Annotated in this window: 47 protein-coding genes and 4 tRNA genes (1 of these 51 cut by a window edge); 27 read left to right on the forward strand and 24 right to left on the reverse strand. The window is 58.8% G+C overall.

Translation table 11 applies throughout. The features are described from left to right. From AB5Z02_RS00835 to mscM, 8 genes are all read right to left on the reverse strand, one after another. Nucleotides 1-648, reverse strand: partial view of a nucleoside recognition domain-containing protein gene (locus AB5Z02_RS00835; RefSeq protein ID WP_005335061.1) — the 5' portion only. Its footprint begins 81 nt before the window's first position; 648 of the gene's 729 nt are visible here — the first part of the coding sequence; it begins with the start codon at nt 646-648; its stop codon lies off the left edge, out of view. 251 nt (nt 649-899) lie between these two features. Then, nucleotides 900-1,256 (reverse strand): fumarate reductase subunit FrdD, encoded by a 357-nt coding sequence (frdD, locus tag AB5Z02_RS00840; protein WP_005335059.1) that lies wholly within the window; start codon nt 1,254-1,256, stop codon nt 900-902. A gap of 10 nt (nt 1,257-1,266) precedes the next feature. Further along, on the reverse strand, nt 1,267-1,665 hold the full coding sequence (locus AB5Z02_RS00845) for a hypothetical protein (protein WP_005335058.1): 399 nt from the start codon (nt 1,663-1,665) through the stop codon (nt 1,267-1,269). A 16-nt stretch (nt 1,666-1,681) separates the two neighbouring features. Beyond that, a complete protein-coding gene (locus AB5Z02_RS00850; RefSeq protein ID WP_005335057.1) occupies nt 1,682-2,416 on the reverse strand; it encodes a succinate dehydrogenase/fumarate reductase iron-sulfur subunit in 735 nt (244 codons plus the stop codon). Then, the gene (gene frdA, locus AB5Z02_RS00855) at nt 2,409-4,193 is read right to left on the reverse strand and encodes a fumarate reductase (quinol) flavoprotein subunit (RefSeq protein WP_005362288.1); all 1,785 of its coding nucleotides are present in this window, start codon (nt 4,191-4,193) and stop codon (nt 2,409-2,411) included. The genes AB5Z02_RS00850 and frdA overlap by 8 nt, the downstream gene beginning before the upstream one ends. Before the next feature lie 509 nt (nt 4,194-4,702). Then, nucleotides 4,703-6,580 carry a methyl-accepting chemotaxis protein gene (locus tag AB5Z02_RS00860; protein ID WP_021229777.1) on the reverse strand — a complete coding sequence of 626 codons (1,878 nt, stop codon included), beginning with the start codon at nt 6,578-6,580 and terminating at the stop codon, nt 4,703-4,705. Between the two features lie 155 nt (nt 6,581-6,735). Further along, entirely contained in the window at nt 6,736-7,419 is a 684-nt protein-coding gene (locus AB5Z02_RS00865) for a glycerophosphodiester phosphodiesterase (protein ID WP_236294517.1), read from the reverse strand. A gap of 24 nt (nt 7,420-7,443) precedes the next feature. Then, on the reverse strand, nt 7,444-10,725 hold the full coding sequence (gene mscM / locus AB5Z02_RS00870) for a miniconductance mechanosensitive channel MscM (protein WP_368214990.1): 3,282 nt from the start codon (nt 10,723-10,725) through the stop codon (nt 7,444-7,446). Nucleotides 10,726-10,880: 155 nt separating this feature from the next. Here mscM and AB5Z02_RS00875 point away from each other — a divergent pair, with 155 nt between their 5' ends. Next, nucleotides 10,881-12,218 (forward strand): MATE family efflux transporter, encoded by a 1,338-nt coding sequence (locus AB5Z02_RS00875; protein WP_167565058.1) that lies wholly within the window; start codon nt 10,881-10,883, stop codon nt 12,216-12,218. An 88-nt stretch (nt 12,219-12,306) separates the two neighbouring features. Here the strand turns inward: AB5Z02_RS00875 and AB5Z02_RS00880 are convergent, their stop codons facing one another. After that, on the reverse strand, nt 12,307-13,128 hold the full coding sequence (locus tag AB5Z02_RS00880; RefSeq protein WP_167565059.1) for a peptidoglycan DD-metalloendopeptidase family protein: 822 nt from the start codon (nt 13,126-13,128) through the stop codon (nt 12,307-12,309). A 302-nt stretch (nt 13,129-13,430) separates the two neighbouring features. Here AB5Z02_RS00880 and AB5Z02_RS00885 point away from each other — a divergent pair, with 302 nt between their 5' ends. Next, on the forward strand, nt 13,431-14,210 hold the full coding sequence (locus tag AB5Z02_RS00885; RefSeq protein ID WP_042054576.1) for a BPSS1780 family membrane protein: 780 nt from the start codon (nt 13,431-13,433) through the stop codon (nt 14,208-14,210). A gap of 66 nt (nt 14,211-14,276) precedes the next feature. Here AB5Z02_RS00885 and AB5Z02_RS00890 read toward each other — a convergent pair whose 3' ends face one another. Continuing rightward, nucleotides 14,277-15,176, reverse strand: coding sequence for a LysR family transcriptional regulator (locus AB5Z02_RS00890; RefSeq protein ID WP_167565060.1), 900 nt, complete (start codon nt 15,174-15,176; stop codon nt 14,277-14,279). Between the two features lie 126 nt (nt 15,177-15,302). Between AB5Z02_RS00890 and AB5Z02_RS00895 the strand changes: the two genes are divergently transcribed. The 4 genes from AB5Z02_RS00895 (at nt 15,303) to oxyR (ending at nt 19,753) form a co-directional block, all read left to right on the forward strand. Next, the gene (locus AB5Z02_RS00895) at nt 15,303-16,163 is read left to right on the forward strand and encodes a Vmh family MBL fold metallo-hydrolase (RefSeq protein WP_005354006.1); all 861 of its coding nucleotides are present in this window, start codon (nt 15,303-15,305) and stop codon (nt 16,161-16,163) included. A 75-nt stretch (nt 16,164-16,238) separates the two neighbouring features. Further along, nucleotides 16,239-16,883 (forward strand): DsbA family protein, encoded by a 645-nt coding sequence (locus AB5Z02_RS00900; protein WP_167565061.1) that lies wholly within the window; start codon nt 16,239-16,241, stop codon nt 16,881-16,883. A 176-nt stretch (nt 16,884-17,059) separates the two neighbouring features. After that, nucleotides 17,060-18,697 carry a methyl-accepting chemotaxis protein gene (locus AB5Z02_RS00905; protein ID WP_167565062.1) on the forward strand — a complete coding sequence of 546 codons (1,638 nt, stop codon included), beginning with the start codon at nt 17,060-17,062 and terminating at the stop codon, nt 18,695-18,697. Between the two features lie 156 nt (nt 18,698-18,853). Next, complete coding sequence (gene oxyR, locus AB5Z02_RS00910) at nt 18,854-19,753, forward strand: DNA-binding transcriptional regulator OxyR (protein WP_005354003.1); 900 nt, start codon at nt 18,854-18,856, stop codon at nt 19,751-19,753. A 49-nt stretch (nt 19,754-19,802) separates the two neighbouring features. On the opposite strand, the gene AB5Z02_RS00915 is transcribed toward oxyR, so the two are convergent. Then, the gene (locus tag AB5Z02_RS00915) at nt 19,803-22,274 is read right to left on the reverse strand and encodes a penicillin-binding protein 1A (protein WP_042054572.1); all 2,472 of its coding nucleotides are present in this window, start codon (nt 22,272-22,274) and stop codon (nt 19,803-19,805) included. A gap of 300 nt (nt 22,275-22,574) precedes the next feature. On the opposite strand from AB5Z02_RS00915, the gene tapM reads away from it, so the two are divergent. The 19 genes from tapM (at nt 22,575) to AB5Z02_RS01010 (ending at nt 40,906) form a co-directional block, all read left to right on the forward strand. After that, nucleotides 22,575-23,636 (forward strand): PilM family type IVa pilus assembly protein TapM, encoded by a 1,062-nt coding sequence (gene tapM / locus AB5Z02_RS00920; protein WP_040066887.1) that lies wholly within the window; start codon nt 22,575-22,577, stop codon nt 23,634-23,636. Next, nucleotides 23,624-24,202: a PilN family type IV pilus biogenesis protein TapN gene (gene tapN / locus AB5Z02_RS00925; RefSeq protein ID WP_005353997.1), complete on the forward strand. Its 579-nt coding sequence runs from the start codon at nt 23,624-23,626 to the stop codon at nt 24,200-24,202. The genes tapM and tapN overlap by 13 nt, the downstream gene beginning before the upstream one ends. After that, complete coding sequence (gene tapO / locus AB5Z02_RS00930) at nt 24,199-24,798, forward strand: PilO family type IV pilus biogenesis protein TapO (RefSeq protein ID WP_019446350.1); 600 nt, start codon at nt 24,199-24,201, stop codon at nt 24,796-24,798. The genes tapN and tapO overlap by 4 nt, the downstream gene beginning before the upstream one ends. Further along, the gene (locus AB5Z02_RS00935; protein WP_005335020.1) at nt 24,795-25,328 is read left to right on the forward strand and encodes a pilus assembly protein PilP; all 534 of its coding nucleotides are present in this window, start codon (nt 24,795-24,797) and stop codon (nt 25,326-25,328) included. Before tapO ends, AB5Z02_RS00935 begins: the two co-directional genes overlap by 4 nt. Before the next feature lie 16 nt (nt 25,329-25,344). Next, nucleotides 25,345-27,570, forward strand: coding sequence for a type IV pilus secretin PilQ (locus tag AB5Z02_RS00940; RefSeq protein WP_368214993.1), 2,226 nt, complete (start codon nt 25,345-25,347; stop codon nt 27,568-27,570). Between the two features lie 191 nt (nt 27,571-27,761). After that, the gene (aroK, locus tag AB5Z02_RS00945) at nt 27,762-28,280 is read left to right on the forward strand and encodes a shikimate kinase AroK (RefSeq protein ID WP_005335014.1); all 519 of its coding nucleotides are present in this window, start codon (nt 27,762-27,764) and stop codon (nt 28,278-28,280) included. A 14-nt stretch (nt 28,281-28,294) separates the two neighbouring features. After that, complete coding sequence (gene aroB / locus AB5Z02_RS00950) at nt 28,295-29,377, forward strand: 3-dehydroquinate synthase (protein ID WP_368214995.1); 1,083 nt, start codon at nt 28,295-28,297, stop codon at nt 29,375-29,377. Continuing rightward, the gene (locus AB5Z02_RS00955; protein WP_368214996.1) at nt 29,367-30,947 is read left to right on the forward strand and encodes an SPOR domain-containing protein; all 1,581 of its coding nucleotides are present in this window, start codon (nt 29,367-29,369) and stop codon (nt 30,945-30,947) included. Before aroB ends, AB5Z02_RS00955 begins: the two co-directional genes overlap by 11 nt. A gap of 70 nt (nt 30,948-31,017) precedes the next feature. Further along, nucleotides 31,018-31,890, forward strand: a complete 873-nt coding sequence (locus AB5Z02_RS00960) for a Dam family site-specific DNA-(adenine-N6)-methyltransferase (RefSeq protein WP_005335008.1) — start codon at nt 31,018-31,020, stop codon at nt 31,888-31,890. A gap of 188 nt (nt 31,891-32,078) precedes the next feature. Continuing rightward, nucleotides 32,079-32,753, forward strand: a complete 675-nt coding sequence (rpe, locus tag AB5Z02_RS00965) for a ribulose-phosphate 3-epimerase (protein ID WP_368214997.1) — start codon at nt 32,079-32,081, stop codon at nt 32,751-32,753. Further along, nucleotides 32,740-33,408 (forward strand): phosphoglycolate phosphatase, encoded by a 669-nt coding sequence (locus AB5Z02_RS00970; protein ID WP_368214999.1) that lies wholly within the window; start codon nt 32,740-32,742, stop codon nt 33,406-33,408. Before rpe ends, AB5Z02_RS00970 begins: the two co-directional genes overlap by 14 nt. Before the next feature lie 42 nt (nt 33,409-33,450). Continuing rightward, entirely contained in the window at nt 33,451-34,455 is a 1,005-nt protein-coding gene (trpS, locus tag AB5Z02_RS00975) for a tryptophan--tRNA ligase (RefSeq protein ID WP_019446357.1), read from the forward strand. Between the two features lie 119 nt (nt 34,456-34,574). Next, a complete protein-coding gene (locus tag AB5Z02_RS00980; protein WP_019446358.1) occupies nt 34,575-34,790 on the forward strand; it encodes a hypothetical protein in 216 nt (71 codons plus the stop codon). A gap of 21 nt (nt 34,791-34,811) precedes the next feature. Continuing rightward, nucleotides 34,812-35,393, forward strand: coding sequence for an aminodeoxychorismate synthase component II (locus AB5Z02_RS00985; RefSeq protein WP_368215001.1), 582 nt, complete (start codon nt 34,812-34,814; stop codon nt 35,391-35,393). A 276-nt stretch (nt 35,394-35,669) separates the two neighbouring features. Beyond that, a complete protein-coding gene (locus tag AB5Z02_RS00990; protein WP_368215002.1) occupies nt 35,670-36,887 on the forward strand; it encodes an aspartate aminotransferase family protein in 1,218 nt (405 codons plus the stop codon). A gap of 76 nt (nt 36,888-36,963) precedes the next feature. Further along, nucleotides 36,964-37,983: an arginine N-succinyltransferase gene (gene astA / locus AB5Z02_RS00995; RefSeq protein ID WP_005334994.1), complete on the forward strand. Its 1,020-nt coding sequence runs from the start codon at nt 36,964-36,966 to the stop codon at nt 37,981-37,983. Nucleotides 37,984-38,055: 72 nt separating this feature from the next. After that, entirely contained in the window at nt 38,056-39,525 is a 1,470-nt protein-coding gene (astD, locus tag AB5Z02_RS01000; RefSeq protein ID WP_368215004.1) for a succinylglutamate-semialdehyde dehydrogenase, read from the forward strand. A 63-nt stretch (nt 39,526-39,588) separates the two neighbouring features. Continuing rightward, on the forward strand, nt 39,589-40,386 hold the full coding sequence (locus AB5Z02_RS01005) for a DUF1338 domain-containing protein (protein WP_368215005.1): 798 nt from the start codon (nt 39,589-39,591) through the stop codon (nt 40,384-40,386). 262 nt (nt 40,387-40,648) lie between these two features. Next, nucleotides 40,649-40,906 (forward strand): hypothetical protein, encoded by a 258-nt coding sequence (locus AB5Z02_RS01010; RefSeq protein ID WP_368215006.1) that lies wholly within the window; start codon nt 40,649-40,651, stop codon nt 40,904-40,906. A gap of 110 nt (nt 40,907-41,016) precedes the next feature. Here AB5Z02_RS01010 and AB5Z02_RS01015 read toward each other — a convergent pair whose 3' ends face one another. Then, on the reverse strand, nt 41,017-41,613 hold the full coding sequence (locus AB5Z02_RS01015) for an HAD family hydrolase (protein WP_368215007.1): 597 nt from the start codon (nt 41,611-41,613) through the stop codon (nt 41,017-41,019). Between the two features lie 171 nt (nt 41,614-41,784). Here AB5Z02_RS01015 and AB5Z02_RS01020 point away from each other — a divergent pair, with 171 nt between their 5' ends. Then, nucleotides 41,785-43,149, forward strand: a complete 1,365-nt coding sequence (locus AB5Z02_RS01020; RefSeq protein ID WP_042029753.1) for an MDR family MFS transporter — start codon at nt 41,785-41,787, stop codon at nt 43,147-43,149. 111 nt (nt 43,150-43,260) lie between these two features. Here AB5Z02_RS01020 and nifJ read toward each other — a convergent pair whose 3' ends face one another. From nifJ to pnuC, 8 genes are all read right to left on the reverse strand, one after another. After that, nucleotides 43,261-46,806, reverse strand: coding sequence for a pyruvate:ferredoxin (flavodoxin) oxidoreductase (gene nifJ / locus AB5Z02_RS01025; RefSeq protein ID WP_368215008.1), 3,546 nt, complete (start codon nt 46,804-46,806; stop codon nt 43,261-43,263). 228 nt (nt 46,807-47,034) lie between these two features. Beyond that, a complete protein-coding gene (locus tag AB5Z02_RS01030; protein ID WP_368215010.1) occupies nt 47,035-48,675 on the reverse strand; it encodes an alpha-glucosidase in 1,641 nt (546 codons plus the stop codon). A 200-nt stretch (nt 48,676-48,875) separates the two neighbouring features. Continuing rightward, nucleotides 48,876-49,277 (reverse strand): DUF1622 domain-containing protein, encoded by a 402-nt coding sequence (locus tag AB5Z02_RS01035; RefSeq protein WP_168176982.1) that lies wholly within the window; start codon nt 49,275-49,277, stop codon nt 48,876-48,878. Nucleotides 49,278-49,338: 61 nt separating this feature from the next. Continuing rightward, nucleotides 49,339-50,259, reverse strand: a complete 921-nt coding sequence (locus AB5Z02_RS01040) for an alpha/beta hydrolase (protein ID WP_100653181.1) — start codon at nt 50,257-50,259, stop codon at nt 49,339-49,341. An 87-nt stretch (nt 50,260-50,346) separates the two neighbouring features. Then, the gene (gene yqfB, locus AB5Z02_RS01045; RefSeq protein ID WP_100653184.1) at nt 50,347-50,673 is read right to left on the reverse strand and encodes a N(4)-acetylcytidine aminohydrolase; all 327 of its coding nucleotides are present in this window, start codon (nt 50,671-50,673) and stop codon (nt 50,347-50,349) included. 42 nt (nt 50,674-50,715) lie between these two features. Continuing rightward, the gene (locus AB5Z02_RS01050) at nt 50,716-51,387 is read right to left on the reverse strand and encodes a Crp/Fnr family transcriptional regulator (protein WP_100653186.1); all 672 of its coding nucleotides are present in this window, start codon (nt 51,385-51,387) and stop codon (nt 50,716-50,718) included. Nucleotides 51,388-51,491: 104 nt separating this feature from the next. After that, nucleotides 51,492-52,217: a nucleoside phosphorylase gene (locus AB5Z02_RS01055; protein WP_100653188.1), complete on the reverse strand. Its 726-nt coding sequence runs from the start codon at nt 52,215-52,217 to the stop codon at nt 51,492-51,494. A 3-nt stretch (nt 52,218-52,220) separates the two neighbouring features. After that, the gene (gene pnuC, locus AB5Z02_RS01060) at nt 52,221-52,937 is read right to left on the reverse strand and encodes a nicotinamide riboside transporter PnuC (RefSeq protein ID WP_100645328.1); all 717 of its coding nucleotides are present in this window, start codon (nt 52,935-52,937) and stop codon (nt 52,221-52,223) included. Between the two features lie 263 nt (nt 52,938-53,200). On the opposite strand from pnuC, the gene AB5Z02_RS01065 reads away from it, so the two are divergent. Further along, the gene (locus tag AB5Z02_RS01065) at nt 53,201-55,033 is read left to right on the forward strand and encodes an SLC13 family permease (RefSeq protein WP_100653190.1); all 1,833 of its coding nucleotides are present in this window, start codon (nt 53,201-53,203) and stop codon (nt 55,031-55,033) included. Nucleotides 55,034-55,251: 218 nt separating this feature from the next. Here AB5Z02_RS01065 and AB5Z02_RS01070 read toward each other — a convergent pair. The 4 genes from AB5Z02_RS01070 to AB5Z02_RS01085 form a co-directional block, all read right to left on the reverse strand. After that, nucleotides 55,252-55,335 (reverse strand) — tRNA-Leu (locus AB5Z02_RS01070). A gap of 8 nt (nt 55,336-55,343) precedes the next feature. Next, nucleotides 55,344-55,420: transfer RNA gene (locus tag AB5Z02_RS01075), tRNA-Met, on the reverse strand. 39 nt (nt 55,421-55,459) lie between these two features. Then, a tRNA-Gln gene (locus AB5Z02_RS01080) sits at nt 55,460-55,534 on the reverse strand. Between the two features lie 10 nt (nt 55,535-55,544). Further along, nucleotides 55,545-55,621 (reverse strand) — tRNA-Met (locus AB5Z02_RS01085). Between the last annotated feature and the right edge of the window lie 15 nt (nt 55,622-55,636).

The raw sequence follows: 55,636 nt of genomic DNA on the forward strand, positions 1-55,636 counted from the left end.
CCGGAACAGGTTGGCCCCGACAAATTTGAAGGCGAACATCACGATGACAGCCAGACCGATGGAGGAGCTGACCGCCGGGCTGCCATCTGCCAGCGTCAGGGTGAACAGTACGGCGCCGGAGGAGAAGAAGTTGACGATGGTGGCACCTGCGGAGAACTGGAACATGGTGAACACATCGGTTTCACGCTTGGTGATGAGCCCCTCATCCTTGAGCTGACGGGTCATGGCGGCACCGGCATCGGTACTCTGCAGGGAGGCGATCAGCGCCAGACCGGTATTACCGGGGATCCCCATCAGTGGGCGCAGCAGCGGGGTCAGCAACTTGCGGGCCGCTTCCAGCGCGCCGTAGTGCTCCAGCACATTGATCATACCGAGGGCAAACATCACGGTGGGGATCAGGGTCAGGGCGAACAGAAAGCCATCGCGAGCGCCGTTGCCCCCCTTGCCGCGCATGTCGGTCATGGCGGTCTTGATGCCGTCACCATTCTCGCTGACGCTCTGGACCATGGTGCCGAACGAGCCGTTCAGCGTGGTGAAATCGAATACCCCATACCACTCGCCGGATTGCAACAGTCCGGAGAAGAAGACCACGGCGAAGGCCAGTGCCAGGTAACTGCCTATGCTCACCGAGCGTGTTTTGTCTGTCATTAGCTAGCTCCATATGAATAATTATTTAATCTGAATAATTATAATTGATATGGATGTCACTAAATTGATGGTGGTCAAAATGGTTTGCTGCAAATGACGAATGTATTGGGGTTATGTGACTATGATCGCCATATGATTGGACGATAATCTGGTTTTTATCGAATTGTTTGAGTGAATAAAAAGCAGGGGCGGGGTAGCGGGGCAAAAAAAACCGGGCACGAGGCCCGGTTTGGTCAATCAGTCAGATGTGATTACTGGAGTACCAGCACCATCAGCAGGCCGACACTAATGGCAGATACCAGGAAGGCAAAGCCATAGAACACATAGTGGTGCAGCTTGGTGGTGTGGATCCCCAGATCGTGCAGACCGTGGTAGATACGGTGCATACCGTGCCAGACTGGCAGGGCGATGATCACCAGCAGGATGCAGGCACCCCACCAGGAGCTGGCGAACGCGTGCACGCGGTCATAGCTCATGGTTTCCACGTCCATGATGCCCATGGGCACCAGCAGACCGGTGATGAGGACAATGACCGGCAGCAGCATGGCAACGACCATGCCACCCGCACCAAACAGACCCCAGTAAATTGGTTCGTCAGAACGTCTCATTGTTTTCTCCTCAGGCCACGATGATCAGGACAAGCAGGGACACCACCGCCAGCGCCACATACTGGGCGAGAACGATCGGCTTCTCCGGTACCAGGTCTTCACCACGGAAGATACGCATGGCTTTCGGCGCCAGGGCGAACCAGGTTTTGGCATGGAACAGGCACGCCGCCAGAGCGACGACATGGAACAGGATGGCGATCGGGCTTTGCAGGGATTCCAGCCAGCCGTTGAACGCTTCCTGACCCTGAACCAGGCGCATCAGGCCCCACATCAGCACAACGGCGTAGATGGAGACGAAGATACTGGTGCCTTCACGGATCATGTAACCGGTGTAGAAGGCGTTCTTCAGCCACCAGTCTTTCTTCATTTCGCGGACGTAAGGTTTACGTTTGCTATCAGTGTTGTTCATGGTCTCAATCCTGCTCTCAATCTGGCTTGAACATGGCGATCATGTAGTCCTTGGCGCTTTCGACCTTGCCAAGCTGGATGGCCGCCGCCGGATCGACGCCCTTCGGGCACACTTCGGAGCAGTAGCCCACGAAGGTACAGCCCCAGACGCCTTCGTCCTGGCTGATGATGCGCATACGCTCTTTGGCGCCGGCATCACGGTTGTCGACGTTGTAGCGATAGGCCAGAGCCAGTGCCGCCGGACCGGTGAACTTCTTGTTGATGCCGTACTGTGGGCAGGCCGCGTAGCAGAGACCACAGTTGATGCACTGGGAGAACTGCTTGTACTGCGCCATCTGGGCCGGAGTCTGGATGTACTCGCCATCACACAGGCTGCGCGGCTCGCTCGGGATGATGTACGGCTTGATGCTCTCCAGCTTCTCGATGAAGTCGGACATGTCGACCACCAGATCGCGCTCGATCGGGAAGTTGTTGAGCGGCTCGACGGTCATCTTGCCCGGCAGGTAGTCGCGCAGGAACGCCTTGCAACCCAGCTTGGGCACACCGTTGACCATCATGCCGCAGGAGCCGCAGATCGCCATCCGGCAGGACCAGCGGAAGCTCAGGGTAGAGTCCAGGTGATCCTTGATGTACTGCAGGGCGTCCAGCAGAGACATCTCTCTCTGGTATGGCACCTGGAAGGTTTGCATCCAGGGCTCGTTATCCTGTTCCGGACGGTAGCGCAGGATCTCAATTTCAATCATCTCAGCCATTCTTCTTAGCCTCGTCTTGTTTCTCACCCTCGGAGCCGTACACGCGTTTTGCCGGCTGGGACTTAGTGATCTTCACATCGGAGTAATCGATGGAGGGCGTTTCGCCATTTTGGTAGAACGAGAGCGTGTGCTTGAGGAAGTTCACGTCATCACGCTCTTCGTAACCATCCAGACGCTGGTGGGAACCGCGGGACTCTTTACGATTGATGGCGGAGTGCGCCATGGCTTCAGCCACGTCCAGCATGTAGCCCAGTTCGATGGCGTACAGCAGGTCGGTGTTGAAGACAGAGGACTTGTCGTTGATCTTGACCTTTTTGTAACGGGCTTTCAGCTCGTTGATCTTGTCGATGGTGCCCTGCATCAGCTCTTCGGTACGGTAGATACCGACACCGGCTTCCATGGACATGCCCAGTTCGTTGCGGATATCGGCCGGGTTTTCGGTACCGTCTACGTCCATCAGGGAGAGGTGCTGCTTGATGAGCGCCTCGGCCTTGGCGGCCAGCGCTTCGGTATTGCCATGCTTCTGAGTCTTGGCAAATTCACCTGCCTGCTCACCGGCCAGCTTGCCGAATACCACGATCTCGGACAGGGAGTTGGAACCCAGACGGTTGGCACCGTGCAGACCGACGGAGGCACATTCGCCCGCGGCGTAGAGGCCGGGCAGACGGGTGGCACACTTGTTGTCAGTCTCGATACCACCCATGGTGTAGTGGGCAGTCGGACGTACCGGGATAGGCTCTTTGGCCGGATCCACGTTGACGTAGGCTTTGGCCAGTTCGCAGATGAACGGCAGACGCTCTTTCAGGTACTTCTCGCCAAGGTGACGCAGGTCGAGGTGAACCACATCGCCCATCGGGCCCTGAATGACGCGGCCTTTCTGCTGCTCTTGCCAGAATGCCTGGGAAACGCGGTCGCGCGGACCCAGCTCCATGTATTTGCTCTTCGGCTGGCCGATCGGGGTTTCCGGGCCCAAGCCGTAGTCTTGCAGGTAGCGGTAGCCATCCTTGTTCAGCAGGACGCCACCCTCACCACGACAACCTTCGGTCATCAGGATGCCGGTGCCCGGCAGACCGGTCGGGTGATACTGGACGAACTCCATATCACGCAGCGGTACGCCGTGACGGTAGGCCAGTGCCATGCCATCGCCGGTGACGATGCCACCGTTGGTGTTGTAGCGATAGACACGGCCAGCGCCACCAGTGGCCACGATCACGGATTTGGCCTGGATGAAGCGGGTGATACCGTTCTGGATGTCGAAGGTCAGTACGCCCTGAACGCGGCCGTCGTCCACGATCAGATCAAGACAGAAATGCTCGTCGAAGCGCTTGATGCTCGGGTATTTGACGGAGGTCTGGAACAGGGTGTGCAGAATATGGAAACCGGACTTGTCTGCGGCAAACCAGGTACGCGGAACCTTCATGCCACCAAACGGACGCACGTTGGCTTTGCCATCCGGCTTGCGGCTCCAGGGGCAACCCCAGTGCTCCAGCTGGATCATCTCTTTGGTCGCGTTGTTGACGAAGTATTCCACTACGTCCTGCTCGCACAGCCAGTCACCACCGGAGACGGTGTCGTTGAAGTGGTTTTCGAGGGAGTCGTCATCACGGACGACACCGGCGGCGCCGCCTTCGGCAGCAACCGTGTGGCTGCGCATCGGGTAAACCTTGGAAATCAGGGCGATGTCCAGGTCTGGCTGTGATTCGGCTATAGCGATAGCGGCGCGTAAGCCGGTACCGCCAGCACCGATGATGGCCACATCGGTCTTGATAATATCCACATCTGCCTCCTTAGGGATAGATTTGCTGGGCACGATTTTGCTCTATGAAAAAAATTCAGGCTTGATGCAAGTCAAACTGCTAGGTTTTATTCCCTTTTTATTGGTTATTTTTCTATAAAACACCCAAATCCCTGGATGAAAATGTCGTTATTATCGTCATTTTTTGGTGTTACTGAGCAGTTGAACACCTAGCTACGAGTACTTTAACTTCTGGATTGTACGTAGTTTTCTTTCAATAAAATGCGAATCACCTCTCTTTTTAGGTACTCGCGAAAAAAATTTTAAGTTTTTTATTGTAATTTTTTAATGAGAATTATTGGCATTTATCTATTCGGATAGAAATATGTAATCCGAAATTCGACGGTGACCACGGCGGTGACCTGATAATTCCAGACGAATTACAAGGATTTCAAGGTGGGGTATTTGGCGGGTAATGTGAGATTACTCACTGAAAATTAAGCGCTATTTAGAAAAATAAAAGGGGCCTGTACGGCCCCTTTTGCTCATGCTCAAATGCGGAACATGCCGACCTGATTGCTCAGTTCACCCGAAATATTTTTAAGTTGTTCAGAGAGATGGCGTGAGCTGTCAGCATCTACTGCCAGTTCGTCCGAGACATCTTTCACTGCCTGAATGTTGCGACTTACCTCGTCGGTGACGGCCCGCTGCTCTTCAGCCGCGCTGGAGATCTGGGTCGCCATGTCGGAGATCTGGTTGATCGAGGTGGTGATCTGCTCCAGCGCATGGGTGGCGTTGTTGGCGTCATCCACGCTGTTCTGGGCCAGCAGCTGGCCTTCGTGCATGGTGCTGACCGCTCCCTGGGTATTGCGTTGCAGGGTTTCGATCATATTGCGGATCTCGACGGTGGAGCTGTGGGTACGCTGTGACAGGACGCGCACCTCGTCGGCTACCACCGCAAAGCCGCGACCCTGCTCACCGGCACGTGCCGCCTCGATGGCTGCGTTGAGTGCCAGCAGGTTGGTCTGCTCGGCGATGCCCTGAATGGTGGAGAGGATGGTGTTGATCTCCTGAGCGTTTTTCTCCAGTTCCTGAATGATGTTGGAGGCTTGTTCCACCTGGGTGGCCAGATCGGTGATGGAGCGCTGGTTGCGGGCGATCACCTGCTTGCCATGCTCGCAACTGCTGGAGGAGCTGCGGGCTGCTTCGGCGGTCTGCTCGGCGTTGCTGGCAACCTCGACCGCGGTGGCCGACATCTCGTGTACCGCAGTGGCGATCTGGGAGATCTCGTTTTGCTGGCGTGCCAGCCCCTGATTGGCCTTCTCCGCCATGCTGTGGGAGGACTTGGCCTGCTGATTGAGTTGGCCGGAGGAGTTGGAGATATCCTGCACCATCACATGGATCCGCTCGATGAAGGTGTTGACGTGTTTGGCAACCGCGCCTACTTCATCCTCACGTTCAATCTTGATGCGGCGAGTCAGATCGCCGTTGCCACGGGAGAGATCGGCAATCGCTTCGCCCAGGGTTTTCAGAGGGGCCAGCGAGCCGTTGATGGCGACATAGGAGAAGCCTGCCACGATCAGTATGGTGATAAGCCCCTGAATGAGAGAGGAGGTAACCATGCGGCGTACCGACTGGTAGGCGATCTCTTCATCCACCATCATGCCGTAATACCAGTTGGTATTGGGAATGGCATTAAAGTCGTAGACCTCTTTCTTGCCGCTGATCACCAGCTCGTTGATCATGCCGTCATGGGCGACCTGATTGATGTAGGCCGCAGTCAGTTCCGGTGCCAGAGCGGTAGCGGATTTCAGGCTCAGGGAGGCATCTGGGTGCGCGATGATGGTGCCATTGCTGTCCACCAGCATGGCGTAGGTGCCCTCGGTGGTGACCGCCAGAATATCCGAGATCAGTGAGCTGATGGAGACGTCACCGGCGATGACCCCCTGGGTATTGCCACGCTGGAACGGCTCGGCAATGGTGACAATCAGCTGGCCGGTGGAGATATCGGCATAGGGGGCTGTGATGACCAGCTTGCCTGCGGCGGCCGCGTCCTTGTACCAGGGGCGTTGACGTGGGTCATAACCGGCGGGCAAATCGGTTGGTTTACTCTGAATCATTTTGCCGTCTGCGGTACCGGCATAGACCAGGTCGAAGCCACCGGCATTCATGGACTGGGCCAGATGACTGATGGGTTCGTCTTCTTTGGCGAATGCTTCCTTGGTGGTGCTGACCATGCTGATCCGGGAGTCGACCCAGCGGGAGATCCCCTTGACGTTGGCCATGGAGCTTTCGTCGATGATGTTCCAGACCAGTCGCTGGGTCTCGCTGCGCAGTTGCGAGGTGTTGTACCAGACCTGCAGGCAGGTGATCACCAGAATGATGACCCCGATAGCCAGAACAAGCTTGTTTTTAATGGATAAGTTCATAGTTACATCCTTGTGAGCGTCAGTCTGAAGTGTGTGTGGAATCTAGTTATTGTTATGAGCCTCTGTTTATCGGCTGAAGTTGAACTCTTTGTATCCCGGTCAGCTATTTAAAGTTAGTGCCTAAATCAGTGGTTATCCATGTGCGTATCGCCCCCTCACTGCGTCAGAAAACGATCTGGTCGATTGGTGAAGATTCCATCGACCCCCATGCTAGAGAGCGTTTCATAATCTTCTGGATAATCAACGGTATAAACCAGAACTTTGAGCCCCCGGCGATGTGCATCATCGACCAGCGCGGCGTCGATGAAATCAACATCGCAATTGATGGACCAGCCCCCCAGCTCGTCGGCAAACTGCGCCAGGTTGAGCGGCAGGTTAGCGGTCAGGGCACCGAGCCGGATATCGGGCCGCAAGGCGGCAAATCGGGCCAGCTCCGGGTGATGGAAGGAGGAGACCACCCACTGGCCGGGAGTAAAGTCCAGCTCGGCCTCTGCCCGTCGGGTCAGGGCTGCCACCGCATCGGCGGTATGGGCGCCCTTGAGCTCGATATGCAGCTCGCAGCGTCCGGCGATGATCTCCATTACCTGCCACAGAGTCGGGATCACCTCTCCCTCACCGGCATCGAGCTGCTCCAGATAGGAGCGGGATTGTTCGGTCAGCACCCCCTTGCCATTGGTGCAGCGCTCCAGCCGCCGGTCGTGGAAGACCCACAACTCGCCATCGGCCGCCTGCACGTCGATCTCGATGGCTGATGCTCCCAGCTCCAGCGCTTTGGCCATCGCCTTGAGGGTGTTCTCCGGTGCCAGACCGCTGGCGCCACGATGGGCAATAATCTGCATGTTCTGCTCCTTTTACCTCGCGGATCAGCCGCGGCTCAGGTGAATGTCGATCTGTTGATGGGGCAGGGTAAGTCCCTGCTGCTGCATCTTCTCCAGCACCAGCGAATGAACCTCGTGAGTGATGGGCATCCGGTGATCCATGTTGTTGACGTAGAGGCGGATCTCGTAGATCAGTGCCGAGTCGGTGAATTCGATCAGGAAGACCTCTGGCGTTGGCGTCTCCAATACCAGGGCCGATGCCTGGATGGACTCTTCCAGAATGCGCTGCACCAGTTTCGGATCCCGGGTCAGGCCGATCCGGATCCGCAGTTTGACCCGGGTGATGGCATCGGAGAGCGACCAGTTGATGAACTGTTCGGTGATGAAGGCCTTGTTGGGCACGATGATCTCCTTGCGATCCCAATCCACTATGGTGGTGGCCCGGGTCTTGATCTTGGTGACGGTACCGGTGAGATCGCGGATGGTGACGGTGTCACCGAGCCGGATCGGCTTCTCGAACAGGATGATGAGGCCGGAGACAAAGTTGGCGAAGATCTCCTGCAGACCGAAACCCAGCCCCACAGAGAGGGCGGCGACCAGCCACTGGGTCTTCGACCAGTCGATGCCGAGCATGGAGAAGCCGGTGAGGGCACCGATCAGGATCACCAGATACTTGCTGGTGGTCGTGAGGGCAAAGCCGGTACCCGGGGAGAGGCTGAGGTGTTGCAGCAGGGTCAGCTCCATCAGCCCCGGCAGGTTGCGGGCAGTCACCACGGTCAGAATGAAAACGAAGGCGGTCAGCATCAGATCCTGCAAGGTGATGGCCGAGAGCTGCTCGATGCCGCCAATCTTGCTGCTTACCTGCCACACCTCGATATTGCTGAGGAAACTGAAGGCGGAGTTGAGATCCGACCATTGCACCACCACCAGCATGGTGAAGCCCAGCATCAGCAGGGTGCGCACCAGTCCCAGCGACTGGGCGCTGATGGTATCGAGATCCAGCTCAGTCTCTTCCACCACGTCCGGGGTCTCGGAGCTGAGCTCGTCATGCCCCTCTTCCCGGCCGCGCTGGGCCAGGATCTCGGCCCGCTTGCTCTTGGCGCGCTCGAAGGCGAGGCGGCGGCGCTGGATCAGCATCCAGCGTCTGGCCAGATAGTAGACCAGCAGGCAACCCAGCCCCATCAGCAGGCTAAGCTCCAGCTGGCGCAGCAGGGTGCGCGAGGTATAGAAGTAGCCAAACAGGGCGCCAATCACCGCCAGCAGCGGCGCCAGCATCAGGCTGTTCCAGATGAAGTGGTGCAGCAGATGGGGCTTGGTCATATCGGTCTGGCCCCAGGTGAGCGGCAATCGCTCCCGGTTGAGACGGGCAAAGAAGAGCAGCAGCCAGAGTGCACCGATCATGAAGGCCATCCGGCCGAGGGAGTCGTAGAAGGCGTGCTCCTGATAGCTGTTGGCCATCCCCTGCACGAAGAAACTCGGGATCAGCACCAGCAGCAGGGTTCGAAACTGCCCCCACACCTTTTGCACCTGTTCCCGGGGCCAGCGGAAGTGGTGGATCAAAATCCCCCGCTCCAGCGTCAGGTGGCGGGCCATCACCAGTGCCAGCAGCAGAAACCAGATCTCGCCAAGGCCGCGTGCTACCGCCACCGCAAACGGGTATTGCCAGGCCCCTTCGAGCAGGCCGCGCATCATCAGCACCATGGCGGGCAAGGGGAGGGCGGCAAGCAGGGAGCGCAGCAGCAAGCGGCTGGTGAGGCTGAATTTGTCCTGGGTTACCTTGCCGATCCGCGGCGCAATATGGTCGCAATAGAGGCTCAGGTGACGGGCCAGTTTGAACCAGCTCCAGGCCAGCACCAGCAGACCAATACCGGCCAGCGTGAGGCTCAGCGGACTGTTTTCGGCGATGGCGTAGGGCAGTTGCAACCAGTTGTCCGGGTTGAAAGCCAGGGTCAGCGCGGCAGGAATGCCGAGCATCACCTGTGGGGTAAAGGGGCGCACATCCGGCATCCAGAACAGGTGGCTGGCGCTTATTTCGCGGATCTCGTCAATCTTGCTGTTCTGGCGGCTGTAGAGCAGTTTGAGGCGGGTCTGCTCCTGAATGAGGGTGTCTGAGGCGTCGTTGAGCCGGGTCAGCAGCTGGCGCCGGGCCTTGAGCAGGTTGTCGAGCACCGCTTGCTGTGGCCGATCGAGCGTCACCTCCTCTTCGGCCATCAGCTTGTCGCGCAGCTGGCGGGTATCCTTGAGCCCATCCTGCTCGCTCTCGTACTGGTACTTGGCCATGCGGGCGCTGACGATGGCGGACTCCAGCTTGTCGAGGGGGAACTGGGGGGGCAGATCGGAGAGTTTACTGCGCAGGTTCTCGCCGTAGGCATTACTGATCTGCAGCCACTCCAGCTGTTCGCGCACCGAGTTGACCAGCTCATTCAGCTCAAACAGATTTTTGTCGACGCTGCGCTGCTCGTCCTGCACCCGCTCAATCTGATCTTCCAGTGTGCCGAGCTGGATGGAGAGCGCCTGATTCTGCTGTTGCTGCTCCAGCAGCAGCGGCATGTCGGTGGTGAGCTGTTTGCGCAGCCGTTCGCTCTCCTCCAGCGCCTGCTCGGTCTTCTCCCGCCGCAGCTGGTTCTGCTGGGTCAGCAGGCTGGCTTGCCACTCATCCTCGTCGGCGATGGCCAGATTGAGATCCTGCAGTTTCAGCTTGCCGAGATCGTTGCGCTGCTGGGCCGAGAGCTGCTCCAGCTCCAGCATCTGGATCCGGTCGGAGAGGCTCTGCTCCTTCATTCTGGTCAGCAGCAGCTGTGCCTCCTGCTGGCGATCCGATTCGCTGCTGAAGCTCAGTCGCTCCAGCTGGCTGCGGGTCAGTTGCAGCTGTTTGCGCAGATCATCCACCCGCAGGTGATACTCCTGACCGGTGCTCTCCAGCTGGTTGAGGCTGTCCATCACCCCCTGCCGCTCCTTGCGCAGGTTGAGCTGGCGGTTGCTGCTCAAGCCTATGGCCTGGCGCAGCGCCTCCTCCTTGAGGCTCGCCAGCGGCGGGCGAGCGGCGGGCTGATAGTTATGCAGGCTCTCCTTGAGGCGCGCCGACTCCTTGGGGTAATCGATGAGGATCTGCTGATAGGCTTTACTCTGCTCCCGGTAACGCTCGGCCTCTCTGGCAAATTGCAGCGCCTGCTGGTAGCTCTCCCGCAGCTTCTGGTTTTCCGGGGTATCGCTCTTGGGCACGCTCTGCAACAGGGATTCGGCCTGGGCAATGGCATCGTCGGCGCGCACGGCTGGCGGCAACAAGATAAGGGAGAGCAGCAAGAGGGTGAGCAGGCGTTGCAACATGAGGCTCGTTTCCGTTCAGAAGAGGTGGCCCTAGCCTAAAACAGGGCAGGGAGGCGGGTAAAGCAGTCTATATTAATGATTCATAACACAAATAACAGGAAGTCGTGCTGCCGTTTCGCTATGATCCCGGCCGCTTTCTCTCCACCGAGTCGAATATGTCAGCAGTTGATCTGGGCACAGCCCCGCTATCTCGCCTTTTCTGGCGTTACGTAACCCCGACCGTGGCGGCCATGCTGATCACCGGCATCTATGTCACCATCGATGGCATCTTCGTTGGCCATGTGCTGGGTCAGGATGGCATGGCCGGTCTGATGCTGGCTTATCCCATCTGCGCCGTGCTCTATGCGGTTGGGGCGCTGATCGGCATGGGGGCCTCGTCGCTGGTCTCCTTCTATCTGGGGCAGGGCAATCCGGCCAAAGCCCGCTATATCGTCGGCAATGCGCTGGTGATGGTGTTGCTGGCCTCGGCACTGCTCAGTTTTATCGGGAGCCGTTATGGCGAGCCCATGCTGGCCTGGATGGGGGCGGAGGGGGAGATCTTCACCGCCGGGCTCTCCTACCTGCAGGCCTACGCCTGGCTGGGCGTCTTTGCGGTGCTATCGATGGCGTTCAGCTCGCTGCTGCGCAACGATGGCCGCCCCGGATTTGTCACCCTCATCATGGTAGTCGGGGGGCTGCTCAACGTGCTGCTCGACTATCTGCTGATGGTGGTGTTTCCGTTCGGACTGGCCGGGGTGGCGACGGCCACCATGCTCTCCCAGGCAGTGACGGGCCTTGCCTGCCTGTGGCACTTCTTCACACCGCGTAGCCAGCTGCGGATAAGCTGGGACACCTTGCGCCCCGATCTGCGGCTGATGGGCGAGACGGTGCGCCTCGGGATCTCCAGTTTTCTGATGTACCTCTATCTCTCTGTGGTGCTGGCGCTGCACAACAAGGCGTTGCTGGCGGTGGGTACTTCGCTGCATGTGGCGGCCTACGGGGTGATCAGTTACACCGAGGCCTTCTTCTATCTGGTGTTCGAGGGGATCGCCATGGGTATCCAGCCCATCGCCAGCTTCAACGCGGGAGCCGGTCACTGGCGGCGGGTGTTGCGGATCCGCAACCTGGCACTCGGAGTGACGTTGGGGATCGCCCTGTGCGCCATGTTCCCGCTTTATCTGTGGCCGGAGGCGGCGGTCTATCTGTTTGCCGGGGACAACGCTACCTTGCTGCCGGTGGCGAGCCTCGGGATCTGGCTCTACTTCTGGGGGTTGCCGATGGAGGGCTTGCTGCTGGTGGGGGCCACCTACTTCCAGGCCATCAATCGGGCCCGCATCGCCTCCCTGCTCACCGGTGGCAAGCTGGTGCTGATCGGCGGTTTCTTGTGGGGATTCTCGACCCTGTGGGGCGTGCCTGGGGTCTGGCTGGCATTGCCAACGTGCAGCTCGCTGCTGGTGTTGGTGATGTGGCGGGCGATGCGTCGGGAGTCCGGTGCCCACGCGCTGGCCGGATAGGTAATCAGGTTCGACGTGCAGATAGCAGACAGGCAGCCATGGGCTGCCTGTTTTGTTAGAGGATGTTTTGTTAACGGGCTCTGCCGATTCAGGGCTTGAAGGCGCCGATAAAGATAGCGGGATCGACCCGGGTGTCGTTGAGGCTGACATTCCAGTGCATATGGGGGCCGGTAGTGCGGCCGGTCGAACCGACTCGCCCGACGATGCCACCGCGCGGCAGGCTCTGACCGAGCTTCACATCGATCTTTGACATGTGGCAGAACATGCTGATGAGCCCCTGACCGTGGTCGACAAAGACGGTATTGCCATTAAAGAAGTAGTTGCCGATCAGGATCACCTTGCCGGCGGCGGGGGACTTGATCGGGGTGCCGGCGCCCACTGCGAAGTCGAGGCCGGAGTGGGGATTGCGCTCCTCGCCATTGAAGAAGCGACGCAGGCCAAACGGGCTGGAGAGGGGGCCGTTGACCGGCTTGTCGAACATCAGGTTGCTCGGCTGGTTGGGGCTGAAGGTCTGGTAAGCCCGGGTCTGCTCCGCCAGCTCGCGGTTGATACGTGTCATATCCTCGGCGAGCGGATTGACCTGACGGCTGTTCTTGAGCTTGATGTGCTGTTCGCGGTAGTGCTTGGGGGTCACGGTGAAGCCGAGAGTACGGCCATCGCCTGTGGTCAGTTGCTGGGCGCCGGGCGTGCTTTTCAGAGAGATGCCGACGATGGCGATCCACTGGTTGTCTTCGCGCACTACCAGCACGGGTTTGTCGTGATAGCGGGCCGTGGGGGCAGTGGGTGACGTGCCAAGAGGGATCACTGCAACGCCACCCGGCACCGGATGGTTGAGCAGGCGACTGATAAAACCCTCGGCCAGGGCCGACTGGCTGGCCAGTAACAACAACAGACAACACACAACTCTCATGACGATACCACTCGATGTTAAAGCGCCCGGGATGGCGGGATGACAACCCCCTGTCCGGTATTCGTCGATCACTAAAGTGTGATCACGACACGTTGGCCACGACAGGCGCGGCTGGGGAAGGGGGCAGATTGTGCCTCGTTATGGTCGGGGCAGCCAGAGGCGGGGCGTGGCTGACGCCCCTTTTGTGCATCGCTGCGTCAGGTTTTATGTCGTGGTCGGGCCGCTTCGCCATTGAGTCGCCCCCGCCCTGGCTCTAGAATCGGCTTCCGGCACTGATGCCACCGACACTCCGAGGAGACGATATGAACGGATTACCCCCTTTGCGCACCACTCCGGCCCGGTACACGACAGGTCGTGGCTGGCTCTGGGTTCGCAGCGGGTTCGATATCTTCAACAAGGGTATGGGGATCAGCGTGGCCATGGTGTTGGTCTGGTTTATGGTGGGCATGCTGCTGGAGCAACTGCCGGCGGGTGGCCTTATCTCCCAACTGCTCTACATGGTGTGGGGCGCGGGTTGGGTGGCGGTCGCCGCTCGGGGTTATCGGGGGGAGCCGCTGCAGTTTGCCGATCTCTTCGCCGGTTTTCGCCACAAGCTGACCCCGCTGATGCTAGGCGGTCTGCTGGTGTTGCTGCTGTTCAGCCTGGTTGGCCTCGTCTGTCTCGGTCTGCTCTCTATGTGGGGACTGCTCCCGCTGCTGACGCAGGATCCCGAGAGCATGGTGGTCTCTGCCAGCCAGTTGCAACAACTGCTGCTGGTGTTGCTGGTGGGTATGCTGCTTATCATTCCCGTGCTGATGGGGGTCACCTTTGCTCCGGCGCTGATCTACCACCACGATATCGGCATCATCCAGGCGGTACGGCTGAGCTTCTTCGGCTGCTGGCGCAATATTTTTCCCTTCTTCTGGTGGGGGCTGCTCTCAGCCATTTTGTTGCTGTTTGGCGCTGTGCTGTTGCTGGTAGGTCTGCTGGTGGTGATCCCGGCGCTCAACTACTCCATCTATGTGGCTTATCGGGATATTTTCCTGGACGAGAGTGCGCAGCCGGAAGCGCCGCACTCAGAACCATTCGGATTTGAAGCCTGATCAAGGGATCAGAGTGAAGAAGGGGCCCGCAGCGGCCCCTTCGTTATGTTTGGGTGTGCGGAGTGCTTACTCCTGCCAGATGGGATCCGCCGCCATGCGGGCCAGCAGAAAATCGAGGAAGCTGCGCAGTAGCGGCGACATCTGCTTGCGGGTGGCATACACCCCGTATACCCCGAGGCGCTTGGGCTGCCAGTCGGTCAGCAGGGGCACCAGTTCCCCGCGCTCCAGATAGGGTTGTGCCGAGTAGCGGGGCTGCAGGCTGATACCGGCGCCTTCCAGCGTTGCTTCCAGCAGCAGGTTGGAGATATTGGCGCTCAGGTTACCGCTAACCGGCACTGACTCGGGACCGTCCGGTCCATTGAACTCCCACAGGCTCTTGCCGAAGTAGGTGTAGGTGAGGCAGTTGTGCAGCGCCAAATCCTGCACCTTGTGTGGCATCGGATGATGGGCCAGATAGGCCGGGCTGGCACAGACTACCGAGTGGCAGGTGCCGAGACGACGCGCCACCAGATTGGGGTCGAGGTCGTTGGTGATGCGCACCGCCAGATCGATCCGCTCCTCCACCAGATTGACGGTTCTGTCGAGCAGCAGAATGTCGATGGCCGTCCCCGGGTATTGCGCCAGATAGTCGTTGGCAGCCCCGACCAGCAAGGCTTCCGACAGGGAGTAGCTGCTGGTGATCCGCAGTTGCCCCTTGGGGGCGTCATCCCCCTTCACGGCGATCTGCTCCATCTCTTCGCCGAGCGCCAGCATGGCGCGGGCCCGGTTCAGCGCTTCCTCTCCTGGCCCTGTCAGGCTCAGACGACGGGTGGTACGGTGCAGCAGGCGGGCGCCCATCCAGCTCTCCAGCTCGGCCAGATAGCGAGACACCATGGCGCGCGACATATCCAGTTTCTCTCCGGCGCCGCTCAGGCTCCCTTGTTCGACTACGCTGACAAAGACCCGCAAGGCGGTCAGTCGATCCATGTACGGCTCTCTATATGTTCGATATGTGCAACAGTGATGCGCTTTTTATGCTGTATTTGCACCTTAAGTGATCCAATACACTGTGTCCATCAAATGAACCCCCGAATACTTAATGAGGAATAGATGATGAACAACACCCTGATCCGCAACCTGACTCTGGCTACCACCCTGTTGAGTGGCGCCGTACTGGCCGCCCCCCTGAGCGTGACCGTCTACAACCCTGGCGAGAAGGCGATCTTCCCGGTCTCCTCCTCACTGGTGACCGGTGACAAAGAGGCCATCCTGATCGATGCCCAGTTCGACGTGCAAAATGGTCAGGCGCTGGTCGACATGATCAAGAAGAGCGGCAAGAAGCTGACCACTGTCTATATCAGTGCCGGTGACCCCGACTTCTACTTCGGTCTGGAGCCGGTCATGGCGGCGTTCCCGGATGTCAAAGTGCTGGCCGATCAGCACGTGGTTGACCATATCAACCAGACCAAGGATGCCAAGCTGAGCTACTGGAGCCCGATCCTCGGCAAGGGCGCACCGAAGAGCCTGACCGTGCCGCAAGTGATGACCGCCAGCCACCTGACGCTGGATGGCGAGAAGATTGAGATCAAAGAGATGAACACCCCGAATGCCTACCTCTGGGCCCCTTCCATCAAGACTGCTTTTGGTGGTGTACCGGTCTACCACGGGGTGCATGTCTGGATGGCGGACAGCCAGACCAAGGCGGCCCGCAGTAACTGGGTCAAGGCGCTGGACAACCTGCTGGCCCTGAAACCCGAGCGCGTGGTACCGGGCCACTTCCTGGGGACTGCTCCCAAAGGCACTGCTGCTGTGAGCTTTACCCGTGACTATGTAGAGCGTTTCGAACAGGAGCTGGCGAAGGCGAAAAACTCCGGTGAGCTGATTGAGGCTCTGAAGAAGGCCTATCCGGCACTGCCGGTTGACGATGGTCTGGCCATCGGTGCCAAGGTCAATACCGGCGAGATGAAGTGGTAAGCCACTGAGCCTGCTTTCCCTGTGTTTTTTTACCGGGCCTAAGGGCCCGGTTTTTTATCCGAGATTGAAGTGAGAATGAAGATGAGCGAACAACAAACCACCCTCCATTATGTCTATGACCCGCTCTGTGGCTGGTGCTACGGTGCCGCCCCCCTGTTGCAGGCGGCAGCCACCATGGCCGGACTCAAGATCGAGCTGCATGCGGGCGGTCTCTGGCTGGGTAGTCGCCGTCAGCCGATGGGCGAGGCATTGCGTGATTATGTGCGCCCCCATGATCAGCGGATCGAAGCGCTGACCGGCCAGCATTTTGGCGAGCGCTACTTTAACGAACTGCTGCTGCGGGAAGGCTGTCTGCTGGACTCCGAGCCGCCGATCCGTGCGGTTTTGGCCGTCACGGCGTTGGGGGGCGATGGGCTGGTCATGTTGCACCGGATCCAGCAATCCCACTATCGGGACGGGATCTGGATTGGTGAGCCGGCATTTCTCGCCACGCTGGCGGCAGAGCAGGGGATTTCAGCCGAGGCATTCCAGCAAGCTTATCTGCAGGCCCCCTTGCTGCAACATCTGGCAGATAGCCAGGGCTGGATGAAACGGCTGGGCGGTCAGGGTTATCCTACTTTGGGTATAGAGCGGGGGGGAAAACTCGAAAGGATAGAGGTCAACCAGTATCTGGGGGAGCCGGAGTTGCTGATCCCACGACTGTTGCGTGCAATAGAGTAAACCGTTAATAGTCTGCGGTAGTTAAAGTGGCCCTCTCTGCGTGTCGATAGCGATATATGGTGCTTATGCAAACTACAAAAGCACAGCTCTACGGCTATGCTCAATTACAAAAACATGAACACATAGCTCCTATCAAAACCGACATTAAACGATGACACGCAGTTAAGGATGAATCTATGCTCCAGAATATGTCCATAGGCCAGAAGTTGAGTACTGGCTTTGCGGTGCTGGCACTTTGCGTATGCCTGCTTGCCGGGTATGGCGTCTCACGACTGTCGTATCTCAATCAACAAAACACTGTATTGGCAGAGAACCTTATCCCTTCTGTTCGCTATGCAAGTCAGATGCATATTGCACTGCTTGATGCTCGGCGTTTCCAATTATCTATGGTGATCGCGATGGGCTACAACGACAGTGCGGATATTGAACGAACTCAACAAGGTGTGATGGATTCAAAGGCACGTTTTGAGCAGGCTGCGGCTAATTACGGCGGATTGGCTTTTAATGCTGCGGATGAAGAGCAAACCTTTAACGCGTTGAAGACTGCCGGAAATGCCTTTTTTACAGCGCATGACCCGCTATATCAGGCGGTGAAACAGAGTAGTGACAAGACAAGAGATATTTTGCAAGGGAATCTCAGAACCACGCTGGAGCAGGCAACAAAATTAACGATGGATTTGCGTGAGATAAATGAGCGTATTGGCAAGGAGATGGATGCCCAAGGTGAAGAGGCATACACCAGCTCCAAATTCCTCAGTATCTTGACTGGCGCAGCGACTCTCATTTTCGTGGTGTTGATTGCATGGTATTTGAGTCAGCAAATCAAACGACCCGTTAATCGCTTGCTGGAACTTGTTGGTAGCGTCGCGGCTGGTGATTTGACTCATCGTGTGGAGTTGAATGCGTTTAATCAGGATGAATTAGGACAACTGGCGAAAGGCTTTGCGCAGATGCAAGAAAACTTGCGCAAACTGGTTGGGGAGGTATCCGGTTCTGTTGTACAGATGAGCTCTGCGGTAGAAGAGATCAGTGCCGTAGCAAGGCAGTCAGCCAACAACATGAATGCTCAGCAACATGAGTTGAATCAGCTGGCAACGGCGATGAACGAGATGCAGGCTACGGTGCAGGAGGTATCGCGCAACACCAGCGATGCGGCCAGTGCTGCCACCTCGGCCAGTGAGACGGCCGAACTTGGTGCGCAAACGGTGAATGACTCCATTCTGCGCATCGAACGGGTCGCCGGTGCTATCGAGAGCACTGCGGTAGTGATCCGCCAACTGGGCGATGACAGCCGCAATATCGGCATGGTGCTGGAGGTGATCCGCGGCATTGCCGAACAGACCAACCTGCTGGCATTGAACGCCGCCATTGAAGCGGCCCGTGCCGGTGAGCAGGGACGGGGGTTTGCGGTGGTGGCCGATGAGGTGCGTACTCTGGCCAAGCGCACTCAGGACTCCACCTCCCAGATCAACACCATCATTGCCGAGTTGCAGCAGCGTGCCGAACAGGCGGGCAGTACCATGCAACAGAGTCAGGAGCTGATGAACACCACGGTTGCTACCGCGCGGGAAGCGGGCGAGTCCATCTCCCAGATCAGTGGCTCGGTCAGCAGCATCTCCCACATGAACATCCAGATTGCGACAGCCACCGAAGAGCAGGGCGCGGTGAGCGAGGAGCTCAACCGTAACGTGGTCAATATCAGCCATGCTTCCGAAGAGGTGGCCGCTGGTGCCACCCAGATGGCTCAGGCGTGCAACGAGCTGAACCATTTGGCTACCCAGTTGCAGGATATGGTGCGCCGTTTCAGGGTGTAATCCCTCGGCGAGCCAAACAGCCCGATTACCGCAAGGTGATCGGGCTTTTCTGTTTTGGAGGGGTAGCCAGAGAGGCTCACTGCAAGTGGATGACTTGTCCCGCCGGACGATATTGTGCATGCTGATGGCCCATTTTCCAGGCAGGACTCTTGCTGTATGAATCTTCGCGATCTCGAATATCTGGTGGCGCTGGATGAGGAAAAACATTTTCGCAAAGCCGCTGAACGCTGCTTTGTCAGTCAACCCACCCTGAGCGGCCAGCTGCGCAAGCTGGAGGATGAACTCGGGGTCATTCTGATCGAACGTACCTCGCGCAAGGTGCTGTTTACTCCGGCTGGCGATGCCATGGCCCATCAGGCGCGTCGGGTGCTCAAGGAGGTGCGCGAGCTCAAGAGCATCGGCCAGCACTTCTCCGAACCGATGTCCGGGGAGATCCATATCGGTTTTATTCCGACCGTGGGCCCCTACCTGTTGCCTCGCATTATCCAGACCCTGCGTGAGCGTTTTCCCCAGCTGGAGTTTTACCTCTATGAGGAGCAGACTCAAACCTTGCTCAAGCGGTTGGAAGAGGGGGAGCTGGATTGCGTCATTCTGGCCGAGATGCCTGGGATGGAAGGGTTTGGTTCAATCCAGCTCTATCATGAGCCGATGTGGTTGGCGGTGCCTTGCCATCACCCCGAAGCACAGGCCAGGCAGGTACCGCTTGGCAATCTCAAGGGCAAGAAATTGCTGATGCTGGCTGATGGCCACTGTTTGCGGGATCAGGCGATGGGATTCTGTTTCGCTGGCGGGATAGGTGAGGATCAACGCTTCAAGGGGACCAGTCTCGAGACGCTGCGCAACATGGTGGCCGCCGGTAGTGGTATGACTCTGGTGCCAAAGTTGGCCGTACCTGCCGATCATGATGAGGGAGGGGTGAGCTATCGACCAGTGGTTGACCCTGTGCCGGGGCGTACCATCTCGCTGCTCTATCGCCACTACTCGGTGCGTCGCCCCTGCTTCAATGAGTTGGCCGCCTCGATCGCCACGCTGATGAGCAAGCAGTTGGCCCAATAAAAAAACCGGCAGCCAAGGCTGCCGATTTTGCTTCTGCCGCGATAACGACTTAGAAGATATCGTCGGTAGATACAGGCCCTTCTACATCGGGGTTGTCACCGCCGTAGACCTGATTGCCATCCGAGCTCGGTGCTGCGTAGCGGGTCGGCTCGGTACCTTCCTTGAAGTATTCGTCGGTGCCGCCACTGGTTGCCAGCAGGCCGGTTTCGCTATCAATCTTCACCGTCATGATCCCCTCGGGAACCGGCATCTTGTGCTCAGGCAGCTTTTTGAGGGCGACTTTCATGAAGTCGATCCAGATAGGCTGCGCGGCGCCACCACCAAACTCGGCACGGCCAAGACCACGCTGGTGGTTGTCAAAACCGATCCAGGAGGTAGCAACGATGTCCGGGGTGTAGCCGGAGAACCAGGCATCCCGCGATTCGTTGGTGGTACCGGTTTTACCGGAGATGTCGTGACGTTTCAGGTCGCGGGCTGCACGCCAGCCGGTACCACGCCAGCCGTTGCCACCCCAGATGGCTGTACTCAGAGTGTCGGTGATCAGGAATGCGCTCTGGGCACTGATGGTATGCGGGGCGATGGTTGGCGCGAGAGGGGTCTGCGTACCATCTTGTGCGGCACCATCAACAGTTGGCTCTGGCAGTGTGCTCTGCTCGGGCGCGGCCTGCTGTTCGCAGGTGGTGCAAGCAATAGCAGGATTGGCCTGATAGAGGGTGTTCTCCAGACTGTCGGTCACTTTGTCGATGAAGTATGGGGTCACCAGGAAGCCACCGTTGGCCAGAACCGAGTAACCACGCACTACCTCGAGGGGGGTGAATTCAGCAGCTCCCAGTGCCAGCGACTCATGGGGAGAAATGAAGTCGCGAGGGAAACCAAAGCGGGTCAGACCGTCGATATAGGTATCCAGACCGATGGCGCGCATCAGTCGAACCGACATCACGTTCTTGGATTTGGCCAGTCCCAGACGCAGCGGGGTGGGGCCATCATAAACGGCCGGGGAGTTCTTGGGCTGCCACATGGGCCCTTTTGACGGATCCCACTGGTTGATCGGCGCATCGTTGATGAGCGATGCCAGGGTATAGCCATGCTCCAGCGCGGTCGCATAGAGGAAAGGCTTGATATTGGAACCGATCTGGCGACGCGCCTGATCGACCCGGTTGAATTTGGAGAGTTCGAAGCTGAAACCACCGACCAGTGCTTCCAGCGCCCCATTTTTCGGGTTCATGGCAACCAGCGCGGCGTTGACGTCCGGGATTTGGGCCAGCAGCAACTCTTCGCCCTCTTCCCGCACCCAGATCTGGGCGCCGACTTTCAGCACATCGCGCGCCGATTTCGGGGCATAGCTCTGGCGGTCGTCGGTAATAAAGGAGCGGGCCCATTTAATACCGTTCCAGCCGAGCTCTGCTTCCTTGCCATTCTTCAGTACCAGCGTGGCGCTGCGATCACCGAGCTTGGTCACGACCGCCGCCATCAGCGGATCGTAAGTGGGTTGTTTGCCAAGGTGAGCGACGATCTGCTCGTAATCCCAGGCTGTCTCGCCAGCCTTCCACAGCTGAGCCGTCGGGCCGCGATAGCCGTGGCGCATGTCATAGGCAAAAACGCCATCCAGCAGTGCCTGTCTTGCCGCCCGCTGACGTTCGGCAGAGACGGTCGTGTAGACGTGCAGGCCCATGGTGTAGGCATCTTCACCGAACTGCTCGACCATCTTCTGGCGCACCATTTCACCGAGATAGGGGGCGTGCAGGGTCACTTCGGCGCCGTGAAAACGGGCCTTGATCGGCATCTTGGACGCTTCGTCAAACTGGGCCTGGGTTATCTTGCCAGTTTCCAGCATCCGGCCCAGCACCACGTTGCGGCGAGCAAAGGCGCGCTCGGGGGAGCGGATGGGGTTGAGCATGGACGGGGCTTTCGGCAGACCTGCAATGATGGCGATCTCGTCCAGTCCCAGATCCTTGACCTCTTTACCAAAGTAAACCTGTGCCGCAGCACCGATCCCGAAGGAGCGATAACCGAGGGGGATCTTGTTGAGGTAGAGTTCGAGGATCTCGTCTTTTGAGAGATTCTGCTCGATCCGCCAGGCCAGGAAGACCTCCTTGATCTTGCGGATGATGGTCTTCTCATTGCTCAGGAAGAAGTTACGGGCAACCTGCTGGGTGATGGTACTGGCACCCTGACGGGCATGGCCGGAAACAGCCCAGACGGATGCAGCTCGAATGATACCAATCGGGTCAATACCCGGGTGCTCATAGAAACGTGCATCTTCGGTCGCCAGTACGGCATCGATCATGGGTTGCGGAATTTCGTCCAGACGCAGCGGAATGCGACGAATTTCGCCATATTGGGCGATCAACTCCCCATCCCGGCTGTAAACCCGCATCGGGGTTGCCAGCTTGACGTCACGCAGTGCGGTGACATCGGGCAGTTGGGGTTTGATATAGAAGTAGATACCGATGAGGCTGGCAACACCCAGCACAGCACCCAGCATCATGACAATAAACAGGCGAACGAGCCATTTCAGCATGGAAGAACTACCAATCGTCTTAAAATTAGCCAACGGGCGCAGAGTATAGCCCTTTTGCCATCGGGAATTCGAGGTTTTCCTGTGGCGAGCCACCCACCTCAAAAGGATGCGAGAGGTTAGCACTACAGGGAGCAATAACCAAGGAGGGCCACTTGCCATGAAGAAAGCGAGATGGGTCACTTTTCGGCATAAACTTTATGACATTGATAGTTAGAGCATTTAGGATGAGTGAAGCACTCCTCTGATCGGGTGTCCTACACTCTGTTCAGGAATAAAACCAAATAACGCATGGATGTGTATATGTTTGGGCTTTTTAACAAGGGATCCCTCCTCCCTCTGGTGGGCATTGATTTTGGCAGCCAGACCATCAAGGCCGTTACCCTCAGTGGCCGACCTGGCAAGCTTCATCTCGAGTCGGTCGCCGATATTGCCACCCCGAAAGGGACGCTGGTTGACTATCAATTGCAGGATATCGAGCGTGTCAGCCAATCTCTCAAGACCCTCAAGCGTCTTATTCCAACTCACAGCGACTATGCCGCCACTGCGGTGACCGGCTCCAACGTGATAACCAAGGTGATCCAGATTGATGCCCGCCTCAGCGACAAGGAGCTGGAGAGTCAGGTGCAGTTGGAGGCCGAGCAGATCATTCCCTTCCCCCTCGATGAAGTGAGTCTTGATTTTGAGGTGCTGAGCACCAACAACAGTGAAGATCGTCAGGATGTGCTGCTGAGCGCAGCCCGCACCGAGAGTGTCAACGGCCGGGTCAGCGCCCTTGCTGAAGCCGGTATTGCCGTCAAGGTGGTGGATGTGGGTGCCCATGCGCTGGGCCGTGCTGTGGTGGCCTGTCTGCCCGAATTGCAGGAGAGTGAACGGCCGATCGGGGTGATAGACATCGGTGCCAGTGCCATGACCTTTGCGGCGCTGGTCAAGGGAGAGGTGATCTACTCCCGCTTGCAAAACTTCGGCGGCGATCAGTACAGCCAGGCGCTCTCCTCCTTTTATGGCATGACGCTGGATGAGGCTGAGCAGGCTAAAACCAAAGGAACCTTGCCTGTTGACCATGAGCTGGATGTGCTGATGCCCCACATCAACTCGTTGCTGCAGCAAGTGCGGCGCAATATCCAGCTCTTTTGCAGTTCATCCGGTTATCGCGACATCGCAAAACTGGTGCTGACGGGGGGAGGCAGTCTGCTACCCGGTTTGTTGGTACAGGTAAAAGAAGAGGTCAATTGCGAGGTGTTGCACCCGGATCTGTTCGCCCTGTTTGGCAAACCGAAAGGGGAGGCCGAGCTGGTACATGGTGCTAAATATATGACGGCATTCGGGTTGGCTCTGAGGAGTTTCACACCATGTCAAATATAAACCTTCTACCCTGGCGTGAAGCCCGGGCCCAGCGCCAAAAGAAACAGTTCGGGGCCTTGCTGGGGATTTTTGTGCTGGCCACGGTCGCGTTGGGATTTTTTGCCAACTGGCTGGTTGATCGCCAGATCGTCGCCCAGCAGCAGCGCAACCAGAGGCTGGTTCAGGAGATGACTATTCTGGATGCCCAGCTGGGGGAGATCCGTCTGCTCAAAGAGCGTCGCAAGGAACTGATCGATCGGATGCAGCTCATCGAGCAGTTGCAGATGCGCCGCAATGTGCCCGTCCGCCTCTTCAATCAGCTGCCTTCATTGGTGCCCAACGGGGTTTACCTCAACACCCTCTCGATGCAGAACAATATTATTGATGTAAATGGCAAGACCGAAGCCTATGGTCGGGTGGCCAGCATGATGCGGCGGATTGATGGTTCCGGCTGGCTGGGTCAGGCAAAGATAAGCACTATTTTTGCGGCTGATGTTGCGCCAGTGTCATTGAGCCAGTTTTCCATGATGTTCCTGATCGCCAACAATGCTGCGGCTGCAGGGAATGTGGCCAAGGAGCAACAATGAACCTTCAGCAACTCAACGAGTTGGATATCAATGACATAGCAAGCTGGCCAAAATGGGCAAAAGGGGTCTTCATCTTTTTCTGCTGCGTGTTGACCGGCGGCGCCATCTACTACTACGTGATTGCCAACTCACTGACCAGTTTGACTCAGGAAGCGGGGAAAGAGACCGAACTGAAAGCCCAGTTTGAAAGCAAGGCGATGCTGGCTGCCAACCTGGGGGCATACAAGGCACAAATGGTTCAGCTTGAGCAACTGGTCGATACCCAGCTCAAGCAGTTGCCCAATACCCATGAGGTCGCCGGTCTGCTGGACGATATCAGCTTTATTGCTACCGACAACGGCTTGAAATTGAACCGGATCAACTGGGAGCCAGAGGTAAAGCACGAGTTTTCAACCGAGCTACCAATGCGTATCGAGGTAGTGGGCACTTACCATGAAATTGGCAAGTTCACCGCTGACATGGCCGCCTTGCCCCGTATCGTCATCCTTGACTCCTTCACTCTGGGTCAGAGCAAGGATGAAGGGGAGCTGATTTCGATGTCGATGTTGGCCAAGACCTACAAGTACAACGGTAAAACAGTGGAGCCGAAACAATGAGACGCATCTGCTGGTTGTTACCTGCCCTCTTACTGGCGGCCTGTGGTGGTCAGGAGGACATGGATAGCTATGTCGCCCAGACCAAAGCAAGGCCACCCATACCTATCGAGCCCTTGCCCGAGCTGAAGCCTTTTGCCCCTATGCACTACCAGCAACGCGAGTTGCGCAGCCCCTTCATGGTTCCCCAGCCTGAGGCGACGGTCGGAAGTACAAGCACTGCCAAGGCCCAGCCGGATTGTGCTCAGACCCTGATGGATCGTGAGAAAGAGGTGCTGGAAAATTATTCGCTGGCCAGTCTGTCGATGCATGGTTCTTTGGGTAAGGCAGGCCAGTTGTGGGCCTTGATCAGCACCCCGGATGGCAAATCGATGCGCGTCGGACTCAACCAGTATATGGGGCTTGATCAGGGCCGGGTCATCAAGATCACTGACACTGCCGTGGATTTGCTGGAAACCATTCCGGACGGGAAGGGGTGCTGGGTAACAAGAGAAACCCAGTTGGCGATGGCCAATGTGCAAGAAAAACAATAATCAGGGACGAACAGCAATGAGAACAACAATAGAGAGTGTATCCAAAGTGGCTTTGCTGTTTTGCGCCAGCGCCCTCAGTCAGGCGTGGGCAGTGGCAACCCTGCAGGAGATCAAGGTCAATCCGCTGCTTGCCGATCAATTGCTGGTGGAGCTCAGTTTCAGTGAGCCGGTCACGGGCTTTACCGATCGTCTCTCTTACCAGCCCAATCAGTTGTTATTGCATGTTCCCGGTGCGGTAGGGGCGCTGAAAGTGAACCCGCTGCCGATCCAGCGCCTGGGGGTAGATAATATCAAGGTTGAGGGTAAGGGCGCAGGTCTGGATATCAAGATCGCACTCGATCAGCTGGCCCCCTATCAGGTGCAGCAACAGGGGAACAAATTGCTGGTGTCATTGGGCGAGGGGGCCTCTTCCGGGCTCATCAATGGTGAGAGCGCCCTGATTGCACCCGCAACCTCGGCTACTCCTGTGCCAGCGCCCTCTGCGATGGTGGCCACACCCTCTCCTTCGGCGCTGCTCAATCCTCAGGTCGTCGCCCGGTCTATGCCTGTTGCGCCCGTGACTACGCCGATAGCCACACAGCCTGCCAGCAAGCCGGTGCTCAACAACTATCAAAGCAGTGGGGGCGGCGCCTATTTCAACACGGTTACCGATGTGGATTTTCGTCGTGGTAAAGATGGCCAGGGGGAGTTTCTGGTCACGCTGGATAACAGCTCCGCCGCCGTTGATGTGAGCAGCCGCGGCCAGACCGTACTGGCCAAGTTTCATGGCACTCGGGTACCGGATGGCTTGCTTAATCTGATCAACGTGCAGGATTTTGCAACGCCGGTCTCTCAGGTTGAAGTCTCCCGGCAGGGCAGTGATACCCTGTTTGAATTGTCGATCAATGGTCAGTTTGATTACCGTTACGATCAGGCAGACAAGCTCTTCATTATCGAGGTGAAAAAGCGGACGACGGCCACGGCATCCAAGCAGTATCAGGGCAAGCCTATTTCATTGAACTTCCAGGATATTCCAGTCCGTACCGTATTGCAGCTGATCGCTGATTTCAACAATCTCAACCTGGTAACAACAGATTCGGTCGCAGGCAATATTACCCTGCGTCTGGACGGGGTGCCGTGGGAGCAGGCGCTCGACATTATTTTGAAGGTGCGGGGTCTGGATAAACGACTGGACAACAACATTCTGCTGGTGGCACCGGCGGAAGAGATCGCAACGCGCGAGAAGCAGCAACTTGAGAGCCGCAATCAGGTCGCTGATTTGGCGCAGCTCTATACCGAATATCTGCAGATAAACTATGCCAAGGCCTCGGAAGTGGCTGCCCTGCTCTCTTCCGAAAGTACCAAGTTGCTGTCACCCCGTGGTGCGGTGAGTGTGGATGAACGGACCAACGTGCTGGTGGTCAAGGATACCGCCGATGTCATCAGCAGCATCAAACGGATGCTCGATATTCTCGATATTCCGGTCAAGCAGGTGGTTATCGAGGCGCGGATGGTGACCATTGATGACGGCTTTGATGAAGCGCTCGGGGTGCGGTGGGGAGTGACCAAAAACGATGGTCATGGCAACAGTACGTCCGGCTCCATCGAGGGGAATGATGGCTCTGGTAACAACAATGGTGGCTCGACAATTACCAGACCGACAGCAGATGATCGGTTGAACGTCAACCTGCCGGTGACCAATGCGGCCGGTACTTTGGCCTTCCAGGTTGCCCGTTTGGCTGATGGCACCTTGCTGGATCTCGAGTTGTCGGCGTTGGAAAAAGAGAGCAAGGCCGAGATTATCGCCAGTCCGCGGGTGACCACTGCGAACCAGAAACCGGCGCTGATCGAGCAGGGTACCGAGATCCCCTATGTGGAGTCCTCTTCCAGTGGAGCTACCTCGGTTACCTTCAAGAAGGCGGTATTGAGCCTGAAGGTGACCCCGCAGATCACCCCTGACAATCGGGTGATTCTCGACCTGACCGTGACCCAGGATACCAAGGGTGAAACGGTACCGACCGGTACCGGTGATGCTGTTTCCATCAACGCCCAGTCCATCACCACTCAGGTGCTGGTGAACAATGGCGAGACGCTGGTGCTGGGCGGCATCTATCAGCAGACCATCAAGAGCGATGTGACCAAGGTGCCGCTGCTGGGTGACATTCCCGGATTGGGGGCCTTGTTCCGCAAGACCACCAGCGAGAACAAAAAGCGGGAATTGCTGATTTTCGTGACGCCCAAGATAGTCACCGACGCCTTCTGAATGCTTTACATGTGAGGGTAAAACACATATAACCTTACGCCCCAATGAGGCTGGGGCGTAAGGGCTGCGGTTGCCAGTCCCGATATCTATTGAGATAATCCCCCTCCTGATCCATCGCAAGATAAGGTTCATAGGTACCCCGATCCAGTATTCATCGGGGTCGTACAGTTTGTAATTACTAACGAAAAGACATGGCTGAGAAACGCAATATTTTCCTGATAGGTCCCATGGGTGCGGGCAAGAGCACCATAGGTAGACATCTGGCAGAACAACTGCATATGGAGTTTTTCGACTCAGATCATGAGATTGAGCGCCGCAGTGGTGCTGATATCGGCTGGGTGTTCGATGTTGAAGGCGAAGAAGGTTTCCGGATTCGCGAAGAGAAGGTGATCGGCGAATTGTCAGAGCAGCAGGGTATCGTGCTGGCGACGGGTGGCGGTGCCATCAAGAGTCGCGAAACCCGCAACAAGTTGTCTGCTCGCGGCATCGTGGTCTACCTCGAAACCACTATCGAAAAGCAGCTGGCGCGCACACAGCGAGACAAACGCCGCCCTCTGCTACAGACCGAAGAACCGGCACGCGAAGTGCTGGAACGTCTGGCACAAGAGCGCAATGCCCTGTATGAAGAGGTTGCCGACTTTGTTGTGCACACCGATGACCAGAGCGCAAAAATCGTTGCCAATCAAATTGTAAAGCTGATCGGTATGTAATCTAGAGGACGTCCATGGAACGGTTGAAGGTCGAACTGGGTGAACGCAGCTATCCCATCGAGATAGCTGCCGGGTTGTTGCAGCGCCCCGAGGCGCTGGTATCGACCATCAAGGGCAAGCGGGTGATGATAGTGACCAACACGGTCGTTGCTCCGCTTTATCTTGAACAGGTAATCGCTCTGCTGTCGGGTTTTCAGGTTGAACACCTGATCCTGCCTGACGGCGAGGCGTACAAGAACCTGGCGACCTTTGAGCAGATCATGTCTGCTCTGCTTGAAACCAACCATGGGCGCGATACGACACTGATCGCTCTGGGGGGCGGCGTGATCGGAGATGTGGTGGGCTTTGCGGCAGCAAGCTATCAACGTGGCATTCCTTTTATCCAGATCCCGACCACCCTGCTCTCCCAGGTTGACTCCTCTGTCGGCGGTAAAACCGCGGTCAACCACCCCCTCGGCAAGAACATGATTGGGGCTTTTTATCAGCCCAAACAAGTTGTTATCGATACCGAATGTCTGAGTACCTTGCCAGCCCGCGAATTTGCCGCAGGGATGGCCGAGGTGATCAAATACGGCATCATTTGGGATGCTGATTTCTTCAGCTGGCTGGAGCAGAACATGGTGCGTCTGCAACAGCTGGAACCTGCCGCGCTGGCCTACGCCATCAAACGTTGCTGCGAGATCAAAGCCGATGTGGTCGGTCAGGATGAGACCGAGCACGGCGTCCGTGCGCTGCTCAATCTGGGTCACACCTTTGGTCATGCCATCGAGGCCGAGCAGGGGTATGGCAACTGGCTGCATGGTGAAGCGGTATCCGCTGGCACCATGCTGGCAGCCTGGACTGCGCAGGCCCGTGGCGATATGAGCGAAGAGGACGTTGCGCGAGTGCGCGCCCTGCTGCTGGCCGCCAATCTTCCCATTCATGCGCCTGCCGAGATGGATTTCGCCGCCTTTATTCGCCATATGCGCCGTGACAAGAAGGTGCTGGAAGGCAAGCTGCGTCTGGTGTTGCCGGTTGGTATCGGCCATGCGCAGGTGGTGGGGGATGTGTCCGATGCCGAGTTGCTGGCGGTGATCGAGTCTGGTCGTGACGAATAAACTGCTAAAACTTCCTTCCCAGCGGCAGCTGGTTGACCGGCTGCTGCATCTGATTGAATTCAATCACCCTTTCATTTTTCTCTCCGGTAAACCCGGTTGTGGTCGCGGTACCCTGTGCGAATCCCTGCTCGGCGTGTTGCCGGAAAAAGTGCGGGTGGTAAGCCTGATTGGTACGCCTGCCATGAAGATGGTGGATGTGCGCCAGCTGTTGCTGCCACAGGTGGTGGCGCGCCCGCTGTTCAATTCACAGGATGCGCTGGCGGAGAGCTTCTTTCGCATGCTGGAGGGGAGCAAGCCAGCCACCCTGTTGCTACTGATAGAGCGGGCCGACCAGTTGCCAGCCGAACTGCTGGGAGAGTTGTGGGCGATCATCCGTCATAACGATACCCTGGCGGCGCCCCATCAGCTGGCCATTATTGTCTCGGGCAGTGACGTCTGGTGTCGTACCCAACGGCCGCAGCTCAAAGGGCGTGCCATGCCAGCCCTTGAGCTGGAAGTGCCGCCCCTGAGCCCGCCCGAGCAGCGCATCTTCTTGTATGAGAAAGCCAAAGAGCTCAAGATCCCGGCGACCCTCTTGCCCAAGCCGCAAGTGGAGGAGATCCTGAAAACGGCGAACGGACATCCGTCCACCATCATGCAGTTACTGGAGGATATCATGACCGACAGAAGGCCCAAGAAGCGTCAGGCGGAGTTGCCTGTCAAGAAGATTGCCACTGCTATCGCGCTGGTCGCTGGCGGCCTGCTGGCGCTGAGCTACCTGCTGCCTGCGCTGTTTGACAATGAAAGCAAACCGGCGCTGCATGATCCGGCGCAGAACAAGGCATTGCCGATCCCGGTAGCGGGAGGCGATCCCCTCACCGCAGGCGGTTCGAATACCGATGCCGCTGAACAAGGCGCGCAAAACAGCGATGCAGCCAGCAATCCCAACGGGGTTGTGAAGGATTGGCAGCCGGAGGCGAAAGTGCTGCCCAAATCGGTGGAGAGCGAAACTGTGACCACCGAATCAACCAATTACGAAGGGCGTCGGGTGGTGATCTCTGACGAGGTCGTGCAAAAGCTGATGACCGAACCCAAGGTGAGCGGCGCTCTGCCTACTGACGTGGTGGACGAGCTGACCGGCAAGAACCCGAGTGGCACAGCCCCCAGTGGTGCAATCGCAACCACGGCGCCAGCCAGTACCTCCAAAGCACTGAATCCGGCGACAACCGCAACGCCTGCTGCTACCACCAAAACCGCCAGCAACGAGCCGGTTGCCGCGCCAGCACCCAAAGTGGCCCTGACACCGGTCGCCACCTTGAACAAGAAGCCGCGCAACCACTACAGCGTTCAGCTGATGGGGGCGAGCAACACCAAGGCGGTGGATCAATTTGTCGCCGAGCATGGTCTGGCGGGCAAGGTATGGGTCTATCAGACCAAATTCCGTGGCAGCCCCTGGTATGTGGTGCTGCAAGGGGATTATGCCGGTCTGACCCAGGCCAAGAGTGCCATTCGCAAGCTTCCGCCAGCCTTGCTGAAAGGCCAGCCCTGGCCCAAGTCGTTTGCACAGGTACAAAAAGAGCTGAAGCAATAGCCTTGATACCGGATAAGGGGGTAGAATCGTCCCCCTTTTTGGGTCTTGCCTTCTTACACACCGGATTTCCATGAAAAAAACACGCGCTTTTTTAAAATGGGCCGGGGGAAAATACTCCCTGGTTGAAGAGATCGCCGAGCGCCTGCCGGCCGGGCGTGTGTTGCTGGAGCCCTTCGTCGGGGCCGGGTCTGTGTTTCTCAACACCGACTACGACGCGTATGTGCTCAATGACATCAATCCGGATCTGATCTGCCTGTACAACCACCTCAAGCTGACGCCGGACAGTTTCATTGCCGAGGCGCGCAAGCTGTTTGTGGCAGAGCACAACCACAAGGCGGCCTATTACCGGCTGCGTACCCAGTTCAATCAGACCGAGACTACCTTCGAGCGGGCACTCTTGTTCCTGTTCCTCAACCGTCACGGTTTCAATGGATTGTGCCGCTACAACAAGAAGGGCGGCTTCAACGTGCCGTTCGGTTCCTACAAGAAACCCTATTTCCCGGAAAAAGAGCTGTGGGCCTTTGCCGAAAAGGCGCAGAAGGCGACCTTTATCTGCGAGAGCTACGCCGACGCCATCAAGCGTGCCGAAGAGGATTGGGTTATCTATTGTGATCCACCCTATGCGCCGCTCTCCACTACGGCGAGCTTCACCACCTATGCCTCCGGCGGTTTTACCCTGGATGATCAGGCGATCCTGGCGCGACTGGCCCGTCACACAGCCGCTCACAAAGGGGTGCCGGTGCTGATCAGCAACCACGATATCGAGCTGACTCGTGAGCTTTATCGCGGTGCCCGCCTCGACGAGATCCTGGTCAAGCGCACCATCAGCCGCAACGGCGGCACCCGCAACAAGGTGGCCGAGTTGTTGGCGCTCTATCCCCCCGGAATCGAACCGGAGCAGGGCTACTATCCCAGCGACAGTGAACTGCTGCCACTGACGTAACAGACCATGCGGCGCCCAGGGGCGCCGTTTTTTATGGGCGAGTCGCGCCCGTGCCGATGCCCCAAAACCCGGGTTGTTGGGGGAGGGGAGGCGATTGCCCCATTTCTCCCGCTTTCGAGTCGTTTTCGCCCGCCATTTACGTTAAAATTGCGCCGCTTTTTCTCCCTGGCTGCCAATGGATGATGCTGATGAAAGACTTTCTGATTGCCCCCTCGATCCTCTCTGCCGATTTTGCCCGTCTGGGTGACGACGTAGCCAAGGTACTGGCTGCCGGTGCCGACGTGGTTCACTTCGACGTGATGGACAACCACTATGTCCCCAACCTGACCATTGGCCCCATGGTCTGTCAGGCGCTGCGTGACTTTGGTATCGAGGCACCCATCGACGTGCATCTGATGGTCAAGCCGGTAGATCGCATCATTCCTGATTTTGCCAAGGCGGGTGCTTCCCTCATCACCTTCCATCCGGAAGCCTCCGACCACGTTGACCGCTCTTTGGGCCTCATCAAGGAGATGGGCTGCCAGGCGGGTCTGGTGCTCAATCCGGCTACCTCGCTCTCCAGCCTCGAGTATGTGATGGACAAGCTGGACGTGATCCTGCTGATGTCGGTCAACCCGGGCTTCGGTGGCCAGAGCTTCATCCCCGGCACCATCGACAAGCTGCGTCAGGTTCGTCGCCTGATCGACGAGAGCGGCCGTGACATTCGCCTCGAGATCGATGGCGGGGTCAAGGTCGACAATATCCGTGAAATCGCTGAAGCGGGTGCCGACATGTTCGTCGCCGGCTCTGCCATCTTCGGCAAGCCCGATTACAAAGCGGTGATCGACCAGATGCGTGCGGAGCTGGCTCATGTCAAACGCTGAGCGCGCATTTGATCTGGTGCTGTTCGATCTGGACGGCACCCTGATCGACAGCGCCGCCCAACTGGCGCTGGCAGTCAATCTGACTCTGGCTGATCTGGGTCTGGAACAAGCTGATGAAGTGGTTATCCGTACCTGGGTCGGCAATGGTGCCGACAAGCTGATCCAGCGGGCCCTTGCCTATCGCGAGGCCGACCCTGAGCTGTTTGCCAAGGCCCGTCCGATCTTTTTCCAGCACTACAACGCCTGTTTGCTGCAGGGATTGGCCATGTATGATGGGGTTGCCCGGAGTCTGCGCCGCCTGCAAACCCTGGGTTATCAGCAGGCGATCGTCACCAACAAGCCGAGCGATTTTGTCGCGCCTATTCTTGATGCCCTCGGTATCAGCGATTGCTTCGCGCTCTGGCTCGGCGGCAACTGCGTACCGGTCAAGAAGCCGAGCCCGGAGCCCTTGCTGCACGCCTGCCAGGAGCTGGGAGTGAGTCCGGCTCGCACCCTGATGGTAGGTGACTCCGAAAATGATGTGCTGGCTGCCAAGGCTGCCGGCATGAAGGTGGTGGGCCTGACCTACGGTTACAACTATGGTCGCCCCATTGCCGACTCCCGGCCTGACTGGGTGTTCGAACACTTTTCCCAGCTCGATGCGCTGCTGAGCTAAGCGCGTCGCCGGACTGGCTGAATTACAAGGATTACTACTCTCATGACCAAACCAATCGTATTGAGCGGGGCGCAGCCCTCCGGTCAGCTGACCATCGGCAACTACATGGGCGCGCTGCGTCAGTGGGTCAATATGCAGGATGAGTACGACTGCCTCTACTGTATCGTCGACCTGCATGCCATCACCACCCGCCAGGATCCGGTTGCCCTGCGCAAGGCCTGCCTCGATGCGGCCGCCCTCTATCTGGCGGTCGGTATCGATCCCAAGAAGAGCACCGTTTTCATCCAGTCTCACGTGCCGCAGCACGCCGAGCTGGGCTGGATCCTCAACTGCTACACCCAGATGGGTGAGCTGTCGCGCATGACCCAGTTCAAGGACAAGTCCGCCCGTTTCGAGAACAATGTCAACGTCGGCCTGTTCGGTTATCCGGTGCTGATGGCGGCCGATATCCTGCTCTATCAGGCCAATCAGGTGCCGGTCGGCAACGACCAGAAGCAGCATCTCGAGCTGACTCGCGATATCTGCACCCGCTTCAACAACCTCTATGGTGAAGTGTTCACCATGCCGGAGCCCTTCATTCCGACCGAAGGGGCGCGGGTGATGAGCCTGCAGGATCCGACTAAGAAGATGTCCAAGTCGGATGACAACGAGGCCAACTTCATCGGCCTGCTGGAAGATCCCAAGCAGATCGTCAAGAAGATCAAACGTGCGGTAACCGACTCCGACGATCCGGCCGTGGTGCGTTTCGATCCGGAAAACAAACCGGGCGTCTCCAACCTGCTGACCCTGATGTCCGGTGTGACCGGTCGCTCCATCCCGGAGCTGGAGCAGCATTTTGAAGGCAAGATGTACGGTCACCTCAAGACCGAAACCGCCGAGGCTGTTGTCGCACTGCTGGAGCCGATTCAGGCCCGTTTCAATGAGCTGCGTCAGGATGAGGCCCATCTGATTGCGATTTTGGCCGAAGGGGCACAAAAGGCGCGTGAAAGGGCTGAAAAAACTTTGACCAGCGTATATGATGTAGTCGGCTTCGTTCCTCGAGCCTGACATACTGGGAAGGTGTAGTAGAAGAGAGCTGGGTATTTGCCTGGCTTTCTTTATTTTCCCCAGCTCTATTTTTGTTTTATTTTATTATTCCAACCCGGGATATATCCCCAAGAGTACCCATGTCTGTTCAACCGAATATTTCAATTGAAGAGCTGAGTGACAAAGGTCACTGGCTGCGCAAGTTTCGCAAGGCGAAAAACCTCAATACCCTGCAATTGATGGTCTCCAATGCCATCGACAAGCATCACAAGACCGCTGCCATCGCTGCCGCCATCTATCTGGCCGAATGTCAGCGTGAGCGGGAAATGGAGCAGGGTCGTTTTCTCGATCGTTAATTCTCCGCTGCTGGTTATCTCATGTTGCTGTTAATTGATAACTACGACTCCTTTACCTGGAATCTGGTGCAATATTTTGGTGCGCTGGGTCAGGAGGTCGAGGTCAGACGCAATGATGAACTGACGCTGACCGATATCGAGCAGTTATCTCCCCGTTTTCTGGTTATCTCTCCCGGCCCCTGTACTCCCAACGAGGCAGGTATCTCTCTCGACGCCATCACCCATTTCGCTGGCAAGCTGCCCATTCTCGGCGTTTGCCTTGGTCATCAGTCGCTGGCGCAGGCGTTTGGCGCCCGCGTGGTTCGCGCGCGTCAGGTAATGCACGGCAAGACCTCCCTCATCCGCCATCGCGGCGAAGGGGTATTCTGCGGCCTCAAGGACCCCTTGCGGGTGACCCGATATCATTCGTTGGTGGTGGAGCGCGAGACGCTGCCCGACTGCTTCGAGATCACCGCTTGGAGCGAGCATGCCGATGGCTCGTTCGACGAGATCATGGGAGTGCGTCACAAGACGCTCAACATCGAGGGTGTGCAGTTCCATCCGGAGAGTATTTTGAGCGAGCAGGGTCATTTGTTACTGGCCAATTTTCTGACCCGTTCATAAAAAGTTGTGACCACCTTCTCAATATCGAGAGAAGGCAAAAAAAATTTCTCTGACACTTTATTCACCCCCTCTCCTGCCCAAATTATCTCTTGCCAAGCCCCCCTGAGTCGTTATGCAATGCGGTTGCCTAAAATATCAGGGGCAGTCGAACATTGTTCCTTACAGGCCCTCTTGTTACAGACTTTTTACTTTATTTCTGTGATAATCCCGTCACGTTTACACGGATTTAACTTTTGGGCGGTGGATTATTCTGTCGCCGAATCGAAGGAGAGCTATATGTCAGAATTGTTGGCAGTGACACGTGAAGTGTTTGATGAAGTGATGGTTCCCAACTATGCGCCGGCCAAGATCATCCCGGTGCGTGGCGAAGGATCACGTGTCTGGGATCAGGATGGTCGCGAGTATGTCGACTTTGCCGGGGGCATCGCCGTAAACGGCCTTGGCCACTGCCATCCCAAGCTGGTCGAGGCCCTGAAAAGCCAGGGCGAGAAGCTGTGGCACCTCTCCAACGTGATGACCAACGAGCCGGCCCTGCGTCTGGCCAAGAAGCTGGTCGCCGCCACCTTTGCCGACAAGGTCTACTTCTGCAACTCCGGCGCCGAGGCCAACGAGGCCGCCCTCAAGCTGGCCCGCCGCTACGCCATCGAGAAGTTCGGCGAGCATAAGACCCAGATCATCGCCTTCAATCAGGGCTTCCACGGTCGCACCTTCTTTACCGTCAGCGTCGGCGGTCAGGCTGCCTACTCCGATGGTTTCGGGCCCAAGCCCGGTGACATCACCCACGTCCCCTACAACGATCTGGCCGCGCTGGCTGACGTGATCTCCGATAACACCTGCGCCGTGGTGATGGAGCCGCTGCAGGGGGAGGGGGGCATCATTCGTCCCACCGACGAGTTTGCCAAAGGGGTGCGCGAGCTGTGCGACAAGCACAATGCCCTGCTCATCTATGACGAGGTGCAGTCCGGTGTCGGTCGTACCGGTGAGCTCTACGCCTACATGGGGCTTGGCGTCACGCCGGACATCCTCACCAGCGCCAAGGCACTGGGTGGCGGTTTCCCCATCGGCGCCATGCTGACTACCAACGAAATCGCCTCTTACCTGAAAGTGGGCACTCACGGCTCTACCTACGGCGGCAACCCGCTGGCCTGCGCGGTGGCGGAAGCGGTGATCGATGTGATCAATACCCCGGAGGTGCTGGCTGGCATCAAGCAGCGCGAGCAGCTGTTCCGCGAGGGGCTCGAGGCAATCAACGCCAAATACCACTGCTTTAGCGAGATCCGCGGCAAGGGTCTGCTGCTGGGCGCGGCCCTGAGCGATGCCTACAAGGGGCGTTCCCGCGACTTCCTGCTGGCCTCCATCGATCAGGGGCTGATGGCACTGGTGGCTGGTACCAACGTGGTTCGTTTTGCCCCTTCACTGGTGATCCCGGAAGCGGACATCAAGGAAGGGTTGGCCCGCTTCGAGAAGGCGGTTGCCCAGGTGGTTAACGCCTGATTCCAAATTGAGGTGGGGAGCTCTCCCGGCAGGAGCCGGGACCCCACCTGTCGTCAATGAAAGGGAGTTGTCATTTATGTTGGTTATCCGTCCCATCGAGCAAAAAGATTTTGCCGGGCTCAAGACCTGCGCCATCGAGTCCGGCACCGGCATGACCTCGTTGCCCGTCAACGATGAGCTGCTGCAGCGCAAGATTGACGCCTCTACCCAGACTTTTTCCGACAAGCCTGCCGGTAAGGGGGACTGCCTCTACTTCTTCGTGGCCGAGGATCTGGAGACCGGCGAGATGGTCGGCACCTGTGCCATCGATGCTGCGGTTGGCCTCTCCCAGCCGTTTTACAACTACCACATCGGCAAGGTGGTGCACTCTTCCCCCAAGCTCGGCATCTACAACGTCGTTGAAACCCTGACCCTCTCCAACGACTACACCGGCAACTCCGAGCTCTGCACCCTGTTCTTGCGCGAATGTGCCCGCGAGGGGCTCAACGGCCGCCTGCTCTCCAAGCACCGCTTTCTGTTTATGGCCGAGCACCCCGAGCTGTTTGACGAGACCGTCTTCGCCGAGATGCGCGGCGTCTCCGATGCCAACGGTCACAGCCCCTTCTACGAGTGGCTGCAAACCCATTTCTTCTCGATGGATTTTCCCACCGTCGACTATCTGACCGGCATCGGCAAGAAGCGTTTTATCGCCGAACTGATGCCCAAGTACCCCATCTACGTCAATTTGCTGAGCAAAGAGGCGCGGGCCGTTATCGGCCAGACCCACGAGAAGACCCGCCCGGCCATCAAGATGCTGCAGGACGAGGGCTTCGTGAACCGTGGCTACGTCGATATTTTCGATGCGGGCCCCACCGTCGAGTGCGACGTGAAGAATATTCGCAGCGTGCGCCGCAGCAAGAAGCTGCGGGTGCTGGTGGGCGAGCCCATTGGTGGCAAGACCCACCTTATCTGCAACAGCCGTTTCGAACATTACCGCGCCTGCTACGGCAATATCCGGGTCGATCTCGACAAGCACGAAGCCATCATCCCGCCCAAGATGGCGGCGGCACTCAAGGTGCAGGATGGCGACATGGTGCGGGTGGTCGACCTCGACTGAGGCAAACAGGACAAGCAAACCGATTATCAGACAGGCAGCCGAGGCTGCCTGCCAGCGACAGGGAGTGAATGGATGAGCCAGTTAGTGCAATTTATCGACGGTCAGTGGCTTGCCGGTGAAGGCAAGCCGTTCGAGTCAACCGATCCGGCCAAGAACGAGGTGATCTGGCAGGGGGCTGCCGCCAGTGCGGCGCAGGTGGATGCCGCCGTCAAGGCCGCTCGTGCCGCCTTCTACCACTGGGCGGACATGAGCCTTGAGGGTCGTCTGGCCATAGTGCGTCGTTATGCCGACCTGCTCGGCGAGCAGAAAGAGGCACTGGCCCTGACTATCGCCCGCGAAACCGGCAAACCGCTGTGGGAGACCCGCACCGAAGTGGCCGCCATGCAGGGCAAGATTGCCATCTCCATCCGCGCCCATGACGAGCGTACCGGTACGGTGGAAAACCCCATGCCGGGCGCCAAGGCGTATGTCCGTCACAAGCCCCACGGTGTGGTGGCGGTGTTCGGCCCCTACAACTTCCCGGGCCATCTGCCCAACGGCCACATAGTGCCAGCGCTGATCGCGGGCAATGCCGTGGTGTTCAAACCCTCCGAGCTGACCCCCATGGTGGCGGAAGCCATGGTCAAGGTGTGGCAGGAAGCGGGACTGCCCAAGGGAGTGCTCAATCTGGTGCAGGGCGAGGTCGAGACCGGCAAGGCGCTGGCGGGCAACCCCGATATCGACGGCCTCTTCTTTACCGGTTCATCCCGTACCGGTCATTTCCTCCATCAGCAGTTTGCCGGCCAGCCGGGCAAAATTCTGGCCCTCGAGATGGGTGGCAACAACCCGCTGATCGTGAAAGAGGTGAGCGACATCGACGGTGCCGTCCATGCCATTATCCAGTCGGCGTTTATCACCTCCGGTCAGCGCTGCACCTGCTCGCGTCGTCTGTTTGTCGAGCGCGGCGAGCGTGGCGATGCGCTGGTCAAGCGACTGGTCGAGGTGGTGGGCAAGATCAAGGTCGGCCTCTATGACGCTGCAGAACAGCCGTTTATGGGGGCGATGATCAGCGAGAAAGCTGCGATTGGCATGGTTGAGGCACAAGCTAACCTGCAACAGCTGGGCGGCGAGAGCCTGCAGGTGCTTGAGCACCTGAAAGCGGGCACCGGCTTTGTCTCCCCGGGCATCATCGACGTGACTGCGGTCAGCGCGCTGCCGGACGAAGAGTACTTCGGCCCGCTGCTGCAGTTGATCCGCTATGACGATTTCGATGCGGCCATCGATCTGGCCAATGCCACTCGCTACGGCCTCTCGGCCGGTTTGCTGGGTGACAAGGAGGCGGACTGGAATCACTTCTTCAAGCGGATCCGCGCCGGCATCGTCAACTGGAACAAGCCCATAACCGGTGCCTCCAGTGCCGCGCCGTTTGGCGGTATCGGCGCTTCCGGCAACCACAGGGCGAGCGCCTACTACGCCGCTGACTACTGTGCCTATCCGGTTGCATCCGTCGAGGATAGCAAAGCGGCAATGCCGGAGCAGCTGTCTCCCGGTCTGAGCTTCTGACAATAACAAAACGGGGCATCCGGCGGGTGCCCCAACCTGTACCCGCAATCAAAGGAAAGAGAGATGCAAAAGGATATCAACACCCTGTTCAGTCATCTGTGGGACAACTACATCAAGGTGACGCCGAGCGCCCTTAAAGTGCATGCCCTGCTGGGGGGCGGTGAGCCCATCATCAACGACCACATCGCCTTTCGGACCTACAACCTGCCCAAACTGGGGTTGGAGAAGCTGGCCGCCCACTTTCTGGCGCTGGGTTACGAGCAGAAGGGGGAGTATGTGTTCAAGGCGAAGAAGCTCAACGCCAAACACTTCGAGCACAAGGATCCCGATGCTCCCAAGGTGTTTATCAGCGAGCTGAAGGTCGAAGAGCTCTCCGCAGGCGCGCAGGCCATCATCCACAAGCTGGCGGATCAGGTGCCCGAGCATCTGACCGATACCCCGGCATTTCTCTACGCCGGTGCCCCCTGGCAGGTCTCTTACGCCGACTACCAGACCCTGCTGGCGGAGAGCGAGTATGCAGCCTGGATGGCAGCCTGGGGTTATCGTGCCAACCACTTCACGGTCAATATCAACAAGTTGAAGGACTTCGATACCATCGAGCAGGTCAACGCGGCGCTCAAGGCGGCGGGTTTTGTCCTCAACAGCGTGGGTGGCGAGGTGAAAGGGGATCCGCAGGTCATGCTGGAGCAATCCTCCACCATGGCCGACAAGGCGGATGTGCCGTTCAGCGATGGGGTGCGTACTATCCCGAGCTGCTTCTATGAATTCGCCCTGCGCTACCCGCAGCCAGATGGTGTGCTCTATCCGGGCTTCGTCGAGGCGTCGGCCGACAAGATCTTCGAATCGACCAACGCGATGTAAGGGTCGGTGACCGACACGGGTTGTGCCGCGCTATCCGAGATGAAAACGCCTCCACTGTGGAGGCGTTTTGTTTGGCGCGGGTGGTGGCGCTCTCTCCGGTTATCAATGACTTAAGAGGAGAGGGGGTATGGGTTTTGCTGGTGTTTGGTGTGGCCGAATTGTTGATAAAAATGTGAACGAGATCACTCGATACGCCACAGATTGACGCAGGCAAGCGGGCAAAAAGGAGTAGAATGACGCTTTATTTTTGCGGGGCCAATCGATGCCTAACTATCACTTTTTCAAGCAAGGTCAGTCGCTTACCTATCTCGATGCGAATGCACCCAGCTATAGCGATGAGCGTCGACATCTGGTTGCACAGGGTTTTGCTGCCATTGCTGCGCCCACCTTCGCGGATAGTCCGAGCAAGGCGCTGGAGCTGCTGTGCGCTCATCAGAAGCAGCATGAGTTGCATGCCGATGGCTTTACTCTCACGGTGTCTGAAGTACCTGCGTCTGCGGCCTCCCTCTCGAGCAAATAGGTCGGGCAAATAGGTTGGGCAAACAGGCGTCAGCCAGTTACGAGTCGGGGAGCTGTCAGGCTCCCCGAAAATGATTGCAGTTGTGCCTTGGCACGGTGGCGATATCCCTGTTATCTCGGGTGCCACTCTCCCTCAAGCACCAGCACGGTATCCATACCTGCCGCCTTGCCTGCCTCAAGCCCGATCTGGGTATCTTCAAACACCAGACAGTTGGCCGGATTGGCCCCCAGCTGTTCGGCTACCTGCAGGAAGGTGTCCGGGTGCGGCTTGTGGTTGATGACGTCATCGGCGCTCACCACCACAGAGATATAGGCATCGAGACCGGTACTCTTCAGGATCGACTCCGCCTGATTGCGCGGTGAACCGGTACCAATCCCCATCGGCACCCTGCCGTGATAGTGCCTGACCAGCTCCCACATCCGGGGGAAGACTCTGACCTTGTCGATATGTTCCATATAGAGGGCAATCTTGCGGCGGGCGAAGGCGTCGGTATCTACCTCCAGTCCCTGCTGCTCGGCCAGCATGGCGATGATCTTGCGAGTCGGAATGCCGCCGTACTGGTAGAGCTGCTCCCGCTTGAAGGGAATGCCGAATTCGGCGCAGGTGAGCTCCCAGGCATCGAGGTGGAGGGGCATGGAATCAACCAGAGTGCCATCCATATCGAAAATCAGGGCATCGTAGTGATCAAACCGGTACTGCTCGCTCATGGGGACTCCTTGGCTAAATAGGGCAGGCTAGCAGATCGGGGACCTGGATTGTGGGATCGGCCTCATGGTTGAAGATGGCCGGCCGTGGTTTTTTCTCTCTCTTGCTGATTTGTGAGACAATAATTCGCTCAATGCCGGATCCTTTGGCATATCAGATTAGCGAGTCCTCTTATGTCCCCGAAAACCATCTTCTCGAGTGTGGCGCTGGTGATCGCACTGGGATCACTGGAAAAAAGCATCGTCACTACCCCGCTGCCCATGATTGGCGCCGAACTGCATGCCGGTGGCGCCCTCACCTGGGTGGTCACCGCCTACCTGTTGGCGGCCACCGCCGTGTTGCCCCTCTACGGCAAGCTGAGCGATCTCTTTGGTCGGGTGCGGATGCTCAATATCGGCATCGGCCTGTTTCTGGCAGGCTCGGTGGCCTGCGCCCTCTCTCAGGATCTGCAGACCCTGCTGGCAGCGCGGGTGCTGCAAGGGCTGGGGGGCGGCGGTCTGATTGCCCTCGCGTTTACCGTGATTGCCGATACCATTCCGCCGCGGGAGGTGGGCAAGTATCAGGGCTATATCTCGGCGGTCTATGCGGTCTCCAGCATCGCTGGCCCCTTGCTTGGCGGCTACTTCACCGAGCAGCTCAGCTGGCGCTGGATCTTCTGGATCAATCTGCCGCTCGGGGCGCTGGCAGTCTTTCTCATCAACCGCAACCTCAAGCAGCTCAACGTGCGTCGCCACAGTCGCTTCGACTGGAAGGGGGCGGGTCTGCTGATTACCGTCACCACGCTCACCCTGTTGTTGCTCTCGCCGGAGGCGGCGTTACCTGCCGTCTGGCTCTCGGCGGCGCTGGGCGTTGCACTGCTATTGCTCATTCTGATTGAGCGGCGTGCCCACGACCCCATATTGCCCGCCCATCTGGCCCGGCTGCCCGGCTATCTGGTGAGCGTGCTGCTGGTGATGCTCTCCCAGTTGCTGATGTTTGCCGTGCTGGTCTATCTGCCGTTGCAGATGCAGTGGCAGAAGGGGATGAGCGCCAGCGAGAGCGGCGCCATCATGGTTATCTTCATGATCTGCATCACTGCCGGGGCCTTTGTCGGTGGCAAGCTGATTGGCCGTACCGGTCACTACAAGAGCTTTGTCGCGGTGGGCTTTGGCCTCGCGGCGGTGGCGCTGTGGCAGATCCACTTCGATGCCTGGGTCAGGCTGGCGCTCGGGTTTGCCGGTATCGGTCTGGGTCTGGTGCTGCCCGCCCTCTCGGTAGTAGTGCAAAATGCCCTGCCACGGCAGGATCGCGGTATCGGCATGTCGCTGTTCAACTTCGGGCGGGAGCTGGGCGGTGCCGTCGGCGTGGCCATCTGTTCCATGCTGTTTCACTTCCGCCTGCCAGCCGGCAGCGATGGCGATCTGAGCCGGCTCGCCCCCGATCTGCTGGCCCCGGGCTTCAGCGCGACCTATATCGGCATGGCACTGATCGCCACGCTGGCGCTGCTCATCACCCTGCTGGCGTTGAAGCGCCATGAGCTGGCCTCCATCAGCGCCTGATTTGGCCTGCGCCGACATTGGCTCACCATAGATAGCATCAGGGCTCCCCGCGGGGAGCCCTGATCGTTATTTGGCGAATAGAGTGGCTGCTGCCATCAAGCCATACGTGGCTTACTCCTGCGCCGGACTCTCCTTGCCTGCCAGCTGGCTCAGCCAGGCGAAGCGGCGATTGGCCTCCTGCTCCGCCTCTTCATAGAGCTGGCTGGCCACCTCCGGCAGCTGGCGTTCCAGCCGCTGGAAGCGGGGCTCGTGGCGCAAGGTCTCGGCCAGCGAGGCATTGGGGGCCCGTGAGTCGAGCGCCAGCGGCAGTTTACCCTCGTCAGCGCGGCGCGGATCGAAGCGGTAGAGGGGCCAGAAGCCGGTGGCGGTAAGCTGTTTCATCTGCTCGTGGCTCTCTGCCATGTCGTAGCCATGCTCCTCGCAGGGGCTGTAAGCGATGATGAGCGACGGCCCCGGGTAGGCTTCCGCCTCCTGAATCGCTTTCACAGTTTGGTTCATCTGGGCGCCGAGGGAGATCTGCGCCACATAGACGTGGCCATACATCATCACGCTGGCCCCGAGATCCTTGCGTGCCTTGCGTTTGCCCTGCTCGCCAAACTTGGTGATGGCCCCAAGCGGGGTTGCCTTCGACTGTTGGCCGCCGGTGTTGGAGTAGCACTGGGTATCGAGCACCAGCACATTGATGTTCTCCCCCAGACTCAGCACATGGTCGAGCCCGCCAAAGCCGATGTCATAGGCCCAGCCATCGCCGCCGATGAGCCAGACCGATTTCTCCACCAGATAGTCCGCATCGCGAGCCAGCTCTTGGGCTGCCGGGATCTGGCTCTCCTGCAGCAGTGCTCGCAACTGCTGGATATGGGCCCGCTGCTCGGAAACCGGCAGGGTGGCATCGCCGAGCACCTCGCGCAGCGCTGCCGGGATGGTGTCGCCCAGGCTCGCCAGCAGACGGCGCACCCGCTCCCTGTGCTGATCGACGGTGAGGCGGAACCCCAGTCCGAACTCGGCGTTGTCTTCAAACAGCGAGTTGGCCCAGGCCGGCCCGCGCCCCTCGGCGTTGGTGGTGTAAGGGGTGGTAGGCAGGTTGCCGCCATAAATGGACGAGCAGCCGGTGGCGTTGGCAATCAGCAGCCGATCGCCATAGAGCTGGGTCAGCAGCTTGATATAGGGAGTCTCGCCACAGCCGGAGCAGGCGCCCGAGTATTCAAACAGCGGCGAGATGAGCTGGGAGGTGCGGATGTCGATGCGCTCCAGCTGCTCGGCGCTACGCTCCGGCAGGTCGAGGAAGAAGTCGTAGTTGGCCTTCTGCTCGTCGAGGTGATCGAGGCGTGAAGCCATATTGATCGCCTTACGATCCGGGTTGCTGCGATCCTTGGCCGGGCACACCTCGACGCAGAGGTTGCAGCCGGTGCAATCCTCCGGCGCCACCTGCAGCACGTACTGCTGGCCGCGCATGTCACGGGATTTCACATCCAGCGCATCGAGAGTGGCGGGGGCAGCGGCCAGCGCATCCGGTTCCACCACCTTGGCGCGAATAGCCGAGTGGGGACAGGCGGCGACGCAGTAGTTGCATTGGGTACAGAGCTCCGCCTCCCAGATGGGGATCTCCTTGGCGATATTGCGCTTCTCCCAGCGGGTGGTGCCGACCGGCCAGGTGCCATCCGGCGGGAAGGCGGAGACCGGCAGGCTGTCACCCAGCCCCGCCAGCATGGCGGCGGTGACGGTCTGGACAAAATCGGGGGCCTTGGCGGAAACCACCGGCGGGCGCGGGCGGCTGGCGGGATCCTGCTCGCCAAGTGGCACTCGGGTCAGAGCGGCGCAGGTTGCCTCCAGTGCCTGCCAGTTGCGTTCGACCAGTGTCTGTCCCTTGCTGCCATAGCTGGTGGCGATGGCCTGCTTCAGCAGGCTGGTCGCCTCTGTGGGGGGAATGATGGCGCTGAGCTGGAAGAAGGCCATCTGCATCACGGTATTGATGCGGTTGCCGAGCTGGCAGTCGCGGGCAATTTTGGCGGCGTTGATGATGTAGAAGCGCGCCTCTTTCTCGCGCAGGGCGTGCTGTACCTCGCTGGGTAGGCGTTGCCAGATCTCCGCTTCGCTGTAGGGGGTGTTGAGCAGGAAGATGCCGTCCGCTTTCAAGCGTTCAGCCATCCGGTACTTGTCGACAAACTGCCACTGATGGCAGCCGATAAAGTCCGCCTCTTCCACCAGATAGGCCGATTGCAGCGGCCGTTCGCCCACCCGCAGGTGAGAGACGGTGAGGCCGCCCGCCTTCTTGGAGTCGTAGACGAAATAGCCCTGCGGATAGAGGTCGGTGTGGTTGCCGAGGATCTTGATGCTGTTCTTGGCCGCCGAGACGGTGCCATCGCTGCCAAGACCGTAGAAGAGCGCCTCCAGCTTGTGTTGCTGGCTGTGGATGGGGCTTTGCGAATTGAGCGCGGGCAGTGGTAGCGAGAGACCTGTGATGTCATCGAAGATGCCGACGGTAAAGCGCGGACGCGGGTTCTCCTGCGCCAGTTCGGCAAACACCGCCAGCGCGTAGGCGGGGCCGAACTCCTTGGAGGAGAGGCCATAGCGGCCGCCGATAACCCGCGGCAGGCTTGCCCGCTCGCCCCGGCTGACCGCTTCGGCCAGCGCCGTCATCACGTCGAGATAGAGGGGCTCGGCCTGTGCGCCCGGCTCCTTGGTGCGATCCAGTACGGCGATGGTGCGGGCACTCTCGGGAATCGCGGCCAACAGGTGCCCGGCCGAGAAGGGACGGAACAGCCGCACCTTCACCAGCCCCACCTTCTCTCCTTGGGCCAGCAGGCGCTCGATCACCTCTTCACAGGTGCCGATGGCTGAGCCCATCAGCACCATAATCCGCTCCGCCTGCGGGTGGCCGACGTATTCAAATGGCCGGTAGTGGCGGCCGGTCTGCTTGCCAAAAGCCTGCATTGCCTCATTCACATGGCCATAGGCGGCGTCATACCAGGGGTTGCTCGCCTCCCTGCACTGGAAGTAGGTGTCCGGGTTGGCGGCAGTGCCGCGAATGACCGGTTTGTCGGGGGTGAGCGCCCGGTCACGATGAGCACGGATGGCATCGGCGGGCAGCAGGGCACGCAGGGTGTCGTCAGCGAGCGGCGCTATCTTGGCGATCTCGTGAGAGGTACGAAAGCCGTCGAAGAAGTGGATAAAGGGGAGGCGGCTGTTGAGGCTCGCTATCTGGGAGATCAGGGCAAAGTCCTGCGCCTCCTGCACATTGCTGGCACAGAGCATGGCACAGCCGGTCTGGCGCACCGCCATCACGTCCGAGTGATCGCCAAAGATCGATAGCGCATGGGTCGCCACGGTGCGCGCCGCCACATGCAGCACAAAGGGAATGAGCTGACCCGCCAGCTTGTAGAGATTGGGGATCATCAGCAGCAACCCCTGCGACGAGGTAAACGAAGTCGCCAGCGCGCCGGTCTGCAGGGCGCCGTGGACGGCGGCAATGGCGCCCCCTTCCGACTGCATCTCGACAACCCGGGGGACATCCCCCCACAGGTTCTTGCCCCGCTCGCTCGACCAGGCCGACGACTGCTCAGCCATGGCCGAGCTGGGGGTGATGGGGTAGATGGCGATGACTTCGCTGGTGCGGTACGCCACCGAGGCGACTGCGTTATTCCCGTCTGTGGTGATCATGTGTTTTCCACTTTGCTATGCCAGTTTGAAGGCCGATAGTTGCATCGGCAATGGATAGGTCGCAGGCATAGTAAGAGGGGCAATAAGAGCGTATCAAACGGGATAAATAATCAATTAATAAGTCAGTAATAGTGGTTAATTTAATCCCGCCGCGTGGGTGCATGATTTTCTGCTGACAGCAAACGGGAGGTGGCTGACGGGCCATTGACATGGCCCGTCAGCACGGGGTTAACCCTGATCCACTTGCAGCCAGATGGCGCACTGATAAGGGGCGAAGAGTGGCAGTGGTTCGCTTGGGTAATTGGCCAGCAGCAACCGCATTCCGTCTGCCACCTTGTCGAAGTGGGGCATCGGCAAGGGGTTCGCCGTGAGATTGGCGAGCAGCAGCAGGGTGTGCCGCTCTCCGCTGGCCGGATCCTGCCAGTGGCGGCGATAGCTGATGCGCTCGGGATCATCCCCATCCAGCAGCTCGAAATTGCCGTGGCGAACGACCGGGTGAGCCTTGCGCAGGGCGATGAGCTGGCGATAGCAGTGAAACGGCGAGTCGGGGCGGATCAACTGCTCGGCGGCGTTGATTTCAATGTGGTTGGCGTTGAGGGCAATCCAGGGCGTGGTGGTGCTGAAACCGGCGTGGGGGCCAGCGTCCCACTGCATCGGGGTGCGGGCGTTGTCGCGGCCGATGGCATCGAGCCGCCAACTCAGCTCGGCAGGATCCAGCCCTGAGTGGCTGGCGCGGTAGTTGATGGCCTCCACATCGCGCAGCTCGCCCGGCTGCCAGTGGCGGTTGGTCATGGCGAGCTCCTCCCCCTGATAGATGAAGGGGGTGCCCTGCATCATATGCAGCACCATGGCCCACAGCTTGGCGCTGGTTTCACGCCACTCGGGTCTGTCATCGCCAAAGCGGGAGACGGCGCGGGGCAGGTCGTGATTGCCGAGAAACAGGCTGTTCCAGCCACGCCCGTGTAGCCCTTGCTGGTGGCGGGCCATGGCTCGCTTGAAGGCGAGGGGATCAAAGTGGGATGACCACTTGTCATTGCCGAGCCCCAGATGCTCGAAGTTGAACACCATGCTGAACTCGCTGCCGTCGTGGTTCGAATAGTTCTGCATATGGGCGAGATCGGCCCCCCAGGTCTCCCCCACCGTGATGATCCCCTTGCCGCCGAAGCTCGCGGCATTGAGCTCGCGGATATAGTCGTGCAGGCGCGGGCCGTTACTCATGGCCAGCCGGTCCCACTCCTTGCTCACCATGTCGATCACATCGAAGCGAAATCCCTTGATCCCTTTGCCCAGCCAGAAGTTGATCACCGCCGCCATCTCGGCCCGCACCGCCGGGTTGTCCCAGTCCAGATCGGCCTGACTGGGATCGAAGTTGTGCAGGTAGTAGCGATCAAGCGCTGGTACATACTGCCACCCGCTGCCGCCAAAAATCGAGGTAATGGGGTGAGCATCGACAAAGGCTTGATCCCGGAATACGTAATAACCCTGATAACGGGGATCGCCGGCCAGCGCCTTCATAAACCACTCGTGCTCAGTGGAGGTGTGGTTGGCAACGATATCCATCATGATGCCGATGCCGTGAGCGGCCGCTTCGGCTATCAGCTGCTCCATCTCGGTCAGGGTGCCGAAGGCGGGGTCGATGGCACGGTAGTCCGCCACGTCATAGCCGTTGTCCCGTTTGGGGGAGCGATAGATGGGGGTGAGCCAGAGCATATCGACCCCGAGGGTGGCCAGATAGTCGAGGCGCTGACGGATGCCATTGATATCGCCCATGCCGTCGCCATCGCTGTCCTGAAAACTCATGGGGTAGATCTGGTAGATGACGCAGCTATCGAGGTCGATATCGGGCGTGTGGAGGGAGTGCGTTTTCATCAGCGTGGCCGGTTGGGGGAGAAGATTTTCTATCTTACGCAGATGAACGGGTACTCGACAGGGCAGGGGAAACCTTGAAAAGGGTTCCATAGTTGGCTGATTGCCAAAAGTGCGGGAAGGGTCACAAAGGTGCCATCCCGGGCCACGGCTGTGGTCGGGATGGCACGGCACTTAGCGTTGATGCTATGCAGGAATACAGGTTATTGAGCAGCCTTGGCCTGCTCGCTGTGCTGCTCCTGCTGGCGCTCTGCCTTGTCTTGCTGGCGTTCCGCTTGTGCTTCCAGCTCCTTGCCGAGGAAGTAGTTCAGGAAGGTGCGGATCACCGCGATGATGGCAAGGCGGATCAGCTCCTCCTTGCTTGGCGCGACCGTGGTGGCCAGGATGTCGGCAGCGAGCTGGAACTCCAGCGCCAAGATGAGCCAACTGCCGAAACAGAGGCGAATGCGCGGAAAACCGGGCTGGTGATCCCGCACTCTTGCCGCCAGCCAGAGGGTCTTGCCAAGCCCTATCACCACACAGGCGATGGAGATGATCTCCAGCAGCAGCTGGAACAGCTCGACCCCGTGCATCATCCCCTCTTTCAGGCTCGCTATCTCAAACACTTGGGTCACCTCCCTGATTCAAAAGAGGACACTATTAACACATCGCTCGGCAAAGGCCAAATCAGAGTCTCCTGATAAGCAGTGAGAGTTGTTCAATGAGCTGACGCGCCGCGGGGCTGACTCCTGCCAGTTGGAAGAAGCCGTGTATAACCCCCAGTTGCCGCTGACAGGTAGCCGTGACACCGGCTTGCAGCAGTTTGCTATAGAAGGCTTCCCCCTCATCGCGCAGCGGATCATATTCCGCCGTGACGATATGGGTCGGCGGTAATCCTGACAGGTCCGGATGGTGGAGAGGGCTGGCTTCGGGGTGAGTGACGGGCTGCTCCCCCAGATAGGCGTGAAAACCGCTTAACAGCATATCGCGGGTGATGAGGTAGTCATCCCCTAGCTGCCGATAGCTGTCACTGTCGCCCGCAGCATCGAGCATCGGATAGATGAGCAGTTGGGCTGAGGGCAAGGGGGCCCCTCGCTCCTTGAGTCGCAAGGTGGTGATCAGGGCGAGGTGGCCGCCGGCACTGTCTCCCGCAAGGACAATCCTTGCCGGATCCCCATGCCATTTCTCCACATCGGCCATGATGGCGAGCGTAGCAGCCATTGCATCGTCATGTGCTGCAGGATAGGTGTGTTCAGGGGCAAGGCGGGTATGTACCGCGAACACCAGTGCCTCGGCGCGATTGCACAGCATCCGCATCTGGCGGTCGTGAGTGTCGAACTCACCGCTGACAAAACAGCCGCCATGAAAGTAGATCAGGGCCGGACGGCTTGCACTTGAGGTTGGCGCTGGTTGATAGAGGCGAATGGAATAGTGGCCATGTTGCCACTCTTCGACAGCGCCAACCTCTTCCCGTTTACCACCCAATACGGCAGAGGCAAGATAGCCTTCACGCCGCGCCTGCCAGCTCAGGCTGCTCGCCCTGGGGCGGCCTGCTGCAATGAAATCCGCCACCATGGCCGCAATGGCCGGTTCAAGTTGTGTATCCATAACGCACCAATAACTGTATATAAAAACAGTTATTCTGCGCTTTTAGCCAGAGAGCGCAACCTGCGTTAGCTGAGGCGGCTCACAAAATCAGACTCCAAGCAGCTGGAATTCAATCACATAGAGCGGCGGCAGAGCGGGGTAGATATTGCGGATCACCTGTTTGAGCTCGGGGAGGGTCATGTTCTCCTGACGGGCGTGCTCGTCGCTCAGTTCATCGAAGGCGACCGCCTTGACCGAGAGCACCTCTATGGTGCCAAAGGGCTGGTGCTCCGGGTTGGTGAACAGCGCCAGCCGCTGGCCAGGCTGCCAGTTGGCCTCGCTCTCGTCGCGGATGGTGATGGTCTTGCGGCCCGCCTGAATATCGGCAACGAAGCGGCTGAAGAAGGTGAATTCGGGATAGGAATGGGCAGACATGGTGACTCCTGACAGGGTGAATCGAAATGGGATGAATGGAAATCAAAGGTCGAGATAGGCGCGCAGCCCGGCCAGATTGGCGATAACGGGGCCGTCGCTGCTGTCGGCGACTATGCCCTGCTCGACCAGCTCCTTGAGGGCGCGGCGGTAGACCCGCTCTGTGGTGCCGAAGCGTGCTGCCTCGTGGGCCCGCTTGCGCGATCCCAGCATCGGAGTGCGCTGGCGCTCACGCCACAGCTCATAGGCGATGTTGTAGGCGATGGGGTGGAGCAGCCGGCTGGTGGTGATCTCCAGGGTGTCGAGATAGTCGCTGGCAAGCGCGGCGGCAAAGAACAGGGTCAGCTCGGGTTCGGCCAGCAGCCGCAGGGCCAGCTTGTGGGCGCAGATGACCCGGGCATCCAGCTCGGTCTCGGCCACCACGTTCCACTGCACCGGGGTGGCGCTGAAGAACTCCATTTCGCCGAAGATCTGGCTGTGACACTCAATTTCGCCAAGCTGGAAGCGGCGGCCAGAGTGTACCGTGCTGTTGAGGGAGACCCGGCCATGTTCGACCAGATAGAGCTGCTCGCTCTGCTCCCCCTGCCGCATGATCAATTCGCCCGGTAGGTAACGGCGCAGAAACAGGGTGCAGGCGTCGAGCGCCGCGGCAAAGCGGGGTTCAAGCTGCTGGAGTTCGGCGTGAAAACGGCCGAGGGGGTAGGGCTGTTGCTGCATGACTGCCTGTCGCACCGGATGACGAGGGCCATGAGGCTAGCAAGAGTGCGGGCCGGATACCAGCCCGCACGGTAGCGGATGTGCCGCAGTTAACGGTTTGCGCTTTATTGCACCAGAGCGTGGAGGGCGGCCGCGATGGCTTGCTGCTCACCGGCCATCATCGCCTGTTCGGCGCTGGCGTAATCCGCCACCCCTTGTTGCACATCCTGCTCGAACAGCACTACGTTGCAGAGCACGGCTGCAACCCGCACCTTGCGCAGGCGACCCACGGTCAGCAGGGCTGCGGTCTCCATGTCAGCGCCGAGCACGCCACGGGCATGCCAGTAGCGGCACACCTCCTGCTCATCATCTCGATAGAAGCTGTCGTGGGAGCGTACCAGCCCGTGCCAATGAGGCTGGCTACCGGTCGCTACATGGTTGAGCAAGGCGGCCTGCAGCCAGATATCGGCGCAGGCGGGGTACTCGGCGGGCAGATAGGCCTGTGAGGCCCCCTCATTGCGAACCGCCCCTTCCACCACGATAAGGTCGCCAAGGCCGATGTCGTGCTGCAGGGCACCGGCGGAGCCGACCCGGATCAGCGAGCGGGCGCCGGCTTGCACCAGCTCCTCCAGCGCTATGATGGCCGAGGCGCCACCGATGCCGGTGCTGCAGACCGTGATGGGCAGCCCCTGATAGGATCCGTTGATGAGGCGGAACTCCCGGTTTTGCCCCAGCACTTCACACTGTTCGAGCTGGCTGGCGATGCGATCGACCCGGGCCGGGTCGCCGCATAGTACCACCCTCTCGGCAATCTGGTCGGGGTGGCACTGAAGATGGGGTAACAGACTCATGGCTTACAGACCTTGTGGCTGGCGCTTGGCGGCAATCACCCAGAGGCGGGTGCCGTTGGCGGCGATGAACAGCAGGATGAGGTACTCCAGCGACATGGCGTAGACGCCCTGCGCGGCATAGACACCGATGCTGATGATGTTGATGACGACCCAGAGGATCCAGTTCTCCACGTATTTGCGGGTCATCAGGATCTGGGCGACCACCGAGAGCACCGTCATGCTGGCATCCCAGAACGGGAAGGCATCGGGTGAAGGCTCGGGGGTAGCAAGGTTGGCACCAAACAGGTTGAGCAGGGAGACCGAGGTGCGTGCCAAGGTGGCGAAGACCGGGTCGATATAGCGGGTCAGCAGGGCGATGGCCAGCACGCTCACGGCGGCGGTCACCATCAGTTTGGATCTGCTGAGCCAGCGGATCTGCAGGGTATCCCCCTGATCGTTGGCCGGGCGGGTCCAGGCGTACCAGCCGTAGACGTTGGCGCAGAAGAAGAACAGCTGCAGCATCAACAGTCCGTAGAGCTGGATCTGGAAGAAGATGATGGCAAACAGGCTGACGTTGATCAGGCCAAACAGGTAGTTGATGGTTTTCTCCTGACTGGCGAACCAGATACAGGCCAGACCAAACAGGGTGCCGATGGCTTCAATCCATGACATGGCATAGCCGCCACCCAGCGGTATGGTCACTAGCGTGTTATTGATGCTGAACAGCTCGAATATGCTCATTTTCTGATCCTTGGGCATGAGGGTTAGTATGCGAGGGCGCCATTCTAAGGGGTGAGGGGGAGGAGGGGCAGGACTTTTGTCCGCCCCGGGCTTGGCCCATATCAAAGAAATCGCCGCTGCTGCCCGGTTATTCCAGCAGTGATGGGTTATGGGGCCCCGGCGGGTCGGACTTTATTGATATGTAGCAAGATGATAGCGCCGTGGCTGTGGTCTGATAGAGTCCACTCTCCGGGAGGAGAATCACGTGATAAAAGGAGGTTGCATTGAATTCCGAGCTTGTCTGGGTGCTCTGTCTGCTGGCTGGCGCCATCTATCTCTTCATGACCAACAAGGTGCGCATGGACGTGGTCGCCCTGTTGATCATTATCCTCTTTGTGCTGAGCGGCACCCTCACCCTGCCGGAGGCGCTGGCGGGCTTTAGCGATCCCAACGTCATTCTGATTGCCGCCCTGTTTGTGGTGGGTGAGGGGCTGGTTCGCACCGGCATCGCCTATCAGGTGGGGGATGCATTGGTGAAGGTGGCGGGCAGCAACGAGACCAAGCTGCTGGTGTTGCTGATGGTCGCGGTGGCGAGTCTGGGGGCTGTGATGAGCAGCACCGGAGTGGTGGCCATCTTTATCCCGGTGGTGCTGAGCGTGGCGAACCGGATGGGGATCCCGGCCGGTCGCCTGATGATGCCCCTCGGTTTTGCCGGGCTGATCAGCGGCATGATGACGCTGGTGGCCACGCCCCCCAACATGGTGGTCAACAGCGAGCTGATGCGCCACGGCATTCACGGTTTCGGGTTCTTCGATTTCACCCCCATGGGCGTGCTGATCCTGGGGCTGGGCATCCTCTACATGCTGCTGGTGCGCGGCTCCCTGGTGGGTGAAGGGGAAGAGGGCAAAGGCAAGCCGACCGGGCGCCGCACCCTGCGCGATCTCATCCGAGACTACCGATTGGCCGGTCGTGCCCGTCGTCTGGCGCTGCGGCCTGACTCCCCGCTGATTGGTCACACCCTGGACGAGCTGCAACTGCGCGCCCGTTATGGTGCCCACGTCATCGGGGTGGAGCGCTGGCGCAAGTTTCGCCGGGTGATGGTGCCGGTGTCGGGGATCAGTGAGTTCCAGGCGAAGGATGTGCTGCTGATCGACATGTCAGACCCCGAGGTGGATGTGCGGGCGTTTTGCACCGAGGCGCGGCTTGAACCGATGATCCTGCGCGGGGAGTATTTCTCCGATCAGGCGCGGGAGGTGGGGATGGCCGAGGTGTCGCTGATCCCTGAGTCCAAGCTGCTGGGTAAAAGCGTGCGTGAGGTGACCTTCCGCTCCAGCTATGGTCTGAGCGTGGTGGGGCTGCGCCGCGACGGTGAGGCACTGGCAGGCAAGCTGGTGGACGAGCCGTTGCAGATGGGCGACACCCTGCTGGTGGTAGGGAACTGGAGCCACATCAGACAGTTGCAGACCCATAGCCGCGACTTTCTGCTGATGGGGCTGCCCGCCGAAGTGGACGAGATGGCCCCCGCCCGCAGTCAGGCCATTCATGCCCTCTTTTGTCTTGGAGTGATGATCCTGCTGATGGTGACCGATCCTGTGCCCAACGTGATTGCCGCGCTGATCGCCTGTCTGCTGATGGGCAAGTTTCGCTGCATCGATATGGAGAGTGCCTACAAGTCGATCCACTGGCCGACCCTGATCCTCATCGTCGGTATGCTCCCCTTTGCGCTGGCGCTGCAAAAAACCGGCGGGGTGGATCTGATCGTCGGTGGTCTGATCAATGCGGTAGGGGAGATGGGGCCGCGGGTCATGCTGGCCAGCCTGTTTGCCCTCTGCGCGGTGATCGGGCTCTTTATCTCCAACACCGCCACCGCAGTGCTGATGGCGCCCATTGCGCTGGGCACGGCCCAGCAGATGGGGGTATCGCCCTATCCGTTTGCCATGACCATTGCCATCGCCGCCTCGGCCGCTTTTATGACGCCGGTCTCGTCACCGGTGAATACCCTGGTATTGGGGCCGGGCAACTACAAGTTTGCCGATTTTATCCGTATCGGGGTGCCATTCACCCTGTTGGTGATGGCGGTGAGCGTGGTAGCGATCCCCTGGTTCTTCCCATTCTGATAACCGGGATGATGAATGTGTGCACCAGCAGCCTGCGGGCCGCTTTTTTATGGCCGGGAGACAAGAGTGGCAAGGCGTGATCGGAATCAGTGAAGAGTGACGTGAACGGAAATTAACGTGGAGCCGGGTTAATAGAGGAGCGAGAGAAAAACTGGGGAGAGGCAAATTTCAGATACAAAAAAACCAGCGTGAGCTGGTCTGTTTGGTACTGCTATTAATGGTGCGGAAGGAGAGACTCGAACTCTCACGCCTAGGGCGCCAGAACCTAAATCTGGTGCGTCTACCAATTTCGCCACTTCCGCAATATTAATGGTGGCTATGACGGGATTCGAACCTGTGACCCCCGCATTATGAGTGCGATGCTCTAACCAACTGAGCTACATAGCCGTTTGTTATCAACCACTGATGTGGACGAGAACAGAAAAATGGCTGGGGTACTAGGATTCGAACCTAGGGATGGCGAGATCAAAACCCGCTGCCTTACCGCTTGGCGATACCCCAACAGAAATAATGGTGGCTATGACGGGATTCGAACCTGTGACCCCCGCATTATGAGTGCGATGCTCTAACCAACTGAGCTACATAGCCGTTTGTTATCAACCA

Origin of the sequence: Aeromonas sp. R2-3, assembly GCF_040908375.1 — a bacterium.
GTDB classification, from domain to species: Bacteria; Pseudomonadota; Gammaproteobacteria; order Enterobacterales; family Aeromonadaceae; genus Aeromonas; species Aeromonas veronii.

What these genes read in the sequence shown, in the direction of transcription:
- AB5Z02_RS01020 (WP_042029753.1), top strand. Translation starts at nt 41,785, where the DNA reads ATGTCCCCGAAAACCATCTTCTCGAGTGTGGCGCTGGTGATCGCACTG.
- AB5Z02_RS00875 (WP_167565058.1), top strand. Translation starts at nt 10,881, where the DNA reads ATGTCAGCAGTTGATCTGGGCACAGCCCCGCTATCTCGCCTTTTCTGG.
- oxyR (WP_005354003.1), top strand. Translation starts at nt 18,854, where the DNA reads ATGAATCTTCGCGATCTCGAATATCTGGTGGCGCTGGATGAGGAAAAA.
- AB5Z02_RS00905 (WP_167565062.1), top strand. Translation starts at nt 17,060, where the DNA reads ATGCTCCAGAATATGTCCATAGGCCAGAAGTTGAGTACTGGCTTTGCG.
- AB5Z02_RS01005 (WP_368215005.1), top strand. Translation starts at nt 39,589, where the DNA reads ATGCAAAAGGATATCAACACCCTGTTCAGTCATCTGTGGGACAACTAC.
- AB5Z02_RS00990 (WP_368215002.1), top strand. Translation starts at nt 35,670, where the DNA reads ATGTCAGAATTGTTGGCAGTGACACGTGAAGTGTTTGATGAAGTGATG.
- nifJ (WP_368215008.1), bottom strand. Translation starts at nt 46,806, where the DNA reads ATGATCACCACAGACGGGAATAACGCAGTCGCCTCGGTGGCGTACCGC.
- yqfB (WP_100653184.1), bottom strand. Translation starts at nt 50,673, where the DNA reads ATGTCTGCCCATTCCTATCCCGAATTCACCTTCTTCAGCCGCTTCGTT.
- pnuC (WP_100645328.1), bottom strand. Translation starts at nt 52,937, where the DNA reads ATGAGCATATTCGAGCTGTTCAGCATCAATAACACGCTAGTGACCATA.
- AB5Z02_RS00900 (WP_167565061.1), top strand. Translation starts at nt 16,239, where the DNA reads ATGAAGATGAGCGAACAACAAACCACCCTCCATTATGTCTATGACCCG.
- rpe (WP_368214997.1), top strand. Translation starts at nt 32,079, where the DNA reads ATGAAAGACTTTCTGATTGCCCCCTCGATCCTCTCTGCCGATTTTGCC.
- aroB (WP_368214995.1), top strand. Translation starts at nt 28,295, where the DNA reads ATGGAACGGTTGAAGGTCGAACTGGGTGAACGCAGCTATCCCATCGAG.
- tapO (WP_019446350.1), top strand. Translation starts at nt 24,199, where the DNA reads ATGAACCTTCAGCAACTCAACGAGTTGGATATCAATGACATAGCAAGC.
- AB5Z02_RS01015 (WP_368215007.1), bottom strand. Translation starts at nt 41,613, where the DNA reads ATGAGCGAGCAGTACCGGTTTGATCACTACGATGCCCTGATTTTCGAT.
- frdD (WP_005335059.1), bottom strand. Translation starts at nt 1,256, where the DNA reads ATGAGACGTTCTGACGAACCAATTTACTGGGGTCTGTTTGGTGCGGGT.
- AB5Z02_RS01050 (WP_100653186.1), bottom strand. Translation starts at nt 51,387, where the DNA reads ATGCAGCAACAGCCCTACCCCCTCGGCCGTTTTCACGCCGAACTCCAG.
- trpS (WP_019446357.1), top strand. Translation starts at nt 33,451, where the DNA reads ATGACCAAACCAATCGTATTGAGCGGGGCGCAGCCCTCCGGTCAGCTG.
- AB5Z02_RS00880 (WP_167565059.1), bottom strand. Translation starts at nt 13,128, where the DNA reads ATGAGAGTTGTGTGTTGTCTGTTGTTGTTACTGGCCAGCCAGTCGGCC.
- aroK (WP_005335014.1), top strand. Translation starts at nt 27,762, where the DNA reads ATGGCTGAGAAACGCAATATTTTCCTGATAGGTCCCATGGGTGCGGGC.
- tapN (WP_005353997.1), top strand. Translation starts at nt 23,624, where the DNA reads ATGTCAAATATAAACCTTCTACCCTGGCGTGAAGCCCGGGCCCAGCGC.
- AB5Z02_RS00970 (WP_368214999.1), top strand. Translation starts at nt 32,740, where the DNA reads ATGTCAAACGCTGAGCGCGCATTTGATCTGGTGCTGTTCGATCTGGAC.
- AB5Z02_RS00935 (WP_005335020.1), top strand. Translation starts at nt 24,795, where the DNA reads ATGAGACGCATCTGCTGGTTGTTACCTGCCCTCTTACTGGCGGCCTGT.
- AB5Z02_RS00885 (WP_042054576.1), top strand. Translation starts at nt 13,431, where the DNA reads ATGAACGGATTACCCCCTTTGCGCACCACTCCGGCCCGGTACACGACA.
- tapM (WP_040066887.1), top strand. Translation starts at nt 22,575, where the DNA reads ATGTTTGGGCTTTTTAACAAGGGATCCCTCCTCCCTCTGGTGGGCATT.
- AB5Z02_RS00860 (WP_021229777.1), bottom strand. Translation starts at nt 6,580, where the DNA reads ATGAACTTATCCATTAAAAACAAGCTTGTTCTGGCTATCGGGGTCATC.
- AB5Z02_RS00865 (WP_236294517.1), bottom strand. Translation starts at nt 7,419, where the DNA reads ATGCAGATTATTGCCCATCGTGGCGCCAGCGGTCTGGCACCGGAGAAC.
- AB5Z02_RS01055 (WP_100653188.1), bottom strand. Translation starts at nt 52,217, where the DNA reads ATGAGTCTGTTACCCCATCTTCAGTGCCACCCCGACCAGATTGCCGAG.
- AB5Z02_RS01040 (WP_100653181.1), bottom strand. Translation starts at nt 50,259, where the DNA reads ATGGATACACAACTTGAACCGGCCATTGCGGCCATGGTGGCGGATTTC.
- AB5Z02_RS00850 (WP_005335057.1), bottom strand. Translation starts at nt 2,416, where the DNA reads ATGGCTGAGATGATTGAAATTGAGATCCTGCGCTACCGTCCGGAACAG.
- AB5Z02_RS00915 (WP_042054572.1), bottom strand. Translation starts at nt 22,274, where the DNA reads ATGCTGAAATGGCTCGTTCGCCTGTTTATTGTCATGATGCTGGGTGCT.
- AB5Z02_RS00895 (WP_005354006.1), top strand. Translation starts at nt 15,303, where the DNA reads ATGAACAACACCCTGATCCGCAACCTGACTCTGGCTACCACCCTGTTG.
- astD (WP_368215004.1), top strand. Translation starts at nt 38,056, where the DNA reads ATGAGCCAGTTAGTGCAATTTATCGACGGTCAGTGGCTTGCCGGTGAA.
- astA (WP_005334994.1), top strand. Translation starts at nt 36,964, where the DNA reads ATGTTGGTTATCCGTCCCATCGAGCAAAAAGATTTTGCCGGGCTCAAG.
- AB5Z02_RS01010 (WP_368215006.1), top strand. Translation starts at nt 40,649, where the DNA reads ATGCCTAACTATCACTTTTTCAAGCAAGGTCAGTCGCTTACCTATCTC.
- AB5Z02_RS00980 (WP_019446358.1), top strand. Translation starts at nt 34,575, where the DNA reads ATGTCTGTTCAACCGAATATTTCAATTGAAGAGCTGAGTGACAAAGGT.
- AB5Z02_RS00940 (WP_368214993.1), top strand. Translation starts at nt 25,345, where the DNA reads ATGAGAACAACAATAGAGAGTGTATCCAAAGTGGCTTTGCTGTTTTGC.
- AB5Z02_RS00960 (WP_005335008.1), top strand. Translation starts at nt 31,018, where the DNA reads ATGAAAAAAACACGCGCTTTTTTAAAATGGGCCGGGGGAAAATACTCC.
- mscM (WP_368214990.1), bottom strand. Translation starts at nt 10,725, where the DNA reads ATGTTGCAACGCCTGCTCACCCTCTTGCTGCTCTCCCTTATCTTGTTG.
- AB5Z02_RS00845 (WP_005335058.1), bottom strand. Translation starts at nt 1,665, where the DNA reads ATGAACAACACTGATAGCAAACGTAAACCTTACGTCCGCGAAATGAAG.
- AB5Z02_RS00890 (WP_167565060.1), bottom strand. Translation starts at nt 15,176, where the DNA reads ATGGATCGACTGACCGCCTTGCGGGTCTTTGTCAGCGTAGTCGAACAA.
- AB5Z02_RS00985 (WP_368215001.1), top strand. Translation starts at nt 34,812, where the DNA reads ATGTTGCTGTTAATTGATAACTACGACTCCTTTACCTGGAATCTGGTG.
- AB5Z02_RS01030 (WP_368215010.1), bottom strand. Translation starts at nt 48,675, where the DNA reads ATGAAAACGCACTCCCTCCACACGCCCGATATCGACCTCGATAGCTGC.